This is a genomic window from Rhodoferax sp. LS1R11, from assembly GCF_056521395.1.
In genome coordinates, this window is sequence record NZ_JBWMAW010000010.1 from 57,672 (window position 1) to 114,579 (window position 56,908).

A 56,908-nucleotide genomic window follows, 5' to 3' on the forward strand; every position below is an offset into this window, starting at 1 on the left:
GCGCTGGCATCCTGAGCGATGCACATCCTCGACGTCGGCAACTCGAATCCATCACCTCGCACCAGCAGGCATCGAAGGCTTTTCGACTGTGGGATTGTTGTGGAGAGGCCTTCAGCCTTGTTCGCTCAGGGTCATGCAGTTGCCTTCAATTCACGCGGCAACGCAGTCTTGATTAATTTGATAGTCGCAGTGATTGGTCAAAAAAAAGCCCTTGATTTACAAGGGCTTTTTTCATTTTACTGGCGGATCAGGCGGGATTCGAACCCGCGGAGGGTTTTACCCCTCGCACGCTTTCCAGGCGTGTGACTTAAACCGCTCATCCACCGATCCAGCGACTCGTATTTTAACCCGAGCCAAAGCCGATTTCAGCCACAAGCACCTGAAGCGCAAAAAAAAGCCACCCGAAGGTGGCTTTTTTATTGCTGTCGAACTTGTTTAGTTCAAAGCAATCTTTTTGTCACCCTTGTAGGTGTACAGCGTCATGGCGGGGTTCTTCAACTCGCCATTGGACTCGAACTGCACATTGGTCGTGATGCCTTTGTAGTTCGTCGCGCCGATGAATGGCGTGTAGACCTTGGGATCAGCGCTGCCGGCACGCTTCATGGCGTCAACCAGCACGTGAACTGCGTCGTACACATAAGGGCTGTAAACCTGGAACTGACCAGGAAACTTGGCGTCGTAACGCTTTTTCCAAGCGGAGCCACCGGGCATTTTTTCCAGAGAAGCGCCGCCTTCAGCGCAAATCACGTTTTCGAGCGTCTTGGCGCCAGCGGACTGTTTGATCAGGTCCATGGTGCAGATGCCGTCGCCGCCGAAGTACTTGACGTTGCTCAGACCGAGTTGCTCCATCTGACGGAGCATGGGACCCGCTTGTGGGTCCATGCCACCGAAGAACACGCCATCGGGGTTCTTGGCCTTGATGGCTGTCAGGATGGACATGAAGTCAACCGACTTGTCTGTCGTGAACTGCTCGTCAACGATGGTGATGCCTTTGGTGGCTGCCGTGCGTTTGAACACTTCAGCAACGCCTTGGCCGTAAGCGGTACGGTCATCAATGACCGCGATGCGCTTGAGTTTCAGGGCATCCGCTGCGTAGAACGCCAGACCCGCACCCAAGGCATTGTCATTGGCCAACAAACGGAACGTGGTCTTGTAACCAGGCTTGGTCAGGTTTGGGTTGGTTGCCGATGGCGAAATGTGAGGAATACCGCAATCGTTGTAGATTTTGGAGGCGGGGATGGTGGTGCCTGAATTCAGGTGACCAGCAACACCGGCGACTTTGGCATCGCACAGTTTTTGTGCAACAGCTGCACCTTGCTTGGGATCAGCCGCATCATCTTCGGCCACCAGCTCAAACTTGACTTTTTTTCCACCGATCATGACGCCTGCGGCGTTCAGATCTTCGATGGCCATGCGTGCACCATTTTCGTTGTCTTTTCCGTAAGACGCCTGCGCACCTGAAATCGGGGCAACGTGACCGATCTTGACGACCATGTCCTGAGCCAGGGCCACGCCAGCGGCAGCGGCAATCGCAGCAGCAACGGTAATTTTCAACTTCATTTGCATAGACAACTCCAAGTTATAAAAAATGTGAATTCAACAATTCAACACCGGCACGATAACGCAATTAATGGGCCACAAACATAGGGAAGACACCAACCCGGGAGGGTAATGCCGTATTAATTCGACTTATGCAAATCGATTTGGGTCTTTAGAGCCTCACTGACGGCTTCCCGGACGACTCCCTCAAGTTCCTGCCGAAGGCGTGCACCCAATGTTTGTAGTTGTTCCGTCACAACGGTACGCAACATCGCGTCGAGTTCCTCCCGCAAGCGGCGCTCGATCACCATGTCAACCCGCTGCATGACAAACCACACGGTGTCCTCCAGGTCCGGGGTGGGCGCAACATTGGTGCGAGGCAGGCTGGCGGTATGCACCACTTCGGTCAGAGTGGGCAAAAATCTGGGCAAGTTGCGAGGTGCTGGGTTGGTCATCAAGCGGACTTCAGGTTCAAATCGTGGCGGGTGATGGGGTAGCCAAGATCTATGTAGTGTTTCCACCGGCCGCGCGCCACCTGGCGGTCCTCATCATCCAGCCCGACCACTTCAATCACGCGCGCAAAACTTTCAAAACCGCCTGCCACCAATTGCCCCAGGTTGAGCAGCACCTGTTGATGAGGTACCCCATCGGTTGAAGGCGCGAGCACCACAGGCGAGGCAGCGACGACCCGGGCGTCGCTGTCGAGAAAACAGTGGGGCACGAAATCGGTCGGTGAAAAAGTCCACAGTGCCACATCAAGTTGCTGCAGCGTTGCGGGTGGCCCGGTGACAACCACCGTGGCGCCACTGCCTGCTGCTTTGCGCAACAGGCGGCAGGCGTAAGCCACCTTGTCGGGGGCGTTGAAATGAAATGCGACTTCAGTCATGGAGGCATTACTTGGATTGACCCGTGCCCAACAGGTACGCCAGCAGCAAAGCCACGGGTCGACCCGTCGCACCTTTGGCCGTGCCGCCTTTCCAGGCGGTACCAGCGATGTCCAGATGCGCCCAGGGGAACTTGCCCGTGAACCGCTGCAGGAACTTGGCCGCCGTGATGGCGCCCCCGGCGCGACCGGCCACATTGGCCACATCGGCGAAATTGGTCTTGAGACCTTCGGCGTACTCGTCGTCCAACGGCATGCGCCAGCAGAGGTCCGAAGACGCCTCACCGGCGGCCATCAACGCATTGGCCATGTCGTCGCTGGCTGAAAACAGGCCACTGCGCACGGCACCCAAGGCCACCACGCACGCGCCGGTGAGCGTGGCAATGTCGACCACTGCACGGGGTTTGAAGCGCTCGGCGTAGGTCAATGCATCACACAGCACCAGGCGCCCTTCGGCATCGGTGTTGAGGATCTCGATGGTCTGGCCGCTCATGCTGGTGACGACATCACCCGGTTTGACGGCCCGGCCGTTCAGCAGGTTTTCGCAGGAGGGGATCAGGCCCACCACGTTGATGGCGGGTTTCAACTCGCCCAGGGCCCGGAACACGCCCAGGACAATGGCGGCCCCGCACATGTCAAACTTCATCTCATCCATTTCTGCCGCGGGCTTGATGGAGATACCACCGCTGTCAAACGTGATGCCTTTGCCCACCAAGACGGTGGGCGCCTCGGTCTTGGCGGCGCCGTCGTAGCGCAGCACAATAAACCGCAAGGGTTCATCAGACCCCTGGGCCACGGCCATGAACGAGCCCATGCCCAGTTTGGCGACTTCTTTGGGCCCCAACACGTCGCATTTGATGTGCTGCATCTTGGCCAAGGACTTGGCGGCGTCAGCCAGCACCGTGGGGGTGGCGTGGTTGGCAGGCCGGTTGGCCCATTCCTTGGCAAATTCAATGCCCGTGGCTGCGGCAACGGCCTGGTCAAACACCGGCTTGAACTTCGTGCCTGCGGGCACCCCGACAACAACGCGCTGGAGCGCCCTGCCCTCGGGTTTGGATTTGGTGGTGGTGTAGACGTAGCTGGCATCGGCGCTGGCCAGTACCGCGGCCTGCACGGCACGGTCCTGGGGCACGACTGCAAAACAGATAACGACCTTTTTGAGGTTGGGCGCTTTCACCGCCGCTACCGCCGTGGTGATGGCCTGGCGCACGTCTTTGGCCGAGCCGTCTCCCACACATGCCAAAACGGTGCGGGTGCAGGCCATGCCGGTGGGGCGGTAGACCATGAGGGTCTTGCCGGGTTTGTTTTGCAGATCCCCCGCCTTGAATGCCTGGGCTGCCAGCAATGACAATACATCTTTGCCCGGTTTGAAAGTTTGGGTTAACAGGACAATCAGGGCGTCACATTTTTCGCTGGCCGCGCTGGCGAGGTCGAGTGTCTTGAGTTCAAAGTTCATAATTCAGGTATTCCCATTTAGTAGAGGACAACGCTTGCCCAGCTCACCCTGGCTGCTGCCTGTCCTGCAAATTCTCAACCAATGTTATTCCATTCCTCCATTCGCAAGGAGCTTGCGCGCAGTTTTGGCGCCACGCTGATCGCGCTGGCCACGGTCGTCATGACCATGACGCTGATCCGCACGCTGGGGCAGGCCTCGCGTGGCAGCTTCAACCCGTCTGACGTGATGCTGGTCATGGGCTACACGGTGCTGGCGTACATGCCCACGATTTTGACCATGAGCCTGTTCATCGCCATCATTGCCACGCTGTCACGCATGTACCGCGACAGTGAAATGGTGATCTGGTTCACCAGCGGCCGGGGCTTGTCCTCCCTGCTCAGCCCACTGTTTCGCTTTGCCTGGCCGGTGTTGCTGGTGGTGATGGCGCTTGCCGTGTTTGTGTTGCCATGGACCAACCAGCGCATCGACAGCATGAAGGAGCAGTATGAAAAGCGCGGCGATATCGAGCGCATCCAGCCCGGGCAGTTCCAGGAGTCTGCCGGGGGTAAACGGGTGTTTTTCGTTGAGAAAGACGCCACGGGCAAAAAGACGGGTTCCAACGTGTTCATTGCCACGACCGAAAACGGCAAGGAGACCATCACATCAGCCCGCAGCGGCCGGATCCAGACCGTGGAACAGGACCGCTTCCTGATGCTCAACAACGGGCAGCGACTGGAAAGCGTCATCGGCAAAAGTGACCTGAAGATCAGCGAGTTTGAGGAGTACGGCACCAAGGTCGGGGCGGATGCTTTGGCGGGCACCGACGCGGCCCCTGTGAACACCCGTCCCACGCTGACCTTGCTCAAGGACCTGACGCGTCCCAACCTGGCGGAGTTGTCCTGGCGCATTGGCCTGGTGTTGGCGGCCATCAATTTTGTGGTGATCGGCGTTGCGGTCTCCAGTGTCAATCCGCGGGTGGGCCGCAGCACCAACCTGGTGTTTGCGATGTTTGCCTTCGTGCTTTATTACAACCTGCTCAATCTGGGCCAGAACTGGATCACCACCGGGCAACTCTCCTTTGGAGCCCTGATGCTGGCCCTGCACGGCAGCGCGCTGGTCATGAGCCTGCTGTGGCTGGCCAAGGGCCATAACAATTGGCACTGGCGTACGCTGTTCCCGCCGCGTTCCATCCCAGCCCCTCATTTGCGAAAGCCTGCGACGTGAAGACCATCCGACGACTGCTTTACGGCGAGGTGCTTGTGGCGGTGGCGTTTGTCACCCTCGGGTTTCTTTCCCTGTTTTTCTTTTTTGACTTTGTGGAAGAGGTCCAGTCCATTGGCCGCCACGCGGCCGGCGAATACAAACTAGTGCACGCTTTGGCGTATGTGGCCTTGATGGTGCCCAGCCACTTGTACGAACTGCTGCCCATTGCGGTGCTGATAGGCACTATTTTTGTGATGGCCCGTTTGGCGCAGAGTTCGGAGTTCACCATTCTGCGCACCAGCGGGCTGGGTCCTGTGCGGGCCTTGAAGGCCCTGATGACACTGGGCCTGGGTTTTGTGTTGCTGACCTTTGCCATTGGCGACTACATGGCCCCCGCTGCCGACCGCGCCGGGCAACTCCTCAAGGCGCGTTTTCAGGGCAACATCACGGTGGGGCAAACCGGGGCCTGGCTCAAGGAACGGCAGGGCTACTCCCAGTATGCGGTGAACATCAACGCACTGGCCCCGGACGGCAGCATGCAGGGTGTGCGCATTTTTGAATTTGACAGCCAGGGCTTTCTGGTGTCGATGGCGCAGGCTGAAACCGCCCGTTTCGGTGAGGATGAGGCCTGGAACCTCAGCAAAGTGGAGCGCACCGAGTTCCCGGCCCGCAGTGCCGACACGGCCCACATCGAGCGCGCCCATCTGGACAGCTTCCGTTGGCCCAACCAGATCAGCTCCGAGATGGTATCTGCCGCTGTGCTGAAGCCAGAACGCATGGCCACCATTGATTTGTTTCAGTACATCCAGCATCTGAACGCGAATGGCCAGACGGCCCAGCGCTACGAGATCGAGTTCTGGAAAAAAGTGTTTTACCCCTTGAGCTGCCTGGTGATGGTGGTGCTGGCCCTGCCCTTTGCCTACCTCCACTTTCGCTCGGGCGGCATTGCCACCTATGTGTTCGGCGGCGTCATGGCGGGCATCAGTTTCTTTTTGCTCAACAACGTTTTTGGCTACATCGGCAACCTGCAAAACTGGCAGCCCTGGCTGACCGCCGCGTTGCCGGGCATGATTTACTCCCTGCTGTCCCTGACGGCGTTCGGGTGGCTGGTACTGAGGCGGTAGCGCCTTGACCTACAACAACGAGAACCAGTGTGTGATGACGATCGATACCAAACGCGGCACCATTTTGTTTGCCCACGGCTCCCGCGACCCCTTGTGGTGCAAACCGATCGAGGCGGTGGCCAGCCAGATTGCCTTCATTGCGCCGGAGGTGCAGGTGCGCTGCGCCTACCTGGAGCTGATGGCGCCTGACCTGCCCGCCAGCGTTGCCGAGTTGGCTACCCTGGGCGTTACAACCATCACCATCGTGCCCATGTTTCTCGGGGTAGGCAAGCACGCGCGTGAAGACTTGCCGCTGATCATGCAAGCCCTGCAGGTGAGCCACCCCCATATTGCGTTTGATCTAAAACCGGCCATTGGGGAGCAGACCCAAATGATCGAACTCATGGCCCAGCTTGCCTTGTCCTGAAGATTCACTGTTTGCTGATATATGCGATTGGGGCATAATAAATTTCTCTGTTAGTAGAAATTTGATATGAACTTACATCAATTCCGCTTTGTCCAGGAAGCTGTGCGGCGCAACCTCAACCTGACCGAGGCCGCCAAGGCCTTGCACACCTCCCAGCCCGGGGTGTCCAAGGCCATCATCGAACTGGAAGAAGAACTGGGCATCGAGATTTTTGCCCGCCACGGCAAGCGCCTCAAGCGCGTGACCGAGCCCGGCCAGCACGTGCTCAAAAGCATTGAACTCATCCTGCGGGAGGTGAACAACCTCAAGCGCATCGGTGAGCAATACAGCGCCGAAGACAGTGGCACGCTGTCGATTGCCACCACCCACACGCAAGCCCGCTACGTGCTGCCCGAGCCGGTGGCCAAGCTGCGCCAGGCCTACCCCAAGGTCAACGTCAGCCTGCACCAGGGATCGCCTGACCAGGTGGCGCGCATGCTGATTGATGAAGTGGCCGAGATCGGCATCGCCACGGAGTCGCTCGCGGGCTACACCGAACTGGTCACCCTGCCCTGCTACGAATGGCAACACGTGCTGGTGCTGCCGGTGGGTCACCCCTTGTGCCAGAAGGAACACATCACGCTCGAAGACATCGCGCTGGAGCCCCTGATCACCTACCACCCGTCTTACACGGGCCGCACCAAGATCGACCATGCCTTTGCCAACCGCAAGCTGGAGCCGCGCATTGCGCTGGAAGCTATCGATTCGGACGTGATCAAGACCTACGTGCGCCTCGGTCTGGGCGTGGGCATTGCCGCTGAAATGGCCGTGCGCGACGTGGTGGCCGATGGCGCCAAGAGCGATCTGGTGGTGCGCCCCGCCGGGCATTTGTTTGGCCAGAACGTGGCGCGCGTCGCCTTCAAACGGGGCGCTTACCTGCGCAACTTTGTCTACAAATTTGCCGAGTTGCTGAGTGACCGCCTGAACCGCGATCTGGTGGCCCGCGCCATGTCGGGCCATGTGGACGACTACGAACTGTAATCTTCATGATGAACGTACACACCCCCACGCTTCAAAGCCGCCTGCCCAAGGTGGGCACCACCATTTTCACCGTCATGTCCACCCTGGCGGCGGAGAAAAATGCCGTTAACCTGGGCCAGGGCTTCCCGGATTTCAACTGTGACCCCAAGCTGGTGGACGTGGTAACCGGCGCCATGCAACAAGGCCTGAACCAGTACCCACCCATGACCGGCGTGCCGGTGCTGCGTGAGGCCATTGCTGTAAAAATAATAGCACTACACGGCCGTGAATACAGCGCTGCAGCCGAAATAACCATCACGGCTGGGGCGACGCAAGCGATCATCACCACCATTCTGGCTGTGGTGCATCCGGGTGACGAGGTGATCGTGCTGGAGCCGTGCTACGACAGCTACGTGCCCAACATTGAACTGGCCGGTGGTGTGGTGGTACGCGTGCCCTTGACGCCCGGCACGTTTCGCCCTGACTTCGACAAAATTGCCGCGGCCATCACGCCCAAGACCCGCGCCATCCTCATCAACTCGCCGCACAACCCCAGTGGCACGGTATGGACCGAGGCCGACATGCTGCGCCTGCAAGACATTCTGGCGCCCACCGAGGTGCTGCTGATCAGCGATGAGGTCTATGAACACATGGTGTTTGACGGGCAGCAGCACCAGAGCGCAGCGCGTTTTCCGGGTCTCGCGGCGCGCGCCTTCATCGTGTCGAGTTTTGGCAAGACTTACCACGTGACCGGCTGGAAAGTGGGCTACGTGGCCGCACCGGCGCCGCTGAGCGCCGAGTTCCGCAAGGTGCACCAGTTCAATGTGTTCACGGTCAACACGCCGGTGCAATACGGGCTGGCCTCGTACATGGCGGATCCCAAGCCCTATCTGGAGCTGCCCGCGTTTTACCAGCGCAAGCGCGATCTGTTTCGCGAGGGCCTCAAGCGCACCAAGTTCAAATTGCTGCCCAGCGAGGGCACCTACTTTCAGTGCGTGGACATCTCGGACGTGAGCGACCTGGGGGAAACCGAGTTCTGCAAATGGCTCACCACCGAGATCGGCGTGGCAGCGATTCCTTTATCAGCCTTCTACGGCGACGGGTTCGACCAGCGCGTGGTGCGCTTTTGTTTCGCCAAGAAGGATGAGACCTTGCACGCGGCGCTGGACCGGCTGGCCAAGCTTTAGGCGTCGCCAAGACTTTGCTATTGAATTAATAGCTACTCCCGCCCGTTGTACGGGGGCTACAGGCCTATTTGGTATAAATTTTTCTTATGACTTCAACAAGTCCGCCACGATCTGACCCAGGCGCTTGAGGGCCAGCTCCACCTCCTCGTTGTGCGGCCAGCCGCAGTTGATGCGCAGATAGGGGTCAAAACGCAGCGAGTTGGAGAACATCAGGCCGGGCGTGACCAGAATCTGGGCCTGCAGGGCGGCGTCAAACACCTCTTTGCTGGAGAGCTTTTGCGGCAACTCCACCCACAGGGACAGCCCGCCGTCAGGCACCGTCAGGCGCGTGCCTTCTGGAAAATAGCGGGCAATGGCCTCGGCCGTTTTTTCGCGCTGCAAAAACAGGATGCTGCGCAGTTTGCGCAAATGCCGGTCATAGGCGGGTGAGGCAATGTAATCAGCCGCGGCCAGTTGGGACAGTTCTTCGTTGCTGCGGCTTAGGGTGAATTTGAGCATCTCCACCCGCGCCTGCCAGCGCCCCGCCGCCATCCAGCCCAAGCGCAGGCCGGGCGCCAGAATCTTGTGCAGCGAGGCGCAGTAAATCACGTTGCCCGTGGTGTCCCAGGACTTCATGGCGCGCAAGGGCGCCTCGCCCCGGGTGCGTTCGCTGACCAGCTCGCTGTAGGTGTCGTCTTCAATCAGCGCGACTGAATTGGCCTCACACAGCGCGACCAGGCGCTGCTTGTGCGCGTCCGGCATGATGCTGCCCAGCGGGTTTTGCAGGTGGGGCACCACCACCACGGCCTTGATCTGCGTGTAGGTCTGCAAGGCCATGTCCAGGGCGTCGATCGAGATGCCACTCTGCGCACTGGTGGGAATCTCCAAAGCCCGCAGGCCCAGCGCTTCCAGCACCTGCAGCAAACCATAAAAGGTGGGCGATTCCACCGCAATGGTGTCGCCGGGCTGGGCCACGGCGCGCAGCGCCAGGTTCAGGGCTTCCATGCAACCGTTGGTGATCTGCACGTCGTCGGGCGACAAGGTCATGCCCAGCGCCAGCGCGCGTTTGGCCAGCACCGCGCGGAACTCGGGGTTGCCCTTGGGTGACGAGGCGCTCACCAGCAGTTGGGGCCGCTTGCGCAGGACGCGCATGGCGGCCTGCTTCAAGGCCTCGGCCGGGTACAGGTCGGGTGCGCAGCGGGCCACGGCCAGGTTGGTTTTGACCATGTGCAGCCGCCCGCGGGCAATGAAGTCGGACACCCGCGCGTGGATGCCCACGTATTGCGCCGGGTCGGGCGTCACGTTCATGCGCGGCTCGGTCACCGCCGCCAGCGTGCTGCGCAAGGGGCGGCGCACAAAGTAGCCCGAGCGCGGGCGCGCCTCCAGCCAGCCTTCGCTCTCCAGGTGGCGGCTCAGTTGCATGGCGGTGGACAGGCTGATGTCGTGCTGGCGCATCAGACCGCGTAGCGAGGGCATGCGGTCGCCCGGTACCAAGGAGCCCGCGTGAATGGCACTGCGGTAATGAGCGGCCAGCCGTTGGTAGAGCGGGTGCGACGCGTCACGCGCAGGCCGAGATGGGGGTGGGGTGCTGGTGGGCATGCGCAATGGTCCTTGATCCGGCATTTTAAAAACAGATGCAGATATATTAAAAACGTACCGTAACAGATGCCCTTTCTCTTCGCTGTTACGTCACACACTCCGGTCTCCTGTGCCTGTTGCCGACAGGTAGTCTTCACTACGATTTGTGGCATGCCCAGCGCTGTTGTTCTGGGCAGAAAACCACATCAAAAGGCGGTGCAACATGCAGCAAACCACTCCATCCATTCACCTGAAGCGCGGCCAGTCGCACTACGCTTATTGCGGGCGGGGCACGGTCATCCGAGTCGTCACCGGCGCCGTGTGTCTGACGAGCCGCATTCCTCTGGAACGGTCGGTGCTGGTGGTGCAAACCCCTGTTCGCCCAGGCGGGGTTTACTGCGTGCTCACGTCCGGCTGGCTGGAGCTCGCTGCCGACCGTGATTCGGATTTCGGCATGCATCTTGCCCCTTCCTTGGCTGGAGCGGCGCGACGGGCGTGGGGTGTCCTGAGACGGAACATATCTGTTTCATTCAAAGGATTGCGCTTTGCCTGGTCATGATCGATTACCCGCGCTTTGAGGCGTGGGGGATGGGTCGGCGTTGCTCCTGTAACGGACTCAAATTAAATTAATCACAGGAGACAATTTTGAAAAATTTGAACGCACTGGCTATCAGCATCTCTGTTCTTGGCGCGCTGGCCACATTTCTGGCCCTGGGTCCTTTGGGCGGGGTCTATCTCATATGGGCGGCCTTTGTGGCCTGGGGCGCCTTCTTTGCCTTGGGTGCGGATATCGCCGCACTGAAAAAATTGGTGGTGTGCGGTGTTTTCGGGGCGTTCGTGGCGTGGCTGGTGGCCGTGGTCATCTTGTCTGTGCCACTGGCTGGGCCCCTGGGCCTGCCGCTGTGGGCTGCTCTGGCTGTGGGCGCGGGTGTGGTGGTGGTCGTTCTGGCCGCCAACGTCCCGGCGCTGGCAACGATTCCCGCCACGGTGTTTGGTTTTGCTTCGTCGTTTGCTTACTTGCTGCAAACACCGGACGTGTTGAAGCTTGATGTGCTGTTGTCCGCAAGCCTGAAAAACTCGTTGATCGTCATTTCAATTTCTCTCATGGTGGGTGCGCTCTTTGGCTTGACGTCCGCCCGTTGGGGTGCCGCCATGACGAAGAAATAAACGCTTCATGGATACCCTGAGGATTCAGACAGGGTAATAAATTGCCGGGCCGGGCGACCTATCTCCACCCCCTTGAATGAGAGATCGCCATGCCCGGCCTGCCACCCCCCGTTTTCATTCGCGCCCTCCCCGCACTGTTGTTGCTGCCCATCGTTGTCTTGGCAGGCAGGCCATCCCCGTCAGATCAACCTCGTGGTGTCGGACCCTCAAACGGGTGAGCCGTTGCAGGGCGTGAGTTTGCAATGCAGTTAAGAATGCTATTTAATTTATAGCTACTAACGACCGCTCCACGTGCGCTACAGCCTGTTTCATCATTTCTACACCCCGATGGTTTCAGCCACTTCTGGAACAAGGGTCAGCGCTCAAGATTTGAGAGTTCTGTGCAGAAATTCGACCACCGCTTTGCCAGCGGCATCACGGGCCCCGGCATTTCCCCCCATCGTGGCGCCCCTGGCGGTACACAGATCACGGGTAATGCTTTTCACCTGCGCTTTGGAAAGCGCCTCTCCACTGCGCCGGTCGCGCGCGGTCATGGCGAGAATGTCGTATTCCAGAGGGCACCCCGCTTTGGTTTTCGAATTCAGTGGCAAGTTGATCATCCGCTGACGGTCCATGTCGAACTTGTGGCGAGCGCCTGGCAGCGCCACAAACGCGGCAGGTGTTCCCGCCGCGCTGATGCGGCCCGCGTAGGCCTGGCAATCGCTCATATCCGCATAGTCGTCCGCGTCGCCATGCACAAACAGCATGGGGGCTTTGCTGAATACACCGGAGGCGGCCATGACCGACAAGGTGTTGGTGCAGCCGCCGCTGTACAGCGCGACATGGGCGGCAAACCGCAAACCCGCCGGTGCCGACCCCTGGATGATGGGCTCTGCGGCGCTGCGCACGGCGGTGACGCCACCACGCGAAAATCCCATCACGGCAATGCGCCGGGGGTCAATGCCAGGGTGACTGGCCAGCATGCGCAGCGCAGCAAATGCGTCGGCCGTGTCGGCTGCGAACGGCACGAGACTTTGGTCTTTGCCGGTGGACTTGACGCCGCGTGGACTGAAGATGTCAATGACCAAGGCCGCCATTCCCTGCGCGTTCAAAAGCCTGGCCCAGTAGGTGAGTTCTTCGCGATAGACGCCACCAGAACCATGCACCAGCACCACGGCGGGCCACTTCACGTCAGGTGCGGTCTGGATGGGCAAGAGCAGCTGACCTTGGGCCGTCGCTGTTGGTCGCGGCCGACTGGACTGCACGAGGTCTGCCACTGAGCTCGGCGTGCTGGAGGCATACCGATACACGCCATTGCCAGGCCCGAGGTGGAAATCCGGCAGGGCAGTCGCCTCTTGGCCAAAACCTGAGTGCCCGCAGCAAATGAGACCAACGCCCAAAATAAACTGGCGAGACAGCGACGAAATCATCCCACCTGCGCCCAGGCCTTCTCCAACCGTTTCACACTCACCGGCTGCGGCGTGCGCAGTTCCTGCGCAAAGAAGCTCACGCGCAGCTCTTCCAGCAACCATCTGAACTCTTGCATGCGCTCGTCAACCACGCCTTTGCGTTCGGCCACGAGGCGCCAGTAGCGCTGTTCCAGCGGGCGCAGCTCGGTCAGGCGGGCGGCATCGCGGGCCGGGTCGGCGCGGTATTTCTCCAGCCGCGCGGTGATGGCTTTCTGGTAGCGGGCAAAGTGCTGCAGCGGTCCCCACGGTGAGGTGGCCAGAAAGCGTTTGGGCATCAGGCGCGCCAGTTGTTGCGCGGCGTCCGTGGTAGCGTCCGGCGCATTCTTGGTGTCCTTGATCTTGCGGGCCGCAATGGCGTATTCCGCCAAAATGGCGGCAGCCAGGCGCGCCACCTCGTTGGCAATCAGGGTGAGCCGTCCCCGGCCCTCGTCCACCCGGCGTTTGAAGTCAAACTCGTTGGTGGGCAGCGGGTCGAGCAAAAAGGCCCGGTCCAGCGCCACGGCGATGATCTGCTCGCGCAGTTCTTCAATCGTGCCGCCGCCCGAACCGTCGGCTGACTTGCCGACCTGCATGAAGGTGACCGCCATCTTTTGCAGATCGGGGATGTTTTTTTCCAGGTACTTGAGCGCGTCCTTGATCTGCAGCGAAAACAGGCGGCGCAGACCAGCGCGGTGTTTGGCGGCCGCCACGTCGGGTTCGTCAAACACCTCAATGGTGACGGCGTCTGTGGCGTCAATCAGGCCGGGGTAACCAATCAGCGTTTGACCGCCTTTCTGGATTTCCAGCAGTTCGGGCAACTCGCCAAAGGTCCACGCGGTGTAACGCTGGCCAGCCGGTGCCGCAGGTGTTGCTACGTTTTTAATAGCTTCCTTCGAACTGTTGACGCGGGCTACAGGCTGGTTTTCTTTAAAAACGGGCAATGCCGCTGCGTCCTTGGCCATCTTCAGCCCCGCCAGCGCCTGGAAGGCTCCGCGGGCTTTGGCACCGAGTTCTGACTTCAGGGCGCCCAGGTTGCGACCGGTGCCGAGTTGGCGGCCATGCTCGTCCACCACCCGGAAGTTCATGAAGAAGTGCGGGCTGAGCATGTCGGCCTTGATGTCGGCGCGAACAACGTCAATTGACGTGGCCAGGCGCACCAGTTTCAGCACCGCGTCCATCAGCGAGCCGTGACCAAACACCTCGGGCGCGTTGAGCGTTTCGGCCATCCGGGTGGCGGTGTCGGGCAAGGGCACCAGGCGCGAGCGCGGGCGCTGGTGCAGGGTTTTGATGAGCGCCTGAATCTTGTCTTTCAGCATGCCGGGCACCAGCCACTCGCAGCGCTCCTCGTTCACCTGGTTCAACACAAACAGGGGCACGGTCACGGTCAGGCCGTCTTTGGCGTCGCCCGGCTCGTGCAGATAAGTGGCCGCACAGTCCACACCGCCCAGGCGGATGGTTTTGGGGAACGACTGGGTGGTGATGCCCGCGGCCTCGTGGCGCATCAGCTCTTCGCGGGTGAGCAGCAGCAACTTCGGTTGTTTTTTGATCTCTTCGCGGTACCAGTTCTCGAAGCTGTAGCCGCTGCACACATCGACGGGCAGTTGCTGGTCGTAGTAGGCGTAAATCAGCTCGTCGTCCACCAGCACGTCTTGCCGGCGGGCTTTGTGTTCCAGGTCTTCCACCTGTTTGATGAGTTTGAGGTTGGCTTCCAGAAACGGGAGTTTGGTCTCCCACTGGCCGCCGACCAGCGCTTCGCGGATGAAAATCTCGCGCGCTGCAACCATGTCCACGCGGCTGAAGTTGACCTTGCGCCCGCTGTAAATGACGATGCCATACAGCGTGGCGCGCTCCAGCGCGGTGACCTCGGCCACCTTCTTTTCCCAATGCGGGTCGAGCAGTTGTTTCTTGAGCAGATGGACGCCCACCTGCTCCAGCCACTGCGGCTCGATGGCGGCGATGCCCCGGCCAAACAGGCGTGTGGTTTCCACGAGCTCGGCCGCCACAATCCAGCGGCCCGGTTTTTTGACCAGGTGCGCGCCCGGATGCGGGTAAAACTTGATGCCGCGCGCGCCCAGGTATTCGCCGGACGCACCATCTGTTTCCATCTTGCAGCCCAGGTTGCCCAGCAGGCCGGACAGCATCGACAGGTGCAATTGCTCGTAGTTGGCGGGCAGCGTGTTCAGGCGCCACTTGTGCTCGGCCACCACGGTGTGCAGTTGCGAATGGATGTCACGCCACTCGCGCACGCGGCGGATGTTGACGAAGTTCTGGCGCAGCAACTGTTCGTACTGGCGGTTGGAGAGCTTGTGCTGCCCCGTGACACCATGTGTCGCACTGCTTGATTTATCGCCCTTGCCGTCGTTGATCCACTTCCACAGCTTCAAATAGCCGCTGAACTCGCTCTTTTCGTCGTCAAATTTGACGTGTGCGGCGTCGGCTTGCTGCTGCGCTTCCATCGGGCGGTCACGCACGTCCTGCACACTCAGGGCCGAGGCGATGACCAGCACTTCATCGAGCGCACCCCGTTCCCGCGCTTCCAGAATCATCCGGCCTACGCGCGGGTCCAGCGGCAGTTTGGCCAGTTCCTGGCCCATGGGCGTCAACTCATTGGCCTCATCCACCGCACCCAGTTCATTGAGTAACTGGTAGCCATCGGCAATGGCCCGGTTGGATGGCCGCTCAATGAACGGAAAATCCTCCACCAGGCCCATGCGCAGCGACTTCATGCGCAAAATTACCCCGGCCAGCGAACTGCGCAGAATCTCGGGGTCGGTAAAACGGGGGCGGTTGTTGAAGTCTTTTTCGTCATACAGCCGGATGCAGATGCCATTGGCCACCCGGCCGCAGCGCCCGGCACGCTGGTTGGCGGAGGACTGGCTGATGGGCTCCACCAGCAATTGCTCTACCTTGCTCCTGAAACTGTAGCGCTTCATGCGCGCGGTGCCTGCGTCAATCACGTATCGGATGCCCGGCACGGTGAGCGAGGTTTCGGCCACGTTGGTAGCCAGAATGATGCGGCGCCCGGTGTGGCCGTCAAAAATCCGGTCCTGCTCGGCTTGGCTCAGGCGCGCAAACAGGGGCAGCACCTCGGCATTGCGAAACAGCGGCTGGTGGCTTAAATGTTTGCGCAAATGGTCAGCCGCCTCGCGAATCTCACGTTCGCCGGGCAGAAAAACCAGAATGTCACCGGCGTTGTGCACGTCACGCCACAACTCGTCCACGCCATCGGCAATGGCCGAATTCAGGTCGTATTCACGGGACTCTTCAAACGGCCGGTAACGCTGCTCCACCGGAAACATCCGGCCCGACACCATGATGACGGGTGCCGGACCGCTGCGCGAGGCAAAGTGGTCGGCAAACCGTTGCGCGTCAATGGTGGCCGAGGTCACCACCACTTTCAGGTCGGGGCGGCGCGGCAGGATTTGTCGCAGGTAGCCCAACAAAAAGTCGATGTTGAGCGAACGCTCATGCGCCTCGTCAATGATGATGGTGTCGTAGGCTTTGAGCAGCGGGTCGGTCTGCGTTTCGGCCAGCAAGATGCCATCGGTCATCAGCTTGACCGATGCGTCGCGGCCCAGCCGGTCCTGAAAACGCACCTTGAAACCCACCACGTCACCCAGCGTCGTCTTCAACTCCTCGGCAATGCGCTTGGCCACACTGCTGGCGGCAATGCGGCGCGGCTGGGTATGACCGATGAGCTTGCCCCGGGGCGCGGGCGAACCGTCGTTGTTCGTGCTCGGGTAATTGAGCTTGCCACGGCCCATGGCAAGCGCAATCTTGGGGAGCTGAGTGGTTTTGCCAGAGCCTGTTTCACCGCAGACGATGATGACCTGGTGCTTGTCCAGCGCGGCCATGATCTCGTCGCGTTTGCCCGAGACGGGCAGGGATTCTGGAAAATCGATTTGTAGGGGCTGGGCTGTCAAGGCAGTAACTTCGTAGAGAATCGGAGATTATCCCAGCCCTCGCCACTCCTTCACCCTTACCTCGTTTGCATGTCCTCTGTTTTTAACTTCACTTTTGTGCCTTGGTTTCGCTCTGTGGCGCCTTATATCCACAAATTTCGCAACCAGACCTTCGTGGTGGGCATTGCCGGTGAGGCCATCGCGGCGGGCAAATTGCACCATTTGGCACAGGACTTGGCCATGATCCAGAGCATGGGGGTCAAAATTGTGCTCGTGCACGGTTTTCGTCCCCAGGTCAACGAGCAGCTCAAGGCCAAGGGCCACACCCCCAAATACTCGCACGGCATCCGTGTGACCGATGAGGTGGCGCTGGACTGCGCCCAGGAGGCGGCAGGCCAGTTGCGTTATGAGATTGAGGCCGCCTTCAGCCAGGGCTTGCCCAACACGCCCATGGCCGACTCCACGGTGCGCGTCATCTCCGGTAACTTCATCACCGCGCGGCCGGTGGGCATTGTGGACGGCGTGGATTTTCAGCACTCGGGCTTGGTGCGCAAGGTGGACACCGCGGGCATCATGCGCACGCTGGACATGGGCGCCATGGTGTTGTTGTCGCCTTTTGGCTTCTCCCCCACCGGGGAAGCGTTCAACCTCACGATGGAAGAAGTTGCCACCTCCGTGGCCATGGCCTTGCAGGCAGACAAACTGATTTTTGTGACCGAGGTGCCCGGCATTCGTCTGAATCCGGGAATGCCTGAAGGCGAAGACAACCCGATCGATACCGAATTGCCGCTGGCAGCCGCCGAAAAGCTGCTGGCTGAATTGCCTGCCGCCAACCAGCCCACCGACACCGCGTTCTACCTGCAGCACTGCGTCAAGGCCTGTAAAAACGGTGTGGAGCGCAGCCACATCATTCCCTTCGCGGTGGATGGCGCCATCCTGCTGGAGGTGTATGTGCACGACGGCATTGGCACCATGGTTGTGGACGAAAAACTGGAAAGCCTGCGCGAGGCCTCGGTCGACGACGTGGGTGGCATCCTGCAACTGATTGAGCCGTTTGAAAAAGACGGCACGCTGGTCAAACGCAGCCGCACCGAGATCGAGCGTGATGTGGGTCTCTACACCGTGATTGAGCATGACGGCGTGATTTTCGCGTGCGCGGCGCTCTATTCGTACCCCGAAGCGCGCACCGCCGAGATGGCCGCACTGACCGTGTCGCCCCAAGTGCAGGGCCAGGGCGACGGCGAGCGGGTGTTGAAGCGCGTCGAGCAACGCGCCAAGGCAGCCGGACTGGACAGTATTTTTGTCCTGACCACCCGCACGACCCACTGGTTTCTCAAGCGCGGCTTCGTGCTGGTGGACCCCGAATGGCTGCCTGAGGCCCGCAAACGCAAGTACAACTGGGACCGAAAGAGCCAGGTGCTGGTCAAAAAGCTGGCCTGAGCACACATCTTGCTTGAGTATTTCTGCAAGCCAGACGGCTTTGTTATATCTCCATCCACTTCACACAGAACCAAATCATGAGCTCACTCAATTTCATCGGCGGCGAAAAAGGCGGCGTAGGCAAATCAGTCGTTTCCCGGGTTCTGGCCCAGTATTTCATTGACAAAGAGCGGTCCTTCATTGGCTTTGACACCGACCGTTCGCATACCTCGTTCACGCGCTTTTATGCGGATTACGCCTCGCCGGTGATCGTGGACAGCTATGAAGGCCTGGACCTGATTGCCACCGCCTTCGAAGAACCGACAGAAGATGGGCAAACGAGAAGCGTGATCGTTGATCTGGCCGCCCAAACCGCTGCGCCGCTGACCCGCTGGATCAGGGATTCAGACCTGTTTTCAGTCATGGCCGATATGGGCGTGACCGTCAACTTTTGGCATGTGGCCGACGCGGGTAAAGATTCGGTCGATTTGCTGGGGCGCCTGGTCAATACCTTCATCGACGGCCCCAACTATATTGTGGTGAAAAACCAGGGACGTGGCACCGATTTTTCGGAACTGGATGGATCACCGGCCCTGGAGAAAGCGCTGACCCTGGGTGCACGTGTTATCACCCTGTCGCAACTGCACGAGGCCAGCATGCGCAAGATCGACCGCCAGAATGCCAGCTTTTGGGCTGCGCTCAATAACCGCGAAGGCCCTGACGGGCTGGGTTTGCTGGAGCGCCAGCGCGTTAAAATGTGGCTGAAAAAAGCCTATGAAACATTTGACACCCTGTCCGTCTAAACAGGAAAAAAACACGGCTTGATAGTCATCAAGCAGTGTTTCGCGGTCACAAATCAGCGGCGATTGAACTGTTGCGCGAGAAGTGCCAAGGCCAGGAGGGCCACACCAACAAAGCAAACAAATGACCAGTTTGCGATGGACCCACCTAAAAAGGTCCAGTCAATCTTGGTGCAATCACCACCGCCCTTGAAAATCATGGGCAAGGCGCGCTGTAGGGGAAATGTTTCGATCATGCCGTAAAAATCGCGCCCACAAGACACGACTTCAGGCGGATACCACTGTAACCAGCTCTGACGAGCGGCTACAAAAGCACCGAAACCAGCACTGAGCAGCAGCAGCGCAGCACCACCAATTTGAATACCTTTTTTGCCGCTGAGCGCTGTCAAACCTGCAATTACTGCTATTAAAAATAGAGCATATCGCTGGACAATGCACATGGGACAGGGCACCAGTCCCACCACATGCTGCAAGTAGAGGCCGAAGGCCAACAAAGCGAGGCACACAGCACTGAGTGCCGCAAACATACGTCTCGGGTACAACGCCAGCCAGCTGGCTACGACCTGAAAGACCATGTCTCAGCCCGCTGCGGCCGCGTCTGCCTCTTTGCAGGAAGGCGAGCATACTGCCTGAGACTTGCCCAGAATCTTGCGTGAAATCATTTGTGAGCGAGCGCGATGCTTGCCACAGAGAAAACACGACATCGTCGCAGCTCCAAAAGACGTTGCCGCCGTGAAGGGGGATCCAGATACTTTGGATTTGTAACGCAGGCCATCGGCCAGCATTTTGGTTTTTGTGTCAGCTTTTGCCATAGTCTCGATTTTACTTCAGTGGACCCATTGGTGAATTTGCCACATCGTTGTCCTTGTCGCCAAAGGGTCGGTTGTATATAGCGTTTTAGATGGGGCGGCGAATGCCGAATACAAGCGAAAACAAACCTTGCGGCCTGATTCAACGGTGAAAGCTTGCTAAAGTCACGGTCTTTATCAGAATTCGCAAAAGGTTTCACATGGCACGCACCGTCAATTGCATCAAGCTCGGCAAAGAGGCTGAAGGCCTGGACTTCCCTCCCTATCCTGGTGATCTCGGCAAACGTATTTGGGAAGGTGTGAGCAAGGAAGCCTGGGCGGCCTGGCTGAAGCACCAAACCATGCTGGTCAATGAAAACCGCTTGAATCTTGCGGATGCCCGCGCCCGGCAATACCTGGCACGCCAGATGGAAAACCACTTTTTTGGCGACGGTGCCGATGCCGCTCAAGGCTACGTACCCCCAACGGTTTGATGCCGCTGGCGTTTGTCTGACCCCGTAGAAAACGCTGTGCTCCAGGCTTGCAATCTGCCGCAGGCTTGGGCTGGGCAGTCGGCCTGGCGTGTGCTGGATACATCCTTTTGCCAAGGCCTTCAATTTCTGAGGACTTGGAAGGCCTGGAAAAGTGATGTCGTGCGGCCTCGCATGCTGCACTATGCAGCCCTGACCTCCGCACCCGCGTCACGGGACGCATTGCTTGACGCCGCAGCCCCATTTCCCGATTTGCTGACGTTGGCCCAGGAGCTGACATCCCAATGGGATAGTTTGTTGCCTGGTTTTCATCGGCTGACCTTTGAACACGGCAACGTTTTGCTCACGTTGTGCGTGGGTGAGGTCACCGCCATGCTGCGCGAACAGCAGTTTGTGGCCGACGCAGTTTTCCTCAATATCGATCATCATCTGGCGGGTGATCCCGCGCAGTGGGATGTCTGGGCGGTCAAAGCCCTGGCCCGCTGCTGCAGACGTGGCTCCGTTGTTGCTGTCACCCCTGAGGCCTCCAATTGTCGCGCTGACTTGGTGCAGTGCGGTTTTGAAATCGGGATCGCAGAAGCAGGGACTGAATCGGCAACACGGACGTTGCCGTCTCGTGGTGTGTTCAACCCTCGCTGGACGATCAAAAACACGCGGGAGCCATTGCCTTCAAGAGCCACAGAACCAGGAACATGTGTTGTCATTGGTGCCGGGCTGGCGGGCGCCAGCGTTGCAGCTTCGTTGGCACGACGCGGCTGGCGGGTACAGGTGCTCGATCAGGGCGACGCGCCTGCGGCAGGCGCCTCTGGTCTTCCCGTCGGACTGGTCGTGCCGCATGTGTCCGTTGACGACTGTGCACTGTCTCGTCTGTCACGCAGTGGTGTGCGCCTGATGCTGCACCAAGCGCAAGAACTGCTCATCCAAGGACAAGACTGGAGCGACTCGGGTACCCTGGAGCGCCGTGTGGACGGCCCACAAACGCCATCAGAAATTTGGCATGCGAGCGCGGCATGGCTGAAACCGCGCCAAATGGTTCTGGCTTGGCTTGCTCAGCCGGGCATTACTTTTCTGGGCAATACCAAAGTCAGCGCTTTGCGCCAATGTGACGATGGCTGGTTGCTCCTCAATAAGTTCGACGCAGTTGTGGCCCGTGCCAATCGCGTCGTCTTTGCCAATGCGAGCGGCGCCCTCCCCCTGATTGAGCGGCTTCATGTCGCGCAACCAGAGCTTGATCTCTGTGCTGGCCAAATACCGTCTATGCACGGTGTGCGGGGTCAGTTATCTTGGGCCATGCATTTGGACGCGCCAGATCCTGCCTTTCCTCCCTACCCCGTGAATGGTTCCGGCAGCATTGTTCCTGCGGTGTCCGTAGACAATGGCGTAGCTTGGTTCGTTGGTTCAAACTACCAGCCCGAGAGCAAGCCGCCGCAGACGGATTTGGAGAACCATGCTGCCAATCTGGCACGGTTGAGCCAACTTCTGCCTGCATTGGGTCAAGCGCTGGCGCCTCAGTTTGAGGCAGGCACAGTGAATGCCTGGAAAAATGTCCGTTGTGTCACCGCTGACCGGTTGCCTGCCGTCGGCCCGCTGGACGTGTCTGCCAGTTCCGGCTTGTGGGTTTGCGCTGGCATGGGGTCACGAGGACTCAGTTTCTCAGTGCTGTGTGCTGAATTGCTGGCAGCGCGCTGGTCAGGAGAACCTTTGCCCGTCGACACAAGCCTGGCCCGCGCGCTTTATGCCCTGCGAAGCACGAAAAGTCGACCGTCATCATCGGAACCAGTCGATTAACGCTCTTTCAGGTAAGGCTTGCCCAAGGCTTGCGGCGCGACAGCCTTGCCGATAAATCCAGCCAGCAAAATCACGGTCAGCACATAAGGCAGCGCCTGAATCGCCTGCACCGGGACCTCGCCAATGCCGGGCACCTGGACCCCCTGCAAACGAATGGCAACAGCATCAAGGAATCCAAAAAGCAGGCACGCCCACAGGGCTCCCACTGGATGCCATCGTCCAAATATCAAGGCCGCCAAGGCCATGAACCCCCTGCCGGCGGTCATGTTGTGAGAGAACGAGGCGCTTTGGGCCAGCACCAAATAGGCCCCGGCCAGCCCGCACAGCATGCCATTGAGCGTGAGGGCCATGTAACGCAGACGTGTAACAGACACCCCGGCAGCGTCCACCATCTGCGGGTTCTCGCCAACAGCGCGAAGACGCAATCCAAACCGGGTGCGAAACATCAGCCACCAGATGGCAGGTACCAATAACAAGGCCAGATAGACCATGGCGTTGTGACTCAAAAGCCCCTCGCCCAAAATCGCGCCAACCCACGGAATGTCTTGAACAACGGTGGCCGCTGCCGGAAAAAGCGGCTGAATACGAACCGAGGCGGACACAGGCGGCGTTTGCCCACCCTGCGCAAACCAGGCCACACCAAGCACGACCGTCATGCCCGCGGCAATGATGTTGATGGCCACACCCGAGACCACCTGATCACCGCGATGACTCACGCAAGCCAGGCCATGCATCCAGGACAAGGCTGTGGCGACGGCCATGGCGGCCAGCAAGGCGACAGTCGTCGACCCATACACGGCGCCGCTGGCCCCGGCGGCAAAGGCCGCAAACAGCATCTTGCCTTCCAGCCCGATATCAACCACCCCTGAGCGCTCAGACAACAGCCCCGCCAAGACGCAAAAAATGAGCGGCGTTGACACCCGCAATGTGGACGCCAGCATGGCACCAAACAGGGCTTCATCCATGGACGACTCCCGTTTTTTCAGATTTTTTCAAACGCGAAATCAAGGTCAGCAAGCGTGCGAGCTGGGGGGCAATCACATACGTCATCGCACCTGAAAAAAGTACGATGAATCCTTGAAGCATCACCACCATGTCGCGGCTGAAGCCACGCACTTCAAAAGCCACTTCAGCACCGCCCTGGAACAAGGCGCCAAACAAGACGCTGGCAAAGATAATGCCCATGGGATGGTTGCGGCCCATCAAGGCCACAGCAATGCCGGTGAAACCCGCGCCGCCCACAAACTCCAGCAACAACTTGCTGTTGACACCGGCAATCTCGTTCATGCCAACCAGACCGGCCAGGGCACCCGAAATTGACATGGCAATCACCACCTGCCGTCTGGCGTGAATACCCGCGTACTCTGCAGCACTGGCGCTTGAACCCACGGCACGCAGGCGGTAGCCCGCGCGGGTGCGCCATAAAAACAGATACACCCCCAGCGCCGCCAGCAAGGCCAAAAAGATGCTGGTATTCAGGGGGGACGCTGGCCATTCCAGCCCAATCCATGCCAGTGCCTGATGCATGGCAGGCAATTTGGCCGACGCTGCGAATTCGGCGCTTTCGACGGACATCGTGCCGGTGGGCCGCAAGTGGTTGACCAGTAAATAGACCAGCAAACTGCTGGCGATGAAATTGAACATGATGGTCGTGATGACCACATGGCTACCCCGGTACGCCTGCAAATACGCGGGTACAGCCGCCCATGCCAAGCCAAAGGCCGCACCGGCGAGCATCATCAAGGGCAACATGATCCACGCGGGCAAATACGGAGATAACCACAGCGCGATCAGCCCGGTGCCCAATCCGCCCATCACGGCCTGTCCCTCTCCGCCAATGTTGAACAAACCGCCGTGAAACGCCACGGCAACAGCCAGGCCGGTAAAAATGAAGGTGGTGGCGTAATACAACGTGTAGCTGAAGCCGCGCGACGTGCCAAATGCGCCATGCAACAGCACCGTGATAACTTCCACCGGGTTTTGTCCCACCAGTGCCACAACGCCGGCCGCAGCCAATAGTGCCACCGCAAGGCATACGGCGGGTAGCAATACGAGGTCGGCCCAGCGTGGCAAATTGCTAGGCGTACTCATTGCCCACCCCCAGTCATCAACATTCCCAAGCCCGCCTCGGTACAGTCTTCAATGGCCAGGTCGCCGGTCACCCGTCCCCGGTTCATCACGATAACCCTGTCAGACAGGGCCAGAATCTCATCCAGCTCGCTAGACACCACCAGGACGGCACAGCCTGCATCGCGCATGGCTCGCAACTGGGTGTAGATAAATTCAATGGCGCCGATGTCAACTCCCCGCGTCGGCTGCCCGACCAGCAGCACTTTGGGCATTTGACCCAGTTCACGGGCCAGCACCAGCTTTTGCTGGTTGCCCCCGGAGAACTTGCTGCTCAGCAGTTCCGGGTCTCTCGGGCGGACGTCAAACCGCTCCATCATGTGTGCCGTGGCCTGTCGCATGCGGTCATGTGCCATCCACCCCCAAGTGGCATATTCAGGCAAACCGTCATAACCTAAAACAGCTGATTCCCAAGCTACAAAATCCATCACAAGCGCACGTGCATGACGATCTTCGGGCACATGGGCCAAACCCATTTCGCGGGCGGTATGGGGATCGAGCCAGCCGAGTGCGTCGAAAGTCTTGCCCCCGATGTCCAGCTGCCCTTCTGTGGGGCGCTGCATGCCTGAGAGCACATCGATCAGTTCGCTTTGGCCATTGCCTGAGACACCCGCCACACCCACAATCTCACCCGCAACCAAGGTCAGGTTCAAGCCCGCCAGGCGCACGACATTCATGCCATCACGCACCATCACGTCGCGCGCCTGTAACAGCACCTTGCCCACTGGTTTAACTGGCTGGTCGATACGCCCAATGTGGACTTTGCGTCCGACCATAGCCTCGGCGAGCGCTTCAATCGAGGCATCCTTGATCGTCATCTCCTGAACTACCCGCCCTGCGCGCATCACCGTGACATCGTCACATAAGTCCATCACCTCCTTGAGCTTGTGGGTTATGAGCAAAATGGTGGTGCCCTGGCGGCACAGCAACCTGAGCACGGCAAACAAATGACCCGTTTCCTGAGGTGTCAGCACTGCGGTGGGTTCATCCAGAATGAGCACCTTGGCGCCTCGGTACAGAGCCTTCAGAATTTCCAGGCGCTGGCGGTCACCCACAGAGAGTTCACTGACCAAGGCGTCAAGCGACACCTTCAGCCCTGTGGACAGCATCAACGCGTCAAGCTTGACTCGGACCTGCGCATCGGCTCGCCACAAAAGCCAGTGCGGTTCGGCACCCAGCATCACATTTTCCAACGCACTGAGCGTGTCCACCAGCATGAAATGCTGATGCACCATGCCGATGCCCCGCGCGATGGCTTCGTCAGCATTGCGTATCGTCGCGGGTTGGCCAAAGACCTCAATGGTTCCGCTATCCGCCTGATAGAACCCATACAAAACAGACATCAGCGTACTCTTGCCCGCCCCATTTTCCCCAACGATGCCGTGCACGGTTCCGGCAGCTACGCACAAGTTCACATCGGCATTGGCGCGAACGGCACCAAATTGCTTGTTGATCCCGCTCATGCGCACCGCAAGTCCATTTTCACTGGGCGGCGCAATGGGTGAACTCAAAACTGACTCCTTGTGAAGCATGTCTTCAATCCAGTCAAAAGCCCGCGGCACCATCCGGCACCGCGGGCTCAGGTTACGGAATCGCGACGGGGTGACGCGTCAATACTTGCAGGCGTTGTCAGCCATGTAGTCTGCCACCTTGATCTTGCCGCTGATGATGTCGGCTTTGGCTGCGTCCACTTTCTTCTTCATGTCGGCAGTCACGAGTTTGGCGTTGTGGGCGTCTATGGCATAGTCCACACCACCCTCTTTCAAGCCCAGTATGGAGATACCTGGTTTGTGGCCCTTGGCGACGTTGTAAACGGCCACATCCACGCGCTTGAGCATGGACGTGAGCATGGTGCCAGGCTGCAGGTGGTTTTGATTGCTGTCCACGCCGATGGCAAGTTTGCCGCTGTCCTTGGCCGCCTGGTACACGCCCATACCGGTTCCACCCGCTGCCGCGAAAACAACGTCCGCGCCTTTGGCAAACTGGGCCTTGGCCAGTTCACCGCCGCGAGCCGGGTCATTCCAGGCCGCGCCAGTCGTACCGGTCATGTTGGAAAAAACCTCTGTTTTGGCGTTGGCAAATTTGGCGCCCTGCTCGTAGCCGCATGAAAACTTGCGGATCAGGGGGATGTCCATGCCACCGACGAATCCAACCTTGCCGGTCTTGCTGGCCGATGCGGCCATCACGCCGACCAAAAAGCTGCCCTCCTGCTCCTTGAATACCAACGATTGAACATTGGGCTGGTCCACGACATCATCCACGATGGCAAATTGAAGCTTGGGAAATTCCTTCGCCACCTTGGCGATGCTGGACGCCTGACCAAAACCAATACCGATGATGGGGCTGGCACCGCGCTCCGCCATGCGACGGATGGCCTGCTCGCGTTGGGATTCATTCGAGATCTCGAACTCAAGATAGGGCTTGCCGGTTTCCTTCTTCCACTTCTCCATGCCGTTGTAGGCCGCCTCGTTGAAAGACTTGTCAAACTTGCCGCCCATGTCAAACACAATCGCCGGCTCAGCCATGGCGTGAAGGCTGGCCAGCATAGCGGTGGCGAAAATTCCCAAACGTGCCGTGGTCTTCAAGTTCATACTGACTCCCTGTTCTCTCGTAGGTTAAAAAATCAACGCTTTAGCGTACTTGTCGCATCGTACCGCTGCAATCAGGGTGTTTCCCTATACAACTTGCCTTTGCCGACCGAGCGCCTGAAGCTCAGTCCCCACCGCCGCAGCCAGTCTTGCATTGTTCAATACAAGCTGAATATTGGCGGCCAGGCTGTCGCCCCCGGTGAGCTCACAGACGCGTGCCAGCAAGAAGGGGGTTGATTCCTTGCCGCCGATGCCCTGCGCCTGCGCTTCCTGCAAAGCCTGTTCAATGGCGTGGTCTATCACCTCACGCGACATGGCAAATTCCGCCGGAATCGGATTTGCAATTACCATGCCACCCTTGAGCGACATGGCCCACTTGGCGTACAGGACCCGCGCAATATCAGCGGGCGCATCGAGCCGGTAGTCCACCGAAAACGCACTGTCCCGAGTAAAGAAGGCCGGTAAGGCATGGGTCTGATAACCGACCACAGGCACGCCATGGGTTTCGAGATATTCCAGTGTCAAGCGCAGATCGAGAATGGATTTGGCACCGGCGCAGACGACGGCCACCGGCGTTTGCGCCAACTCCTGCAGATCTGCCGAAACATCAAAACTCTGCTGCGCATTGCGGTGAACACCACCAATGCCGCCCGTAGCGAAGATGCGAATGCCCGCCATGGCCGCGATGATCATGGTCGAGGCCACTGTCGTGGCGCCTGTCTGGCCGGCCGCCACGATGAAAGGCATGTCACGGCGACTGACCTTGACCACGTCGCGTCCGCGCTTGCCCAGCGCTTCGATCTCGCTGGCGACCAACCCCGCCTTCAACCTGCCGTCAACGATGGCAATCGTGGCCGGTATTGCCCCATGGGCGCGGACTTCGTCCTCCACGCGCATCGCGGTGGCTACGTTCTGCGGATAAGGCATGCCGTGCGAAATGATGGTGGACTCCAGCGCCACGACAGGCGTTCCATTGCGCAGCGCCAGCTGAACTTCAGGGGCGATATCAAGATAGGGTGCGGTAGACATAAATGAACAATCAAGACGGAAAGAGTTGTGACGCAATGGCAGCCAATTGGTGTTGAACCGTTGCCAGTGAAAGATTAGGGTTATTGGCGAATGTACTGGACAAGGTCAACTCGGCGCAGGCCATAGCCAACTCAACAGATTCGGGCAAGGGCATGGCACCCAGATGGCTGTGCACCAGTCCCGCCAGCAAGGCGTCACCCGCGCCAGAAGTGTTCACCACCGCCACCTTGCGTGCCGCCCGATGGCCAACTTGCCCGTTTGAATCGCACCAGCAGGTCCCCTTGGCGCCCAGGCTGATGACCACACGGCGAACACCCGTCTGGTGCAGCGCACGGGCGGCCAATTGCGCTTCATGCACTGACTGGGCAGGCAGACCGCTCAAGGTTTGGGCCTCCAGGCCGTTGACCTTCAAGGTATGGATGCGAGGAAGCCAGGGGATGAGTTTGGTGCATTTGGCGGCTGAGACGCCGTCTACGAACACGGGCATCTGCGATGCATTCCCGAACAACCACTGCAGGGCATCGCTCGACAAATTGCAGTCCAGTGCCCAGCATGAGGCAGCTTGCAATGGTGCTTGCAAGCTGCGAAGGTAATCGGGGGTGATGCTGTCAAGAATGCCCATGTCATTGACGGCTACAGCCATGTCGCCATCGAGACCGTGCACAGACAGATAGGTCGAACTTCTGCGGGACGGCAAGACACGAAATGCAGTGATATCAACCCCCGCGTCCCGTGTGGCGTCGAGCAGGATGTGACCGAAGGGATCGTCTCCGGCAACACTGACAAGTTGCACTTGTTCTCCCAGGCGGGCCAGGTTCTCTGCCACATTGCGAGCCACGCCACCGGGCGCGCATCGTATTTCTCCCGGAGTCGAGTCAGACGCCATGAGTGGTGTGCCGGTTTGAGCCACGATGTCCATATTGGCACCACCGATGACCACTACATAATTCAACGGCACAATAAATTCCTTTCACGTTTGGAAACACGATTCAATGATACTGGTCGCCGGCTCCGCCAACCTGGACTTCGTGGTCCGGGCCAACCACATCCCCAGTCCGGGAGAGACCGTACTGGGTCGGGATTTCAAAACCTTTCCCGGCGGCAAAGGCGCCAACCAGGCCGTGGCGTGTGCGCGGGCGGGTGGCGCCGTCACACACATGGTGCTGGCTCTTGGGGATGACGCCTTTGCCGTTCCGCTGGAAGCCTCATTGAATGAGGCCCATGTTCACCTGCATATTGTCCGAGTGGCTGAACAGCCAACCGGCACGGCCTTCATCTGTGTCTCAGACGATGCTGAAAACGCTATCACCGTGGCACCAGGCGCCAACCAGTGCCTGCAAGCTGGTCACCTGCCCGCATTGAACGGTTTCAGTCACTTGCTGATGCAACTGGAAACGCCGCTGGAGACTGTCATGGCTTACGCGGACAGCGCCCGCAAACAAGGCGTCACCGTGGTGCTCAATGCGGCGCCCGCCCAGGCCTTGTCGCAGGCGCTGCTTGACCTGGTCGATGTATTGGTGGTCAATGAAGGCGAATTGGCAACGGTTGCCGGTCGTGTGGGGACGATTGCCCAGTGTCTTGAAGCGATTCACATCCCGACGGTGGTCGTCACCCTGGGGCACCACGGTTGCCTGGCCAGAAGCCAGGGCTCTTTGTATCTGCAGACCGCGTTTGATATCACGCCCGTGGATACCACCGGCGCGGGAGATACCTTTTGCGGCACACTCGTCGCGTCGCTCAGTCAGGGTGCGTCCATGGCTCAGGCATTGCGTACGGCATCCGCTGCCGGCGCACTGGCCTGCACACGGCCGGGAGCGCAGTCGAGTATTCCGCATGCGGCCGAGGTGGGTGCTTTTCTGGCCCGGCAGCCTGCGCCGCCTCCAGATTCATTGAACGAGCTGCGCGCCTTTTGTGGGCTTCTCAAATCATCACTCGCTTGACTCAAGACCCATGACAACAACATTCGCCCGAAAAGTTATTTATGACACGGACCCCGGTGTCGATGACGCCATGGCCCTGTATTTTGCGCTTGCGCACCCAGGCATAGACGTGGTGGGCATTACCACCACGTTTGGCAATGTCACGGTGGAGCAGGCCGCCAGCAATGCCCTGTACCTGACTGCGCTGGCCAATCGTTCAACGCCTGTCACCCAAGGTGTCAAGACTCCCTGGTGCAAACCGGGCGAGGCGCCGCCTGACTTCATCCACGGTGCGGATGGCTTGGGTAATTTGCCGACGCGTATGCCCACATCCAATCGGCTGGACCCCCGTTCATCAGCGCAGTTCATTGTGGACATGGCCCGGCAACAACCTGGTGAAATCACCTTGGTGGCGGTGGGGCCGCTTGGCAATTTGGCGACGGCGCTGAAACTTGAACCTGAGTTGCCGCATTTGCTGCGTGAAGTCATCATCATGGGCGGTACGGTGGTGGAACCCGGCAATGTGTCTCCCGTGGCCGAAGCCAATATCTGGAATGACCCGCATGCCGCTGACCACGTCTTCACGGCCGGCTGGCGACTCACCATGGTGGGATTGGATGTGACGCATCAGGTCATCCTGCCGGTGTCGCTTTTCAAACAGATTGCAGAACACCACCGACACCCGGCGACTGACACGCTGCACCATGCGGTGAATTTTTATGCCGATTTTTACAGTGCTTTGTACCCGCATGTCGCCAAAATCCATGGCTGTTTTGGACATGACGTGTTGGCTTTTGTGTACCTGGTCAATCCGGAACTCTTCACGCTGGAGACCGGACGGATCCGCGTTGCCACTGACGGGTTGGCGCAGGGGCAGACCATGCTCAAGCGCAAGGAGTTCATCGACTACCCGCAAAAAGGCTGGGAAGGCGTGCCCATGACCCAGGTCTGCATGCAGGTGGACGCCGAGGCTTGCAAGGCCGTTCTGGAAAACACCCTGATGGGTGATTGGCTGGCAGCCTAAATGCTTCTTGACGCAACTGAGGACCAAGCCATGTATCTGCCCATTGTTGATTTTCAAAGCCCGACAGCACCGCAGGACTTCTGTCAGAGCCTGCATGAAACCGGTTTTGGCGTACTGCGTAATCACCCGCTGGACCGGGCGCTGGTGGAAGGCATTTATGCCGAATGGTTGGGTTTCTTCAAATCCGGGGCCAAACATCACTACCCGCAGGACCCGGTCAAACTGGACGGTTACTTTTCGCCCGAAGTGTCCGAGACTGCCAAAAACAACGACAAACGCGATCTCAAGGAATTCTTTCATGTCTACCCTTGGGGACGCTACCCGGCAGAAGTCTCAGACGCCGCGCGCCGTTACTACCAGCAAGGCAGCGCCCTGGCCGCCACGCTGCTGGGCTGGGTAGAAGCGCACTCACCGGCAGATGTCAAGGCGCGTTATTCCATGCCCTTGCCCAAAATGATCGAAGGCAGCGACCACACTTTGCTGCGCGTGCTGCATTACCCGCCCCTGTCTGGCCTTGAGGAGCCTGGCGCGGTGCGGGCGGCGGCGCACGGCGACATCAATCTGCTGACCATCCTGCCGGCCGCCACCGAGCCTGGTTTGCAAGTGCTGGGCAAAGAAGGCACCTGGCATGACGTGCCTTGTGATTTTGGTCTGTTGATCGTCAACATTGGCGACATGCTGGAGGAGGCGTCGGGGCGTTACTACCCTTCCACCGTCCACCGCGTGCTCAACCCGGTTGGAGAGGGGCGGTTCAAGTCCCGCATTTCGTTACCACTTTTTTTGCACCCAAATCGGGACGTTGTGCTGTCTGAGCGCTACACCGTGGGCAGCTACTTTGAAGAACGCATGCGCGAACTGCGCGGGAAGCACTGACTCCAAGGCCTCGGTACCGCGAGCTTGATCTTATATTCTCCTGCGGCATATGGAAATCATGAAAATGTAGTTTGTCATATATGGGCGTACCCTTACAGTCTGACCTATGCATGACATTGTGTTTATTTTCGCGGGTTTCTTTGTTGGAATAGTCGTCGGTTTGACCGGGGTGGGCGGCGGATCGCTCATGACGCCGATCTTGATCTTCTTTTTCGACGTCAAGCCCTATCTGGCCGTTGGCACCGACTTGCTGTTTGCCGCCTTCACCAAAATGGGCGGCACCGTCAAGCTGGCACGCGCCCGGATAATTGATTGGCGTGTGGTTTTGCACCTGTCAGCGGGCAGCATTCCGGCGGCACTGGCCACCTTGTTCCTGCTGAGCCATTTTGGTGCTGCCAGCCAAAAAGTCCAAGGCCTGATGACCAGCACACTGGGTGCGGCCTTGTTGCTCACGGCGGCAGCCACTCTTTACAAGGCCTTGCGTGGCAAGGCGGCGCCAGTGACCGTGGCGCGAGGCCAGGAAGCCAAGGCGGCCACACCGCGCCACTGGAGCCTTCCCCTGCTGTTTGGGGCCGTGATTGGCACGCTGGTGACCTTGACCTCCGTAGGCGCCGGGGCGATCGGCGTCACTGTGCTGATGATTTTGTACCCCATGCTGCCTTTGCCGCGCATCGTGGCCGCTGACATTGCCTATGCGGTGCCGCTCACGCTGGTGGCGGGTCTGGGACATGCGTCATTGGGCTCGGTGGACTGGCCTTTGCTGGCGAAGCTGCTGTTAGGATCGCTGCCCGGCATCTGGATCGGGTCGCACTGGATGTCACGTATCCCAGAGCGCGTCATCCGCTCTCTTCTTTCCGTCTTGCTGGCCTATGCTGGCGTGAAATTAATCGCTTTATAAATCCTGAGGGCGTGTACAGACAGAACGGAGCGTCGTAACGCTCTGTCCTCAACTGATTCGAACCAACCATGTACCAATACACCGACTTTGACCGACAGTTCATTCGCAACCGCGCCGCGCAGCACCGTGACCAACTGGAGCGCAACATCGCCGGCACGCTGAGCGACGAAGAGTTTCGCCCTCTACGCCTGCAAAACGGCTGGTACATCCAGCGCTACGCGCCCATGTTGCGCGTGGCCGTTCCTTATGGCGAACTCGCCAGCGCCCAGTTGCGTGTGTTGGCCCGAATTGCACGTGAATTCGACCACCCCAGCAAGGAAGTGTTTGACACCGCCATCGGAGCACAAGCCGCTTGGGGCACCACCCACCTGCCCGTTGGGTATGGCCACTTCACCACGCGCCAGAACGTGCAGTTCAACTGGATTCCGCTGGACAAGAGCGCCGACGTGATGGACTTGCTGGCCACCGTGAACATGCACGGCATCCAGACCAGCGGCAACTGCATCCGCAACATCACCAGCGACGAACTAGCTGGCGTGGCGCCCGATGAGATTGCCGACCCCCGTCCCTTCGCTGAAATCATGCGCCAGTGGAGCACGCTGCACCCTGAGTTTGCCTTCCTGCCCCGCAAGTTCAAGATCGCCATCACCGGTGCCACGGCCGACCGCGCTGCCACTTACTGGCACGACGTGGGCCTGCACCTGAAGAAGAACGAGGCTGGAGAGCTGGGCTTCAAGGTGCTGGTGGGCGGTGGCATGGGCCGCACGCCCGTCATCGGCACGACGATCCGCGAGTTCCTGCCCTGGAACCAGATCATGAATTACCTGGAAGCCGTGGTGCGTGTCTACAACCGCTGGGGTCGCCGTGACAACATGTACAAGGCGCGCATCAAGATTTTGGTGAAAGCCGAAGGCCAACGCTACATTGACGAGGTGGAGGCCGAGTATCAGCAAATTCTGACCGTGGACGGCGCGCCCCATACGATCACGCAGGCAGAACTGGACCGTGTGGCAGCCTCATTTGTGCCGCCAGCCCTTTTGCAGTCTTCACAAGATGCTATTAAAAACGTAGCAATTCCCACCGAGCGCCAGGTTGACTACGAGCGCTGGCTCAAGCAAAACGTGGCAGCCCACAAAAATCCTGCGCTGCGCTCGGTCACGCTATCGTACAAACGCCTGGGGCAAGCGCCGGGCGACGCGGATGCCGACCAGCTCGATACCGCCGCTGACCTGGCTGATGAATTCAGCGCCGGCGAAGTGCGTGTGACCCATGACCAGAATCTGCTGCTGCCCTGGGTGCGTGCCGAAGATTTGCCTGCCCTGTGGGTGGCTGCCAGCCATGCTGGTTTGGCCCGCTCCAACATTCGCCTTTTGACCGACATGATTGCCTGCCCTGGGGGCGACTTCTGTGCATTGGCCAACGCCCGTTCCATCCCGATTGCAGCGTCAATTACCGAGCGTTACCAGGACATGGACGAGCTGCATGACCTGGGCGAGATTGACCTCCACATCAGCGGCTGCATCAACTCTTGTGGCCACCACCACAGCGGTCATATTGGCATCCTGGGTGTGGATAAAGACGGCAAGGAGTGGTACCAAGTGTCCTTGGGCGGCTCCGACGGCTCCACATTGAGCGGCCCCGCCGTGCCGGGGAAGGTGGTTGGCCCGTCCTTTGGCGCGTCGGAAGTACCCGGCGTCATCGAAGCTGTGCTCGACTGTTTCCGCCTGCACCGCAACGGCCGGGAAACTTTTATCGATACCCTCCAGCGTGTAGGCTTCGAGGCGTTCAAGGTAGCTGCCAACTCGGCACGGCTGAGTGACAAACATGAAGACCTGCACACGCTGCCCAAGTCGACCGGATTTGCCCGCGACGCACAAGAAGCTTAACGAGCCGAAGGAGAAAACACTATGAAATTGATAGCTGCTTCCGCACATTCCACCTTGGCTACAGGCCAAAACGTTGTTGAACTGGCCAACACAGAAGACCCACGCCCGTTGTCGCTGGCCGGGATTGACCGCATTGACCTCAATTTCCCCAAGTTCACCGACGGCCGCGCTTTCAGCCAAGCCTTCCTGCTGCGTCGCCGTCTGGGCTTCAAGGGTGAGATTCGGGCCACGGGCGACGTGCTGATTGACCAACTGGTTCAAATGCAACGCAGCGGGTTCGATACGGCCGTGCTGCGTGAGGACCAGAACCTCGATTTCGCGCAACGCCAGTTTGACCGCTACCAGGACTTCTACCAAGGTGATGCAGTCGACACCAAGCCCTTGTTTGCCACCGGAGTGAGCGCATGAGTGCCATTGAACTGAACGCCCGCGCCTCAAAGGACTTTGACGTCAAACTGGCCGAGACCATCGCCGTGCTGCAACAGGCGGCACTCGACTACGCGCCTGTGGCCGAGGGCAGTGCACCCCGCATCAGCCAGGCCTCCAGCCTGGGCGCAGAAGACGTGGTGATCAGTCACCTGATCAACACGTTGAAGCTCAACATCGGTATCTTCGTGCTGGAAACCGGCATGCTGCACCCCGAAACACTGGCGCTGCTGGAGCGGCTCAAGGCCACGTCAAGCGCGCCAGTAGAGGTGTTCACCCCGGTCAATGAATCCGTGGTGCAGTTCGTCAGGCGCGAAGGCAAAGACGCCATGTACAAAAGCATTGAGTTGCGCAAAGGCTGCTGCCACATCCGCAAGATGGAGCCCCTGTCACGCGCGCTGACCGGCAAAGACGCCTGGATCACCGGCCTGCGCCGCGAGCAGTCCGGTGCCCGCGCCGACGTGCCGATGATTGACACCACGGACGCCACCCGCGTCAAGATCAACCCCCTGGCCAACTGGACCTGGGGTGATGTGTGGCACTTCATTGCCTTGAATAAAATCGACTACAACCCGCTGCACGACCAGTTTTTCCCCAGCATTGGCTGCGCGCCCTGCACCCGGGCCATCAGCCTGGGTGAGGACTTCCGCGCCGGTCGCTGGTGGTGGGAAGATGAAGCGGCCAAAGAATGCGGCCTGCACGTCAACCAGTCCAGCCTCCCCGAGAAAGCCTCCGCATGAACGCCCGTACCGAACCTGATCTTCTCCAATCCATGCCTACTCACCATCGCCCCGATCACCTCAGCAATGCGCATCTGGACGCGCTCGAAGAGGAAACGATCTTCATCCTGCGCGAAGTCGCGGCTGCGTTTGAACGCCCCACCCTGCTGTTCTCGGGCGGCAAAGACTCGCTGGTCATGCTCAAATGCGCTGAAAAAGCCTTTGGCGTGGGTCGCATTCCCTACCCCTTGCTGATGATTGATACCGGCCACAACTTCCATGAAGTGACCGATTTCCGCGACTCCCGCGCCAAAGAACTGGGTGCAGACCTGATCGTGCGCAGCGTAGAAGACTCCATGGCCCGCGGCACCGTGCGCCTGGCGCACCCCGGCGAATCCCGCAACGTGCACCAGTCGGTCACGCTGCTCGAAGCCATTGACGAGTTCCGTTTTGACGCCCTGATTGGCGGCGCCCGCCGTGACGAAGAAAAAGCCCGCGCCAAGGAGCGCATCTTTTCGCACCGCGACAGCTTTGGTCAGTGGCAACCCAAGGCCCAGCGCCCCGAGCTGTGGACCTTGTTCAACACCCGCCTGCAGCCCGGCGAACACTTCCGCGTGTTCCCGATCTCCAACTGGACCGAGCTGGACGTCTGGCAATACATCGACCGCGAGAAAATCGCCCTGCCGTCGCTCTACTACACCCACAAGCGCGACGTGGTGGAGCGCAAGGGCCTGCTGGTCCCGGTGACCGAACTCACCCCTTTGAAAGAGGGCGAAACCATGGAGTCCCGTGATGTGCGTTTTCGCACCGTGGGCGACATCACCTGCACCTGCCCGGTGGAAAGCCTGGCCAGCACGGCGGTTGAAATCGTGATTGAAACCCTGGCCGCCGACGTGAGCGAGCGCGGCGCTACCCGCATGGACGACAAAACCTCTGAGGCTTCGATGGAGAAGCGCAAGAAAGACGGATACTTCTGATGAATGCTACAACTTCTATAGCTGCTCCCGCAGCATCCACGGCGGCTAGTGGCCAAAATGACACTGGCGCCGCACTGAAATTCATCACCTGCGGTTCTGTCGATGACGGCAAAAGCACGCTGATTGGCCGCCTGTTGGTGGACAGCCGCTCGGTCCTGCAGGACCAACTGGCCAACGTCTCCAAGAGTGGCGAGGCCGACCTGGCGCTGTTCACCGACGGCTTGAGTGCCGAGCGCGAGCAAGGCATCACCATCGATGTGGCCTACCGGTACTTCAACACGGCTGAGCGCAAGTTCATCATTGGCGACGCACCCGGCCACGAGCAATACACCCGCAACATGGTCACCGCAGCGTCGAGCGCCGACGCCGCCGTGGTGCTGGTGGACGCGACCAAACTGCAATGGCAGACCAACGCGCTGGAACTGCTGCCGCAAACCCGTCGCCATTCGCTGCTGGTGAACCTGCTGCGGGTGCCTTCCATCGTGTTTGCCGTGAACAAACTCGATGCGCTGGAAGACGACGCCAAGCCCGAGACCGTGGGGCAGGCGGCCCTCGCCTTTGCCAACATCAGCCACGCGCTGGAGGCTTTTGCCCAGGCGGCCGGTATTGCCGTGACGGCGATTGTTCCCATATCCGCCCTCAAAGGCCATAACGTGGTCGAGTCGGCACCCAACTGGTGTGCTTACACCGGCCCCAGCCTGCTCCAAATTCTGGAACTGTTACCCGCCACCCCGGCCGAGACGGCCATTCCATTCGCCTTCCCGGTGCAGTGGGTTGAGAAGTTCTCGGCCTCCAGTGACACCAGCCAGGGCCGCCGCATTTTCTGGGGCCGTGTGGCCACAGGTAGCGTGCAGGTGGGGCAGCAAGTGTCCGTATTACCCAGTGGCCAGACGGCCACCGTGGCACAAGTGCTGGGTTACACACGGCAACCGGGCACGGTGTTCGCAGGTCACAGCGCTGGCGTGGTGCTCGACCGCGAGGTCGATGTGTCGCGCGGCGACTGGCTGCTAGCCGGCGAACCCAAGGCCGACGAATTTGATACCTCCAGCGGTACTTTTAATATCAGCCGTGAACTCAAAGCCACGGTGGCCTGGATGGATGACGAGCCTTTGGTGGCTGGCCGCGTGTACTGGGCGCTGCATGGTCACCGCTGGATCAAGGCCAAGATCAAGCGCATTGTTCACAAGCTCGACATCAACACCCTGGCCGAAGAAGACGCCACGCAGGTGGAGGCCAACGCCATCGGGCACGTGGAGATTTCCCTGCAGGAAGCCATTGCCGGCCTTCCCTACAGCCGCTCGCGTGTGCTGGGTTCGTTGGTTCTGGTGGATACCGCCTCACACAAAACCGCTGGCGCCGTGTTGATCAACTGATCCAACTCAAGCAACCGCGCGGCCATCAAGGCCAATTTGAATTAACCGGCAATGGAAACCCAATAAAATACAGGGTTTCCACCCCCTTCGTCGAAGACTACAAAATGACACATACCGTCACCGAAGCCTGCATCAAATGCAAGTACACCGATTGCGTCGACGTTTGCCCCGTGGATTGCTTCCGCGAAGGCCCCAACTTCCTGACGATTGATCCTGATGAATGCATTGACTGCGCCGTGTGTATTCCTGAATGCCCGGTGAACGCGATCTATGCGGAAGAAGATGTGCCGGCCGACCAGCAGCACATGACCAAGCTCAACGCCGAACTGGCCAAGTTGCCCACCTGGAAGAGCATCACCAAGCGCAAGGCACCCTTGCCCGACGCAGATGACTGGAAAGACAGAACCGGCAAGCTCTCAGAGCTCATTAAGTAATTCGAAAAAACGTGATGGAACCGCACCTGAACCAGGAAGTGATAGAGACAACACAGGCCCACGAGGGCTCCATCGAGACCGACGCCGTCATCATCGGCGCGGGCCCGGTGGGCTTGTTTCAGGTGTTTGAATTGGGTTTGCTCGAAATCAAGGCCCACGTGATCGACTCGCTGGCCTATCCTGGCGGCCAATGCGTCGAGCTGTACCCTGACAAGCCGATTTATGACATTCCTGCGGTACCGGTTTGTACCGGTCAGGAATTGACGAACAACCTCCTCAAACAGATAGCGCCTTTTGGCGCTACTTTTCACTTTGGGCAGGAAGTCACCACGGTCGAAAAGCAGGAAGACGGGCGCTTCTTTGTGCAAACGTCCAAGGGCACCCAGTTCCTGACCAAAACCCTTTTCATAGCGGCTGGCGTAGGCGCTTTTCAGCCGCGCACGCTGAAGGTGGACGGACTGGACGCGTTTGAAGGCGCCCAGCTGTTCTACCGCGTCAAGAACCCGGATGACTTTGCTGGCAAAAACATGGTGATTGTCGGGGGCGGCGACTCGGCCATCGACTGGGCCCTGGACTTTGTCAAGGACACCCCCCACAAGGCCGAAAGCGTCATCCTGATTCACCGCCGTGACGGCTTCAAGGCGGCGCCCGCCAATGTGGCCCGGATGAGAGAACTGTGCGACGCCTATGAGATGCAATTCATCGTCGGACAAATCACGGGCTACGATGAAAAGGACGGCAAGGTCACCGGTGTCAAAGTGACAGGCCCTGATGGCATCACCCGTGTGGTTCCCATGGATCTGCTGCTCGTGTTTTTTGGCCTGAGTCCAAAACTCGGACCAATCGCCCAATGGGGTCTGGACATTGAGCGCAAGCAACTCAAGGTCGACACCGAGAAGTTCTCCACCAGCGTGCCGGGCATCTTTGCGGTGGGCGATATCAACGTCTACCCCGGCAAAAAGAAACTCATCTTGAGTGGTTTTCACGAATGCGCATTGGCCGCCTTTGGTGCTGTGTCCATCATTTTTCCCGAGAAAAAAGTCTTTTTGCAATACACCACGACCAGCCCCAAACTTCATAAAGTTCTGGGCGTCGAGACGCCGGTGTTTGACTGAGTAGAATTCAACCCGTGCTCATCCCATCCGGGCACTTCGCTAGGGGTGTTGCCCTGCTTTAAAAATGCAGGTCGACTGAGAAAGTCCCTTTGAACCTGACTGAGGTAATCCTCGCGCAGGGAAGCAGGTCCGTCAAGGACGTCTCTTTTTTTCTGAGTGACGTGTCACCTTTCGCGCACCAAGCCGACCTGTCAATATTTTTTGCCTGGAGCAAATAGATGACAAATACAAATTTTTACGGTGGCAACACGGCGCTGACGCCCGTGGCGGACGCCGATCGGGTTTTTCAATGGCATGACCACGCATCGCTCTGGTTCAGCCTGGGCGTCGGTTTGCTGGTCATGCAAATCGGTGCCTACCTCGTGCCGGCCGTGGGGAGCCGTGATGCCGCCATGGCCATTGTGCTGGGCTCCCTGGTGGGTTCTGGCTTACTGGCGTGGACGGCGAAGCTGGGGTGCAACAGCGGCCTCACCAGTGCAGGTTTGATGCACGCCACTTATGGCAGCTACTTCGCGCGCTTGCCTGTGCTCCTGAACATTGCCCAGCTCATCGGCTGGACCACCTTTGAGCTGGTAGTGATGCGCGACGGCACGGCCGCCATCGCCAAGCAGTCTTTTGGTCTGGCGCTTGAAGGCCCGAGTGGCATCGTACTCACCACGCTCTTGTGGGGTGCTGTGCTGGTCCTGCTTCTGGCGGGCTCCATGACCCAGCTGGTGCGCAAAATCATCAGCCGCATTGGTTTGCCGCTGGTTGTTGCATCGCTGCTGTGGTTGACGTGGCAGTTTGGTGGTCAGTTGCAGACCAAAGGGTTTGACGCGTTTTGGGCCCGTACCGGGGACGGCAGCATGGGCATGTTGTCGGCGATGGATCTGGTGATTGCCATGCCGGTCTCCTGGCTGCCGCTGGTGGCCGACTATGCCCGCCACGGTCGCTCAGGTCGCAGTGCCATGAGCGGCACATGGGTGGGTTATGCCATCGCCAATATCTGGTGTTACGCGCTTGGCGTGATGGTGGTCAGCGTGTCGCAGCCTGATGTGAACCTGGTCAGCGCCTTGCTGCTGGCACAGGGCGGGCTGATTGCACTGAGTCTGATTCTGGTGGATGAGATCGACAACGCTTACGGCGATGTCTACTCTGGCGCCGTCTCGACACACAGCCTCAAGCCGTCGGTCACGATTCGGCAATGGGGGCTGGGTCTGGCGGTTGTGTGCACGGGCTTGGCGATGGTGTTGCCCATGCACAGTCTGGAGCCATTTCTGATTTTTCTGAGTTCAGTTTTTGTGCCTTTGTACGGCGTGATTCTGGGGCGACTCGGGGTCGGCCAACCCCGCTTTGCGCCACCGCAACGCAAAATTGACCTGACAGCCGCGCTGCTGTGGCTGGCGGGCATCGCCACTTACCACGCCCTTGCCAAATGGGCGCCGCAATGGGGCTCCGCCCTGCCCACGCTGGCACTGACCTTCACGCTGGCCTGGCTGACTCGCCCCAAACAAATATAAGACCGTCATCGGAGAACGAACATGAACATAGTCATCCTGGGCGCAGGCTTGATGGGGCGCTTGCTGGCCTGCCAACTCGCCCGCATGGGCCATCAACTGACGCTATTTGATGCCGGTGGCCCAGAGGCATTGAACTCGGCCGCCCGCGCTGCCGCCGCCATGCTGGCGCCCCTGGCGGAATCAGCCATTACCGAGACGAGCGTGGTGGAAATGGGCGTCCACGGACTCACCCGTTGGCCGGAATTGATTGCGCAACTCGATGAGCCCGTCTACTTTCAGCAGCAGGGCACGCTGGTGCTTTGGCATCGTCAGGATGCGGCGGAGGCTGACCGGTTTTCACGTCAGCTGGATGCCACCAGCCTGTCCCTGCCCACGCTGCCGAAGGCGCAGCGCCTTGACGCCCAGGGACTCTCGGAACTGGAGCCGTCATTGGGAACCCGGTTTGCCCAAGGCCTCTATCTGCCAGGCGAGGGGCAGCTGGACAATCACCAATTGCTGGCGGCCATGCTGCACCAGTTGCAGCGCCTGAATGTCAAGCTGAACTGGGACAGCCCGCGCGTGCCGGGAGACTTTTCGCCAGGCACACCCGGGCAACCCGACTGGGTATTTGACTGCCGTGGCGTCGGCGCGCGCGCGCAATGGCCCGCGCTGCGCGGGGTGCGCGGTGAAGTCATCACCTTGCTGGCGCCGGAGGTGAGGTTGTCCCGCCCCACCCGCCTGGTTCATCCCCGTTATCCGATCTACATCGCGCCCAAGCAGGATGGTTATTTTGTGATCGGCGCCACCGAGATTGAATCCGACGACCTGTCGCCGATCAGTGTGCGCTCAACACTGGAATTGCTCAGCGCCGCCTACACGGTCGACAGCGGTTTTGCAGAAGCGCGGATCGTGGATCTGGTGACCCAATGCCGGCCCGCCTTACCCAACAACCTGCCCTCCATTCGCCGGCTTGGCGAACGCGTTTTACAAATCAACGGACTCTACCGCCATGGCTATCTGATTGGCCCGGCCATGCTGGATGTGGTGATGGAGCTGTTCCAAACCAATACGTCGCGGCTGGCGAACAGGTTTTCCGTGTCCATCCAGAATGCCGACAACTAAGCCCATGCAAGTCTTTATCAATCAGGTGCCACACGAACTGCCGGCTGGCGCGACGCTGGCCGATGCTGTTTCCCGGCTGCAGGCGCGGCCACCTTTCGCTGCGGCGGTGAACCTGCAATTTATTCCCAACACACAGTACACGCAAAAATTGCTGCAAGCCGACGACCGTATTGACATCATCACCCCGGTTACCGGGGGCTAACCGGGACATACCATGACCGCTGAACACCACGCCGCCACGTCGACCGACCCCCTGGTTCTGTACGGCCAGACCTTTTCCAGCCGCCTGTTGCTGGGCACCTCCCGCTACCCGTCGCCCCACGTGCTGGAAGCGGCGGTGCGCAAGGCGCAACCGGCCATGTTGACCGCGTCGCTGCGCCGACAGAATGTCAGCGCCCATGACGCCCCCAACCGCTTCTGGGAGATGTTGCGCGCGCTGGATGTGCCGGTGCTGCCCAACACCGCCGGTTGCCACAGCATTCAGGAAGTGGTGACCACGGCCCAAATGGCCCGTGAGGTGTTTGACACCACATGGATCAAGCTGGAGCTGATTGGCGATGACTACACGCTGCAGCCGGACACCCTGAATCTGGTGGAGGCCGCCAGCCTGTTGATCAAGGACGGCTTTAAGGTTTTGCCGTATTGCACGGAGGATCTGGTGCTGTGTCAGCGTCTGGTTGATGTGGGTTGTCAGGCCATCATGCCCTGGGCCGCGCCTATTGGCACCGGAAAGGGCCCCATCAATCCGTATGCCTTGCGGACCCTGAGGGAGCGTCTGGCCGTGCCCATGATCGTGGACGCCGGCCTGGGCTTGCCGTCACACGCATGCCAGGTGATGGAGTGGGGATTTGATGGCGTTTTGCTGAACACCGCCGTCGCGCTGGCGCAAGACCCGGTCATGATGGCGGGTGCCTTTGCCCGTGCAACGCAGGCGGGGCGCGACGCATTCCGTGGGGGCGCCATGACGGAGCAGCATGCGGCTCAACCCAGCACCCCGGTTTTGGGAATGCCTTTCTGGCATCAGTCTTGAAAGACCACATGAACACCAGGACACACGCGGCGATGGTGCAGGCCATTGTGGATGCCCACTCCTCACTGGCCCTTCCGGCACCTGGCGGCGCGATGGCCATGTTCACAGGTGAGGCGTCGGTTTACCGCGCAGCCAAGCAGGCATGTGTGACCTTGGGTTTTATCGAGGCCGATGCAGAATGCGTTGCCATTGCATGGCAACAAAGCGTTGAGCGAGCCGGAGAGTTCAATGCGGCCATTTGGCCAGACCAGGCTGCTGACTTTGGCATGCGCCCTTGGCCGCGATCAGACGCGTTTGCTGCCTGCCCTCATCGGTTGGGTCTGTATGCCGTGCTGCCCGATGCCCACTGGGTGGGCCGCATGGCAAGAAGTGGTGTACCGACCGTACAACTGCGTTTCAAGTCTGACGATGCTCGCGCGATAGAGCGTGAGGTGCGCGCTGCCGTTGAAGCCGTTCAAGATACTGGCGCCCTGCTTTTTATCAATGATCACTGGGAGGTCGCCATCGCGGCGGGTGCGTATGGCGTGCATCTGGGGCAGGAAGACATGGCTGTGGCGGAGCTCCAAAAAATCAGGGCGGCTGGACTGCGACTGGGCCTGAGCAGTCATGGTTATGCCGAAATGCTGCGTGCCGACTTGTTCAGCCCCAGTTACATCGCCATGGGGGCGGTCTTCCCCACCACGCTCAAACGGATGACGACCGCGCCACAAGGCGCAGGCCGCCTTGGCACTTATGTCCGATTGATGTCGAACTACCCGTCCGTGGCGATCGGAGGCATTGACAGTCACAACCTTCAGGATGTGCTGATCAGTGGTGCAGGCTCGGTTGCCGTGGTACGGGCGTTGGTCGGGCATAAGAACCCGGAGCACATGGCCGCCAGTTGGCAGGCCGTGATCAACGCAGCGGCATCAGTCGCATCACCAAAGGCCCGTGACCATGGTTGAGCGGGCCGCTCCCCTGCCCAGTACGTACCTGCGCGCCCGCCTGCAGGGCATTGCGTACAAAACTTCGCGCAAGCCGGATCGCCTCTTTCAATGTGGCGCCCAAGGCCAGTTGTGCCGCCATGGCGGACGACAGTGTGCATCCTGTTCCGTGCGTGTTCTGGCTGTGAATGCGTGGTGCCTCCATCCAGAAATTCCCTTCTGTGGGGGTGGCCAGCAAATCATGGACCATGTCGCCTGGCAGATGCCCGCCTTTGAGCAACACGGCACGCGCACCCATGGCCAGTAAGGTCGATGCGGCCTGCTCCATGTCTTGTTTGCTCGTCAGCGAACGCCCAACCAACAGGGCTGCTTCATCGAGGTTGGGGGTTATCACGGCAACGCGGGGAAATAATTCGCGCACCAATACCTCCATGGCCGAGTTGTCGATCAACGCGGCACCACTGGTCGCAACCATGACAGGGTCAAACACGACGTTAGACAAGGTGTGTCGATCAATGGCTTCTGCCACCGTCCGCACAATGTCCGGAGAATGCAGCATGCCAATTTTGACTGCATCAGCGCCAATATCTTCCATGACGGCGTCAATCTGGTCTCGCAACATCTGGGGCGGTACACCATGGATGCTGCGCACGCCAAGCGTGTTCTGTGCCGTCAACGCGGTTAACGCCGTCATACCGTAGCAGCCGAGCGCTGCAATGGTTTTTAAATCCGCTTGTATACCGGCGCCTCCGCCGCTATCGGACCCCGCAATGGAGAGAACGCGAGGATATTTGTGGGTCAATGCCTGCAAGGTTGTCACGTCGTTCATCCCTACGCTTTAAATCGAAGTACTTGATCTTGAATGAGTCCACTTCTCAAAAGTGACTCATCTACTGGACATCTATGCCTTCTTCTTGGACTTGGCAGGCGCCGACGGGGCATTGCTGTCGGCTTCAGGGGCAACGTCTGAGCCCTCGACCAACACCTCTTCAAACTCAGCCAGTTCTGCACCAATGGCCGCGTATTTTTTGGACTTGGCTTTGTTGCCGATCCATTTGAGTGCTGCAGCTTCCAGGTCTTCCTTGAAGTGAGTAAGTGCCGCGTCCTTGACCTTTTGGGTTGCCGTCTTTGACGTGCTGGACCAGAGGTCAATCAGCGCTGACAGACCGTTGTCGAAATCGTCGAACGTTTCAAGATGAATCCATTGGCCGCTTTTATCAAACATTTTTTTCTTTCGGTAGTTGCATATATTTCAGTTTAGCGGGCGATCAGCCATAAAAAAAGCACCTAACCCAGGGGGATAAGTGCTTGATTCATTTCTTGTTTTTGGCTCCTCGACCTGGGCTCGAACCAGGGACCTACGGATTAACAGTCCGGCGCTCTACCAACTGAGCTATCGAGGAATCTAGCCTCAAATTATAGCGTCATTTTTCGGCACCTTCGGTTGTTTGTCATCTTTTGAAGAAAAAACGTGCAAAGAATGAGTTCGTCAAGAGAAACTTTTTTTCACGGGTAAAAATCGGGCGACTCTAGTCTGGGCTGTCTTGAAATGGCATCCAATTTGCTTGGATACACCATCATCCCGTGAAGGTCATGAAATGAGAGCATTTATTGGTGCACTGATTTTGTCGATTGTGTCGGCCAGCGTGGGTCTGTTCTCATCCACCGAGCTGCAGGAAATGGCGCTGGCCGCAGGTGGTGCCTTTAAATCTGCAATACCCTCGGTGCAGGGTATGAATGCGGCCACGCCAACGCAGCACACAAAACCATGGCGAGATCGATAGGCCGTGAGCACAAAAAAGCCCCGTGCTTTCGAACGGGGCTTGTTGAGGACGGCAGGAGGGTTGGTCAGGCCGGCAGGGCCACCTTTTGGTCAACGCTGAACTGGTAGTCCTTGAAAATGTGCTCGGCACTCAAGATCTGATAGCTTCCGTCCGCGAGCCGATTCGTCGTATCTTTCAGGCGGTAGGTGTAATGGCCGCAAGTCCAGCAATTGAAGTTGCGCATGTGGGTACACAAACAAGTCTTGTCCATGACCGACAGTGTTTTGGAGTCGGGGTGCAGGGCCATTTCACGGTTATAGGCCGTGATGTAGGCGCAACCTCCATTGCCGTCCAGCAAATAGCCATAGGCTTCACAATTCGGGCGAATGCCCGCACCAATGGCTGGCGTGCTCTTGAGCATGCGCATGGGATAACCCGTGGGTGAAATGGTGTTGACTTCGATGTCGGCTTCACTGGCCCTGAAATACTCTTGCTTGACCTTGTCGGGCAAACCACATTCATTCGCCACCGTGAAGCGGGTTGCCACCTGAACTGCGGCAGCACCGTTTTCAAGGAAAGACACCGCGTCACTGCCGGTAAAGATGCCGCCAGCAGCAACGACGGGAATATCAAGCTGTTCAGTTTTCAGGTACTGCACGATCTCGGCAATGATGGTTGCCAAATCGTACTGGGCCCAGTCCATGCCGAAGCCGAGATGACCACCAGCCAGCGGACCTTCGACAATCACATAGTCAGGCAGGCGATCCAGGCGTGCATTCTTGCGCAGGAATATCTGCAATGCCCGGACCGACGACACGATGATGCCCAGCTTGGCATCGCGAAACCGCGGGTGGTCTGCAATCAACCCGAACGAGCCCAAATGCAGGCCAGCGCTCAGGGTAATGCCGTCAATACCCGCATCCAGTGCCGACGCCATGCGCACTTGAAGCGTCTCGCGCGGGGCGTTCATGGTCAGCTTTTCCATGCAGTTGACAAAAACCATGCCCTCACCCCGTTTGGCCTGCATGGTGGCGTCAACATGGCGCCGGGTGGCGTCAGCCAACACACCCAGATCAAACTTGATCATGGACTTGTCGGTGTTGTCGATGTTGAACTTGTAGAACTTGGTCTTGTCTTTGACAAAGCTGGTGTCAAAACGGCGGTCCGACACGTCAGGCACCATGGCGTCTGAAATATGGCCAATACCGCCGAGCCGCACTGCTTCCAAAGCCAGTTCGGCCGTCGAGATATCCACGCCCATACCACCAATCATGATGGGCACCAGCTCTTTTTTACCGAACTTCAGGCGGAAGTCGTCAACACGTTTCATGAAAATCCTTGAGCGTTCCGGCTCACCTGGCGACCCTCTTGGCCGACGGCCACAGCAAGCCCAGGGAGAATAGAAAATCGCAAGCCGAAAAGGTCTTGCATGTCAAGAATTCTACCCCGGCCCCATTTCAAATCGGATGGTTTGACAATTCCCCTGCACGGCTGGAGTACTTCACCAGCGCGTCGAGTTTTTCCACCAAAACCCGGGCCTGACGGCTGCCGTAGACGTTCGATTTAAGCCATTCAAGCTCTGCCGCCAACTCGTTTTCATCGCCCAGCAGCCTGTGCCAGACTTTTTGATCCGCATTCCAGCGGTAAGCGCGGGCTTTCAGCAGGTCTTTGGCCTCAAACGGCGCGCCGGTTGCCTGCAATCTGTAACTGGGTGAGCGGCTGGCCGCCATGATTTTGGCCAACCCGCTTTGCCCGGATTCGGGCAACGGCTCCGTCAGCACGGCCAACAGGGCGTGGCAATCCACTTCGGCACGATGCGCCTCATAGAACCAGCCTTTGTCCAATGCCAGGTATTCCAGCTTGGCGGACCCGTGGCCTTCTTTTTTCCAGTCAATGTCGGCAAATGAGCAGCCCCAGGGGAGTTGGGCAAACCGGGGGATTCGTGCTTCACAAAAAGGCCGGTCAAAACCTGCGTTGTGGGCGATCACCAGATCGGCATGGGCCAGCATGGCGGCGATACGGGCCTCATCCAGGTGCTGTCCAGCCACCATGTCATTTGAAATGCCGGTAATCGCCTGGATTTCCTTGGAGATCGGGATGCCAGGGTCTTCCAGGCCGTCGTAAACCACGACGTCGCCCACGGGCAGGCCGGTGCTCGTGTCAATATCAACCTGCAACATGGCGAGTTCAATAATTTTGTCGCGGCCGTGCTCCAGGCCCGTGGTTTCGGTGTCGAGTACCAGAACACGCATGAGCGGACCTTGGGGCAAGCGGTCAAAGTGTTGGATGGGAACCAGGCGACGAATCACCCGATAGTCCGGATGGTTTGCCAGCACGGCTGCCATGGCAGCCGCGTCCATGACCGGGGCCACAGGGGCGACGCTTGCGGCGCGAGGTTTGGCCTTGGACTTTGGCTTGCCTTTTGGCTTGCCTTTTGGCTCAGGCGCCAAGGCAGGGTTGGAGCTGCCAAAGTCAAATGGAAGTTGCTGCTCAGTCAAGGTTTTCTTTCGATTTCATTATTTTCAGAGGGTGGATTACACCGCACTCCGGGCGTTTACGCGGGAAACATCTGCCTGAAAGGTCTACAACAAGGGCCGAAGCTCCCGCGCCGCGTCAAGAAGCAGCGGCAACAAATCCTGTTGCATCGCCAGGGACGACAGGCGGTTCGGCGAGGCCACCACATTGAGCGCGGCCACCGTCAACCCTTTGGCATTGCGTAGCGGCACGGCCAGCGCGTGGACACCCAACTCGTGTTCCTCACTGGACAGGCAAAAATCGTCCTTGCGCACTTGTTCAAGAAGAGCTCGGAAGGTCTTGGCATCGGTGGTGGTCATGGGGGTCATCCGGGGCAGGTTCCGCCCTTTCATCCACTCGTTGAACGAGGCTTTGGTTTTGGCGGCCAAAAGCACCCGCCCTGTGGAGGTTGCATGCGCAGGCAGCCGGGCCCCCATGTGCAGGCCATAAGCGATCACGCGGCTGCTGGCGGTGGCTGCCGAGTGGCGGTCATTGCCGCTGCGCGCCACGATGACCACCTCGTCGGCGTCGAGCACCACGGCCGAGAAAGATTCCTGGGCTTGAATGGCGAGCCGATTCAGCGTGGGCTGAATGGCCCGGGGCAAGCGGGCTGATGCCAGGTAGCTGCCGGAGAAGCGCAACACCTTGCTGGACAGCCAAAAGTAGCTGCCGTCGGTCTCCAGATAGCCCAGATGCGCCAGCGTCAGCAAGTGCCTGCGTGCGGCGGCGCGGGTAATGCCCGCTTTGGCGGCTGCCAAGGTGGCGTTCAGCCGCTGGCGTTCGGTATCAAAACTCTCCAGCACAGCCAATCCCTTGGCCATGCCTTCAATGAAATCTGCTTTGGCAATGGTCATACGTCAGCGTCAAATATTTGCGCGACTATCGCGCAGTTGGTGCAATGATCGCACAAACTGTGCGTCTGAGGCTTCCACAATGCGGACGATCTGCCTAAGCTCAAGGCATTCATCAATGGAGCAATCATGCGTACACAAGTGGCCATCATCGGCGCAGGTCCTTCGGGTCTTCTTTTGGGGCAGTTACTGCACAAAGCAGGCGTCGATGCAATCATCATTGAGCGCCAAAGTCCAGACTACGTGTTGAGCCGCATTCGCGCGGGCATTCTGGAGCAGGTCACGATTGATTTGCTTGATGAAGTGGGCGTCGGTTCGCGCATGCACCAGGAGGGTCTGGTCCATGGTGGTTTTGACATGCTTTACAGCGGCAAGCGCCACCGTGTTGACTTGAACAGACTGACGGGCGGAAAAAATGTGATGGTTTACGGCCAGACTGAAGTCACCCGGGACTTGATGGATGCACGCACGGCCGCAGGCCTGCCCAGCGTTTACGAGGCCTCCAACGTCGCCGTGCACGATTTCGACACGAAGAAGCCCCGCGTCACCTACGAGAAAGACGGTCAGAAGTTTGAGCTTGAGTGTGACTTTATCGCCGGATGCGACGGTTTTCATGGTGTTTGCCGTGCCAGCGCGCCGCGCAATGCCATCAAGGAATTTGAAAAGGTGTACCCCTTCGGCTGGCTGGGCATGCTGTCTGACACACCGCCCGTGCACGACGAACTCATTTACATCAACAGCCCGCGCGGTTTTGCCCTGTGCTCACAGCGCAGCATGACGCGCAGCCGCTACTACCTGCAGGTGCCACTGACCGACAGGATTGAAGCATGGACGGACGATGCATTCTGGCAGGAGTTGCGCCTGCGCCTGGACGACGAAGGGCGTGACAAACTCATCACCGGCCCGTCGATTGAGAAAAGCATTGCCCCCCTGCGCAGTTTTGTGACCGAACCTTTGCGTTTTGGTCGCATGTTTCTGGCCGGTGACGCGGGTCACATCGTGCCGCCTACCGGCGCCAAGGGCCTGAATCTGGCCGCCACGGACGTGAAATACCTGTCTACAGCCTTCATTGAGTACTACCAGGACAAAACCGATGCGGGCATTGATGCCTACTCCGAGCGCTGCCTCAAACGCATCTGGAAGGGGGAACGCTTTTCCTGGTGGTTCACGCAACTGATGCACCGCTTTCCTGATGACGGCCCGATTGCCGCCAAGTTCCAGGAAGCTGAACTGGATTACCTGCTCAACAGCGAAGCCGGTTCGCGCACCATTGCCGAAAACTACGTGGGCCTGCCGCTGGATTTCGGACACAACCGGTAAATTTGCGCGACGGTCAGGCTGGCGCCAGGTCAACTCGCCAATAATGAAGGAATGACCACCAAAGCCACGCCTTCGCTGTCCGCCCGCCCTTCACTTCGCCCTTTGCGGGGCGTTCGGATCCTGAGTCTGGCGCTCAACCTGCCAGGTCCGGCCGCCTTGATGCGCTGCCAGCAAATGGGGGCCGCGTGTGTGAAGCTGGAGGCCCCGCCGTCTGTCGCGGCCGGTGAGACCAGGTCGTCCAACGCCACCAGCGACCCGATGGGGGTGTACAACCGGGTGGCCTACGATGAAATGCACCAGGGTGTGCGCCGGGTACTGGCTGATCTGAAAACCGAGAAAGGCCAGAAGGTTTTGCACCGGGAGCTGGCCAAAGCCGACGTGCTGCTGACCTCCTTTCGCCCCTCCGCCCTGCAAAAGTTGGGGTTGGGCTGGAAATCACTGCGCAAACTCTACCCTGCCCTGTCGGTCGTGACCATCGTGGGTGCCACTGGTGACCGCGCCGAAGAGCCTGGGCATGACCTGACCTATCTCGCTGAGAACGATCTGGTCAGCGGCCTGAACCTGCCACCCACACTCTACGCGGACATGGGAGGCTCGCTGATGACCTCAGAGGCGGTGCTGAAAGCCATGTTGATCCAGTCCAAAACGGGCAAAGGCAGCGTGATGGAAGTGGCCTTGTCAGAAGCGGCGGCTTATCTCGCCTTGCCACGCACCTGGGGCTTGACCCGGCCGGGTGCCGCTGTGGGCGGTGGCCACGCGGGTTACCAGGTCTACCCCTGCAAGGACGGACGAGTGGCGGTTGCCGCCCTGGAGCCGCATTTTGCCAAGGCGCTTTGCGTTGTTGCAGGTATTCAAAACGCCAGTATGTCCGCCATGATGGCGCCCGCGACCCAGTTACTGGTGGCCGCGTACCTGCTCACCATGACGCGCAAGGCGCTCGACAAACTTGCAGCAGACAACGACATCCCACTGCATACGCTATCAAATTAATAGCTGCTTGTGCAGGTATCTAAAGGGCTACAGCCCGGTTTTATATAAATATCTCAATGCGATATTTCTTGTGAACCCCCTTGTCTTCTGCCTGGCCGGACGTGACAGCCTGGCTTCCGGCCTGGCCTCCCTGGAGGGGCGCATCCTGCATGGCCGGGCGACGTTGGTCAAGCACGTCCTGGACGTTGAGGAGCTGCGGGTTTGCCATGTACTTTTCATCGGTGAGAATGAGGAGCGGCGGCTGATACCCATGCTGCGGGCTGTGGCCAATGAATTGGTCTTGACCGTGAGTGATGGCGCCGGTTTCACCGAGGCTGGCGGCGCCATTGGCATCGCGCTGGAGGAAGGCCGTATCCGTTTTGACATCCACCGCACCCGCTAACCGATAACAACGGAGTCGACATGAATTTTCGCGACCTGCCGATTCGACGCAAGCTGCTCACCATCATTTCAATTGCAGCAGGCATTGGCCTTGGTCTGAACCTGATTCTGTTTGCCGCAGGCGACCTGCGGTCCAAACGCAATGCGATGACGTCGCAGCTCACCAGCCTCGCTCAAATCGTGGCCCAGGCCAGCGCTCCGGCCATCCGCTTTGATGATCCTGAAGCGGCCAATGCAACACTCTCGGGCCTGGCGGTCAGGTCCGAGATTGTGTCGGCATTGATCACGCTGCCATCGGGCCGCGTCATTGCCCAATACCCGAGGGTCCACTTCAACACGGCAACCGATTTGCCAACACTGGATGCCGAAAAACAAGGCAAAAAAAGTCAGCTGCACTTCAAGCAGGAGATTCGCCAGGACGGAGAGTTGCTTGGCACAGTCACCATCGAGGCCGATCTATCAGACACGTGGCGCGACACGCTGGCGAACTTGTCGTTGGCGTCATTGACCTCACTGTTTGCCTTTGCAGTGGCGATGATCATGGCGACCCGCTTGCAACGCTCCATCTCTCATCCCTTGTTGCAACTGACCGCCATGGCTGACGCGGTCGCGGCCGATGGCAACCACAACCGCCGACTTGACTTGCCCCAGGGCGATGAAATCGGAGAACTCGCCAACCGCTTCAATGCCATGCTGGAGGAGCTGCAACTGCGCGAGGCCGACTTGCAGCGCCACCGTGACCAGCTTGAGCATGAAGTGGAGCAACGCACGGCGCAATTGCGTCTGGCCAAAGACCAGGCTGAGTCCGCCTCACTCGCCAAGACCCGTTTTCTGGCCAACATGAGCCATGAATTGCGCACGCCGCTCAACGCGGTGATTGGCGCCGCGCAATTACTCAAGGTGGGTACGAGCGACCTCGAGTCGCAAACCCAGATGATTGAGGCTATCCAGAAAAGCGGCACCAACCTGCTCGGCTTGATTGAGGACATTCTGGATCTCTCCCGCATTGAAGTGGGTGAGCTTCACCTGATCAAGGAAGACTTCCACTTGCTCGATTGCATTGAGTCTGCCTTGGCGACGGCCGCGCTGGCCGCCAGGGCCAAAGACCTGACGCTGGCTTGTGTCGTGGCGCCGGATGTCGGTGCCTGGCGCCAGGGTGATCCCAACCGCCTGCGCCAGATCCTGATGAATCTGCTGGGCAACGCCATCAAGTTCACGCCCAGTGGCGAGATTGTGTTGCGAATTGAAACGGGTGCCCGTGCGCAGGACCTTCACATCAGCATCACGGACACCGGAGTGGGCATCGGTCCAGCCTCCCTGCCCCATATTTTCGAGCCCTTCAGGCAAGCCGATGACGGGGCCAACCGCCGTTTTGGCGGCAGCGGTCTGGGTCTGTCCATCGTTCATCAGCTGGTACAGGCCCAAGGGGGAAGCATTTCCGTCCACAGCGAGTTGGGCCACGGAACGCGGTTTGATATCGAGTTGAGCCTGCCGCAGGCGACCAACATGCCATTGCCACCACCGCCCGTCGATCTGTCCATTGCCTATTACGAGCCTCATGAACCCAGTGCGCAAGCCCTCGCCTCGCAACTGAGCCGTCTGGGTTGCCATGCCATGCGCGTACGCAACCGTGAGGAGGTGCGCCAATGGCTGGTGCAGGTACCTCAGAAAACCAGCAAGCCCTTGCTGCTGGTGGCCGTGGATGAGGCACTCGCCGCCACGGTGCTTGAAGGCGCTGTGGATCTGATCGAACCGGACCATGTGATTGGCATGACGCGGTCAGCGTCCGGCCAGGGTTATCGCTCGGATCAGCCGCTCAGGCTGGCGCACAACATCAACAAACCCGTGTTGCGCGCAGCGTTGGTCAGCCAGTTGGGCATGGTGCGTCGCAAGCGCCATGCCGAAGACCCCGTCACGGTGCCCGCCAGCTTGCTGGCAAGGCTGGAGGCCGCCTCCAACATACACGTGCTCGTGGTCGAGGATGACGCACTGAACCAGACCATTGTTTGCCGCCTGCTCAGCCACGCGGGTTACGTCAGCACCGCTGCCAACGATGGCGCGCAAGCACTGTCGCTGTTGTCGCAGAAAAACTTTGATCTGGTCTTGATGGACTGGCAGATGCCCGGCATGGACGGGCTGGAGGTGACCCGGCGTATGCGGGCCGGCAAGGCTGGCCTGTGGGGCAAGACCGTGCCGATTGTGGCCTTGACCGCCAATGCCTTTGCCGAGGACCGGGTCGCCTGTATGGCGGCGGGCATGAATGACTTTTTGACCAAACCCGTATTGGCAGACCGTCTGATGACGGCCGTGCAGCACTGGACCCAAGGCACAGAGTATGTGCCTCCAGCACCCGACCAGGGGGCTGTTGAGGCCGCCAAAAACCAGATGCCGGTTTATGACCCCTCCGTATTGGCAGCGCTGCCAATGGTGGCCGATGGTTCCGAGCCCGAGTATGCGCAGGAGTTGATGGCCATGTTCCTCCGGTCCGCGGTTCAAACGCTCAAGAACATGGAACGTGCCATGGCCGCACAGGACACCCGTCAACTACAACTGGTGATCCATACCCTGAGATCGACCAGTGCACAGGTGGGGGCACTTGCCCTGTCGGCCGAGGCGGCCCGCCAGGAAGTGAGCATCCGGTCAGGCCGGATGCTGGGTGCCTCGGATGTCGAGCGTTTGCGCACTGGATTTATCGCCTTCGCCTCGATGACCAGATGAGGTTTGATCAGCGTGAATATCTCTACCCAAGCCATGGACAACGCCGGGCATCCCACCCGCAATGCCGCTTTCGATGGCATCGACGACGTTGACATGAGGCATATCATGCAGGGGGCAATCCCAAGCGGATGCACAACAACAGGATTTTGAGAACAGGACCTGACCATGAGTGATCACCAAGGGCTCGCAAATTTGCTGATCGTCGACGACGATATGCTGCTTCGGAGCGTGGCGGCCAAGACCTTGCGCCATGCTGGATTTCAGGTCTGTGACACCGACAGCGGCGAGGATTCACTTTTAAAGTTTGCGAGTGGTTCTTACGACCTGATCCTGCTTGACGTGATGATGCCCGGCATGGATGGATTCGAGGTGTGTCAGCGCATCAGGAGGATGCCCAAGGGGGCTGAAATCCCCATCCTGATGTTGACCGGACTGGACGATACCGCGTCCATCGAACTGGCCTACGAACAGGGTGCGACCGACTTCATCACCAAACCCATCAACTGGACCCTGTTGGCCCACCGCGTGCAATACGCGCTGCGTGCCAGTGCAGCGGCTATCGAAATGCGCCGCAACAGCGAGAGCCTGGCCCGGGCACAGCGCCTGGCGGGCATGGGCAATTGGCAAATTTTCCCAAGCGGCGAGATGACGTGTTCGGAGCAGTTCTCGCTCCTGTTTGGCCGGCCCACGGCCAACACCGAAACCATGTCCGCGGCGTCCTATTTGTCGCGGGTTGAATTGACCGACCTGGACCGCGTCAAGTGCGCTCGCCAAAAACTCCAAAATGATGGCACACCCTATCAGCTGGAGTTCCAAATCGTGCGCTATGACGGTACCCTGCGCACCGTCTTTGAACAGGCCACGCCGACTTTGGGCGACAACACGGCGCTGCGTGGCTTCGAAGGCATCACCCAGGACATCACGGAGCGCGTGCAGGCGCAGGAAAAAATTCGTCTATTGGCCAACTACGACTCGGTCACCGGGTTGCCCAACCAGCAATTTTTTGTCGAGCTGTCCAGCGCCCCGCTCGAGCGGTCGCGCCGGTCTGAGACCACATGTGCCGTGGTGCACATTGACATTGACCGTTTCAAAGGCGTCAATGATGCCTTTGGACGCGAGCAAGGCGATACCGTCTTGCAGGTCATCGCCGACCGGCTGCGCACCTGGACGCGCGGGAGCGACCTGGCATCGGTCGGTCGCGCGCATGGCGAACAAGGTGTGCTCGCCCGCGTGGGCAGCAATGCGTTCACGTTGCTGGTGTCCGAGCTCGGTGGGCAGGCCCAGGCCGCACTGGTGGCGCAACGGCTTCTCAACGCCATCGCCCAGCCCATCGACATCGGGTCACAGTCCCTGGTGCTGACTGCGAGCATTGGCATTGCCCTCTTCCCCAACGATGCCACGGATCTCCCGACTCTTGCACGCTGCGCCGAGCAAGCCGTTTATGCGGCCAAGGATGCGGGTCGCGCACAACACCGGTTTTTTGACGAACAAATGAACGTGCTCGCCACCAGTCGCCTGCTGATCGAGGCCGACTTGCGTCGCGCGATTGCAGGGGAGGAACTGCGGCTTTTCTTTCAACCCAAGGTGGATGCACGCACCGGCACCATTGTGGGCGCCGAGGCACTGGTTCGTTGGCAGCACCCTGAGCGTGGCCTGGTGCCGCCGATTCAATTCATTGCCCTGGCCGAGGAGTCCGGCCTGATCCTGCCGCTCACAGACTGGGTGCTGGACCGGGCCTGCCAGACCTTGCATGACTGGTCGCAAGCGGGTTTACCCAACGTAACTTTGTCGGTGAACCTGGCGGCCTCCAGCTTGACCGACATGAGCTTGCTCGACAAACTGGATGCCCTGACCCAAAAATATGCCATTGAGCCCGGCAAGCTGATGCTCGAGATGACAGAAACCATGCTGATTCGCGACATTGAATCGGGCGTCATCTTGCTGGAAACCCTGCGGGACAAAGGCTATGGGCTATCGCTGGATGATTTTGGAACAGGCTACTCGTCACTCAGCTACCTGCGGCGTTTTCCGGTTCATGAGTTGAAAATTGACCGGTCGTTTGTGACCGACTCTGCCCAGGGCGGCCGTGACGCCGCGCTGGCCGTGGCCATCATCGCCCTGGGGCGTGAATTTGGCATGCAAGTGGTCGCGGAAGGGGTGGAGACACAGGCACAGTCCGACTTTCTGCAGCACCATGGCTGCCCCGTTCAACAGGGGTATTTGTTTTCCAGACCTGTGCCAGCGAGTCAGTTCGAAGGCCTGCTAAGCAACACGATCGCCCTCGCCTCCATCGCCTGACCCAGCCCCACCGGGCC

Annotated in this window: 55 protein-coding genes and 2 tRNA genes (2 of these 57 only partly in view); 34 read left to right on the forward strand and 23 right to left on the reverse strand. The window is 59.3% G+C overall.

Translation table 11 applies throughout. The annotated features are described in order from the left end of the window. Positions 1-15: the final stretch of a catalase gene (locus tag AC097N_RS13070; protein WP_479581509.1), read on the forward strand. 2,298 nt of this gene lie to the left of the window's left edge; the window shows 15 of its 2,313 coding nt (coding positions 2,299-2,313); the start codon falls outside the window, past its left edge; the stop codon is at positions 13-15. Positions 16-240: 225 nt separating this feature from the next. Here the strand turns inward: AC097N_RS13070 and AC097N_RS13075 are convergent. The 5 genes from AC097N_RS13075 to AC097N_RS13095 form a co-directional block, all read right to left on the reverse strand. Continuing rightward, positions 241-330, reverse strand: a tRNA-Ser gene (locus AC097N_RS13075). Positions 331-435: 105 nt separating this feature from the next. Continuing rightward, the gene (locus AC097N_RS13080) at positions 436-1,566 is read right to left on the reverse strand and encodes a branched-chain amino acid ABC transporter substrate-binding protein (protein WP_479581511.1); all 1,131 of its coding nucleotides are present in this window, start codon (positions 1,564-1,566) and stop codon (positions 436-438) included. Between the two features lie 113 nt (positions 1,567-1,679). After that, positions 1,680-1,994: a hypothetical protein gene (locus AC097N_RS13085; RefSeq protein ID WP_479581513.1), complete on the reverse strand. Its 315-nt coding sequence runs from the start codon at positions 1,992-1,994 to the stop codon at positions 1,680-1,682. Next, entirely contained in the window at positions 1,994-2,425 is a 432-nt protein-coding gene (locus AC097N_RS13090) for a DNA polymerase III subunit chi (RefSeq protein WP_479581515.1), read from the reverse strand. The genes AC097N_RS13085 and AC097N_RS13090 overlap by 1 nt, the downstream gene beginning before the upstream one ends. 7 nt (positions 2,426-2,432) lie before the next feature. Next, on the reverse strand, positions 2,433-3,878 hold the full coding sequence (locus AC097N_RS13095) for a leucyl aminopeptidase (RefSeq protein WP_479581517.1): 1,446 nt from the start codon (positions 3,876-3,878) through the stop codon (positions 2,433-2,435). An 81-nt stretch (positions 3,879-3,959) separates the two neighbouring features. Here AC097N_RS13095 and lptF point away from each other — a divergent pair, with 81 nt between their 5' ends. From lptF to AC097N_RS13120, 5 genes are all read left to right on the forward strand, one after another. After that, entirely contained in the window at positions 3,960-5,081 is a 1,122-nt protein-coding gene (gene lptF, locus AC097N_RS13100) for an LPS export ABC transporter permease LptF (protein ID WP_479581519.1), read from the forward strand. Further along, on the forward strand, positions 5,078-6,184 hold the full coding sequence (gene lptG, locus AC097N_RS13105; RefSeq protein ID WP_479581521.1) for an LPS export ABC transporter permease LptG: 1,107 nt from the start codon (positions 5,078-5,080) through the stop codon (positions 6,182-6,184). The genes lptF and lptG overlap by 4 nt, the downstream gene beginning before the upstream one ends. Positions 6,185-6,188: 4 nt before the next feature. Continuing rightward, the gene (locus AC097N_RS13110) at positions 6,189-6,590 is read left to right on the forward strand and encodes a sirohydrochlorin chelatase (RefSeq protein ID WP_479581523.1); all 402 of its coding nucleotides are present in this window, start codon (positions 6,189-6,191) and stop codon (positions 6,588-6,590) included. Positions 6,591-6,656: 66 nt separating this feature from the next. Then, the gene (locus AC097N_RS13115; protein WP_479581525.1) at positions 6,657-7,610 is read left to right on the forward strand and encodes a CysB family HTH-type transcriptional regulator; all 954 of its coding nucleotides are present in this window, start codon (positions 6,657-6,659) and stop codon (positions 7,608-7,610) included. A 5-nt stretch (positions 7,611-7,615) separates the two neighbouring features. After that, positions 7,616-8,776: a pyridoxal phosphate-dependent aminotransferase gene (locus AC097N_RS13120; RefSeq protein WP_479581527.1), complete on the forward strand. Its 1,161-nt coding sequence runs from the start codon at positions 7,616-7,618 to the stop codon at positions 8,774-8,776. 84 nt (positions 8,777-8,860) lie between these two features. On the opposite strand, the gene AC097N_RS13125 is transcribed toward AC097N_RS13120, so the two are convergent. After that, complete coding sequence (locus AC097N_RS13125) at positions 8,861-10,354, reverse strand: aminotransferase-like domain-containing protein (RefSeq protein WP_479581529.1); 1,494 nt, start codon at positions 10,352-10,354, stop codon at positions 8,861-8,863. Between the two features lie 202 nt (positions 10,355-10,556). On the opposite strand from AC097N_RS13125, the gene AC097N_RS13130 reads away from it, so the two are divergent. Then, the gene (locus AC097N_RS13130; RefSeq protein WP_479581531.1) at positions 10,557-10,892 is read left to right on the forward strand and encodes a hypothetical protein; all 336 of its coding nucleotides are present in this window, start codon (positions 10,557-10,559) and stop codon (positions 10,890-10,892) included. Between the two features lie 86 nt (positions 10,893-10,978). Then, positions 10,979-11,500, forward strand: coding sequence for a DUF1097 domain-containing protein (locus AC097N_RS13135; RefSeq protein ID WP_479581533.1), 522 nt, complete (start codon positions 10,979-10,981; stop codon positions 11,498-11,500). Positions 11,501-11,862: 362 nt separating this feature from the next. Here AC097N_RS13135 and AC097N_RS13140 read toward each other — a convergent pair whose 3' ends face one another. Together AC097N_RS13140 and hrpA are read right to left on the reverse strand one after the other, a co-directional pair. After that, the gene (locus tag AC097N_RS13140; protein ID WP_479581535.1) at positions 11,863-12,693 is read right to left on the reverse strand and encodes a dienelactone hydrolase family protein; all 831 of its coding nucleotides are present in this window, start codon (positions 12,691-12,693) and stop codon (positions 11,863-11,865) included. A 212-nt stretch (positions 12,694-12,905) separates the two neighbouring features. Then, complete coding sequence (gene hrpA, locus AC097N_RS13145) at positions 12,906-16,850, reverse strand: ATP-dependent RNA helicase HrpA (protein ID WP_479581537.1); 3,945 nt, start codon at positions 16,848-16,850, stop codon at positions 12,906-12,908. A 69-nt stretch (positions 16,851-16,919) separates the two neighbouring features. Here hrpA and argA point away from each other — a divergent pair, with 69 nt between their 5' ends. Both argA and AC097N_RS13155 read left to right on the forward strand, forming a co-directional pair. After that, positions 16,920-18,269 (forward strand): amino-acid N-acetyltransferase, encoded by a 1,350-nt coding sequence (argA, locus tag AC097N_RS13150; RefSeq protein WP_479581539.1) that lies wholly within the window; start codon positions 16,920-16,922, stop codon positions 18,267-18,269. Between the two features lie 77 nt (positions 18,270-18,346). Then, complete coding sequence (locus AC097N_RS13155; RefSeq protein ID WP_479581541.1) at positions 18,347-19,051, forward strand: P-loop NTPase family protein; 705 nt, start codon at positions 18,347-18,349, stop codon at positions 19,049-19,051. Positions 19,052-19,104: 53 nt separating this feature from the next. Here AC097N_RS13155 and AC097N_RS13160 read toward each other — a convergent pair whose 3' ends face one another. Both AC097N_RS13160 and AC097N_RS13165 read right to left on the reverse strand, forming a co-directional pair. After that, a complete protein-coding gene (locus AC097N_RS13160; protein ID WP_479581543.1) occupies positions 19,105-19,623 on the reverse strand; it encodes a disulfide bond formation protein B in 519 nt (172 codons plus the stop codon). A 3-nt stretch (positions 19,624-19,626) separates the two neighbouring features. Further along, entirely contained in the window at positions 19,627-19,860 is a 234-nt protein-coding gene (locus tag AC097N_RS13165; RefSeq protein WP_479581545.1) for a hypothetical protein, read from the reverse strand. A 197-nt stretch (positions 19,861-20,057) separates the two neighbouring features. Here AC097N_RS13165 and AC097N_RS13170 point away from each other — a divergent pair, with 197 nt between their 5' ends. Further along, positions 20,058-20,330 (forward strand): oxidative damage protection protein, encoded by a 273-nt coding sequence (locus AC097N_RS13170; protein WP_479581547.1) that lies wholly within the window; start codon positions 20,058-20,060, stop codon positions 20,328-20,330. 159 nt (positions 20,331-20,489) lie between these two features. Beyond that, complete coding sequence (locus tag AC097N_RS13175; RefSeq protein WP_479581549.1) at positions 20,490-22,115, forward strand: FAD-dependent oxidoreductase; 1,626 nt, start codon at positions 20,490-20,492, stop codon at positions 22,113-22,115. Here AC097N_RS13175 and AC097N_RS13180 read toward each other — a convergent pair. The 6 genes from AC097N_RS13180 to AC097N_RS13205 all read right to left on the reverse strand — a co-directional run bounded on the left by AC097N_RS13180 (position 22,112) and on the right by AC097N_RS13205 (position 28,817). Beyond that, complete coding sequence (locus AC097N_RS13180; protein ID WP_479581551.1) at positions 22,112-23,080, reverse strand: ABC transporter permease; 969 nt, start codon at positions 23,078-23,080, stop codon at positions 22,112-22,114. The genes AC097N_RS13175 and AC097N_RS13180 overlap by 4 nt on opposite strands. Beyond that, complete coding sequence (locus tag AC097N_RS13185) at positions 23,073-24,206, reverse strand: ABC transporter permease (protein WP_479581553.1); 1,134 nt, start codon at positions 24,204-24,206, stop codon at positions 23,073-23,075. Before AC097N_RS13185 ends, AC097N_RS13180 begins: the two co-directional genes overlap by 8 nt. Continuing rightward, on the reverse strand, positions 24,203-25,753 hold the full coding sequence (locus AC097N_RS13190; RefSeq protein WP_479581555.1) for an ABC transporter ATP-binding protein: 1,551 nt from the start codon (positions 25,751-25,753) through the stop codon (positions 24,203-24,205). The genes AC097N_RS13185 and AC097N_RS13190 overlap by 4 nt, the downstream gene beginning before the upstream one ends. A gap of 99 nt (positions 25,754-25,852) precedes the next feature. Continuing rightward, positions 25,853-26,833, reverse strand: a complete 981-nt coding sequence (locus AC097N_RS13195) for a BMP family lipoprotein (RefSeq protein WP_479581557.1) — start codon at positions 26,831-26,833, stop codon at positions 25,853-25,855. An 84-nt stretch (positions 26,834-26,917) separates the two neighbouring features. After that, positions 26,918-27,859 carry a pseudouridine-5'-phosphate glycosidase gene (locus tag AC097N_RS13200; protein WP_479581559.1) on the reverse strand — a complete coding sequence of 314 codons (942 nt, stop codon included), beginning with the start codon at positions 27,857-27,859 and terminating at the stop codon, positions 26,918-26,920. A gap of 10 nt (positions 27,860-27,869) precedes the next feature. Continuing rightward, positions 27,870-28,817 carry a PfkB family carbohydrate kinase gene (locus AC097N_RS13205; RefSeq protein ID WP_479581562.1) on the reverse strand — a complete coding sequence of 316 codons (948 nt, stop codon included), beginning with the start codon at positions 28,815-28,817 and terminating at the stop codon, positions 27,870-27,872. Positions 28,818-28,851: 34 nt separating this feature from the next. Here AC097N_RS13205 and AC097N_RS13210 point away from each other — a divergent pair, with 34 nt between their 5' ends. From AC097N_RS13210 to thiE, 16 genes are all read left to right on the forward strand, one after another. Beyond that, positions 28,852-29,799 (forward strand): ribokinase, encoded by a 948-nt coding sequence (locus AC097N_RS13210; RefSeq protein WP_479581564.1) that lies wholly within the window; start codon positions 28,852-28,854, stop codon positions 29,797-29,799. Between the two features lie 10 nt (positions 29,800-29,809). Continuing rightward, positions 29,810-30,802 (forward strand): nucleoside hydrolase, encoded by a 993-nt coding sequence (locus tag AC097N_RS13215; protein ID WP_479581566.1) that lies wholly within the window; start codon positions 29,810-29,812, stop codon positions 30,800-30,802. A 30-nt stretch (positions 30,803-30,832) separates the two neighbouring features. Further along, positions 30,833-31,675, forward strand: a complete 843-nt coding sequence (locus AC097N_RS13220; RefSeq protein ID WP_479581568.1) for a 2OG-Fe(II) oxygenase family protein — start codon at positions 30,833-30,835, stop codon at positions 31,673-31,675. Positions 31,676-31,781: 106 nt separating this feature from the next. After that, entirely contained in the window at positions 31,782-32,573 is a 792-nt protein-coding gene (locus tag AC097N_RS13225) for a sulfite exporter TauE/SafE family protein (RefSeq protein WP_479581570.1), read from the forward strand. Between the two features lie 68 nt (positions 32,574-32,641). Then, a complete protein-coding gene (locus AC097N_RS13230) occupies positions 32,642-34,459 on the forward strand; it encodes a nitrite/sulfite reductase (RefSeq protein WP_479581572.1) in 1,818 nt (605 codons plus the stop codon). Positions 34,460-34,480: 21 nt separating this feature from the next. After that, entirely contained in the window at positions 34,481-34,867 is a 387-nt protein-coding gene (locus AC097N_RS13235; protein ID WP_479581574.1) for a DUF934 domain-containing protein, read from the forward strand. After that, positions 34,864-35,625, forward strand: coding sequence for a phosphoadenylyl-sulfate reductase (locus AC097N_RS13240; protein ID WP_479581576.1), 762 nt, complete (start codon positions 34,864-34,866; stop codon positions 35,623-35,625). Before AC097N_RS13235 ends, AC097N_RS13240 begins: the two co-directional genes overlap by 4 nt. Next, complete coding sequence (gene cysD / locus AC097N_RS13245; RefSeq protein ID WP_479581578.1) at positions 35,622-36,581, forward strand: sulfate adenylyltransferase subunit CysD; 960 nt, start codon at positions 35,622-35,624, stop codon at positions 36,579-36,581. Before AC097N_RS13240 ends, cysD begins: the two co-directional genes overlap by 4 nt. Beyond that, on the forward strand, positions 36,581-37,954 hold the full coding sequence (locus AC097N_RS13250) for a sulfate adenylyltransferase subunit 1 (RefSeq protein ID WP_479581581.1): 1,374 nt from the start codon (positions 36,581-36,583) through the stop codon (positions 37,952-37,954). Before cysD ends, AC097N_RS13250 begins: the two co-directional genes overlap by 1 nt. Positions 37,955-38,058: 104 nt before the next feature. Next, positions 38,059-38,388, forward strand: a complete 330-nt coding sequence (gene fdxA, locus AC097N_RS13255) for a ferredoxin FdxA (RefSeq protein WP_479581583.1) — start codon at positions 38,059-38,061, stop codon at positions 38,386-38,388. 14 nt (positions 38,389-38,402) lie between these two features. Further along, positions 38,403-39,503 (forward strand): NAD(P)/FAD-dependent oxidoreductase, encoded by a 1,101-nt coding sequence (locus AC097N_RS13260; protein ID WP_479581585.1) that lies wholly within the window; start codon positions 38,403-38,405, stop codon positions 39,501-39,503. 218 nt (positions 39,504-39,721) lie between these two features. Then, positions 39,722-41,002 (forward strand): purine-cytosine permease family protein, encoded by a 1,281-nt coding sequence (locus AC097N_RS13265; RefSeq protein ID WP_479581587.1) that lies wholly within the window; start codon positions 39,722-39,724, stop codon positions 41,000-41,002. 21 nt (positions 41,003-41,023) lie between these two features. Then, a complete protein-coding gene (locus AC097N_RS13270) occupies positions 41,024-42,103 on the forward strand; it encodes an FAD-dependent oxidoreductase (RefSeq protein WP_479581589.1) in 1,080 nt (359 codons plus the stop codon). Between the two features lie 4 nt (positions 42,104-42,107). Next, entirely contained in the window at positions 42,108-42,305 is a 198-nt protein-coding gene (thiS, locus tag AC097N_RS13275) for a sulfur carrier protein ThiS (protein WP_479581590.1), read from the forward strand. 12 nt (positions 42,306-42,317) lie between these two features. After that, the gene (locus tag AC097N_RS13280; RefSeq protein WP_479581592.1) at positions 42,318-43,133 is read left to right on the forward strand and encodes a thiazole synthase; all 816 of its coding nucleotides are present in this window, start codon (positions 42,318-42,320) and stop codon (positions 43,131-43,133) included. An 8-nt stretch (positions 43,134-43,141) separates the two neighbouring features. After that, positions 43,142-44,077: a thiamine phosphate synthase gene (gene thiE, locus AC097N_RS13285; RefSeq protein ID WP_479581594.1), complete on the forward strand. Its 936-nt coding sequence runs from the start codon at positions 43,142-43,144 to the stop codon at positions 44,075-44,077. Here the strand turns inward: thiE and thiD are convergent. The 3 genes from thiD to AC097N_RS13300 form a co-directional block, all read right to left on the reverse strand. Continuing rightward, positions 44,028-44,885 carry a bifunctional hydroxymethylpyrimidine kinase/phosphomethylpyrimidine kinase gene (gene thiD, locus AC097N_RS13290; protein ID WP_479581596.1) on the reverse strand — a complete coding sequence of 286 codons (858 nt, stop codon included), beginning with the start codon at positions 44,883-44,885 and terminating at the stop codon, positions 44,028-44,030. The two genes, thiE and thiD, sit on opposite strands and share 50 nt — an antisense overlap. A gap of 72 nt (positions 44,886-44,957) precedes the next feature. Further along, positions 44,958-45,281, reverse strand: coding sequence for a hypothetical protein (locus AC097N_RS13295; protein WP_479581598.1), 324 nt, complete (start codon positions 45,279-45,281; stop codon positions 44,958-44,960). Positions 45,282-45,383: 102 nt separating this feature from the next. Beyond that, a tRNA-Asn gene (locus AC097N_RS13300) sits at positions 45,384-45,459 on the reverse strand. A 195-nt stretch (positions 45,460-45,654) separates the two neighbouring features. Between AC097N_RS13300 and AC097N_RS13305 the strand changes: the two genes are divergently transcribed. Next, on the forward strand, positions 45,655-45,840 hold the full coding sequence (locus AC097N_RS13305) for a hypothetical protein (protein WP_479581600.1): 186 nt from the start codon (positions 45,655-45,657) through the stop codon (positions 45,838-45,840). 64 nt (positions 45,841-45,904) lie between these two features. On the opposite strand, the gene AC097N_RS13310 is transcribed toward AC097N_RS13305, so the two are convergent. The 3 genes from AC097N_RS13310 to AC097N_RS13320 all read right to left on the reverse strand — a co-directional run bounded on the left by AC097N_RS13310 (position 45,905) and on the right by AC097N_RS13320 (position 49,187). After that, entirely contained in the window at positions 45,905-47,149 is a 1,245-nt protein-coding gene (locus tag AC097N_RS13310; RefSeq protein WP_479581602.1) for a nitronate monooxygenase, read from the reverse strand. A gap of 127 nt (positions 47,150-47,276) precedes the next feature. Further along, positions 47,277-48,317, reverse strand: a complete 1,041-nt coding sequence (locus AC097N_RS13315; protein WP_479581604.1) for a 3'-5' exonuclease — start codon at positions 48,315-48,317, stop codon at positions 47,277-47,279. A gap of 84 nt (positions 48,318-48,401) precedes the next feature. Next, positions 48,402-49,187, reverse strand: coding sequence for an IclR family transcriptional regulator domain-containing protein (locus tag AC097N_RS13320; RefSeq protein WP_479581606.1), 786 nt, complete (start codon positions 49,185-49,187; stop codon positions 48,402-48,404). Between the two features lie 126 nt (positions 49,188-49,313). Between AC097N_RS13320 and pobA the strand changes: the two genes are divergently transcribed. The 5 genes from pobA (at position 49,314) to AC097N_RS13345 (ending at position 56,891) form a co-directional block, all read left to right on the forward strand. Then, the gene (gene pobA / locus AC097N_RS13325; protein ID WP_479581608.1) at positions 49,314-50,504 is read left to right on the forward strand and encodes a 4-hydroxybenzoate 3-monooxygenase; all 1,191 of its coding nucleotides are present in this window, start codon (positions 49,314-49,316) and stop codon (positions 50,502-50,504) included. A gap of 51 nt (positions 50,505-50,555) precedes the next feature. Then, positions 50,556-51,494: a CoA transferase gene (locus AC097N_RS13330; protein ID WP_479581610.1), complete on the forward strand. Its 939-nt coding sequence runs from the start codon at positions 50,556-50,558 to the stop codon at positions 51,492-51,494. A gap of 70 nt (positions 51,495-51,564) precedes the next feature. After that, a complete protein-coding gene (locus tag AC097N_RS13335) occupies positions 51,565-51,876 on the forward strand; it encodes a YfiR family protein (RefSeq protein WP_479581612.1) in 312 nt (103 codons plus the stop codon). A gap of 20 nt (positions 51,877-51,896) precedes the next feature. Then, a complete protein-coding gene (locus tag AC097N_RS13340) occupies positions 51,897-54,593 on the forward strand; it encodes an ATP-binding protein (RefSeq protein WP_479581614.1) in 2,697 nt (898 codons plus the stop codon). Between the two features lie 165 nt (positions 54,594-54,758). Continuing rightward, complete coding sequence (locus AC097N_RS13345; RefSeq protein WP_479581616.1) at positions 54,759-56,891, forward strand: putative bifunctional diguanylate cyclase/phosphodiesterase; 2,133 nt, start codon at positions 54,759-54,761, stop codon at positions 56,889-56,891. Here the strand turns inward: AC097N_RS13345 and ispF are convergent. Then, positions 56,840-56,908, reverse strand: partial view of a 2-C-methyl-D-erythritol 2,4-cyclodiphosphate synthase gene (gene ispF / locus AC097N_RS13350; protein WP_479581618.1) — the final stretch only. 417 nt of this gene lie beyond the right edge of the window; 69 of the gene's 486 nt are visible here — the last part of the coding sequence; the start codon falls outside the window, past its right edge — the gene reads right to left on this strand; the stop codon is at positions 56,840-56,842. The genes AC097N_RS13345 and ispF overlap by 52 nt on opposite strands.

Coding starts and splice junctions, on each gene's coding strand:
- AC097N_RS13080 (WP_479581511.1), bottom strand. CDS start 1,566: ATGCAAATGAAGTTGAAAATTACCGTTGCTGCTGCGATTGCCGCTGCC.
- AC097N_RS13085 (WP_479581513.1), bottom strand. CDS start 1,994: ATGACCAACCCAGCACCTCGCAACTTGCCCAGATTTTTGCCCACTCTG.
- AC097N_RS13090 (WP_479581515.1), bottom strand. CDS start 2,425: ATGACTGAAGTCGCATTTCATTTCAACGCCCCCGACAAGGTGGCTTAC.
- AC097N_RS13095 (WP_479581517.1), bottom strand. CDS start 3,878: ATGAACTTTGAACTCAAGACACTCGACCTCGCCAGCGCGGCCAGCGAA.
- lptF (WP_479581519.1), top strand. CDS start 3,960: ATGTTATTCCATTCCTCCATTCGCAAGGAGCTTGCGCGCAGTTTTGGC.
- AC097N_RS13115 (WP_479581525.1), top strand. CDS start 6,657: ATGAACTTACATCAATTCCGCTTTGTCCAGGAAGCTGTGCGGCGCAAC.
- AC097N_RS13120 (WP_479581527.1), top strand. CDS start 7,616: ATGATGAACGTACACACCCCCACGCTTCAAAGCCGCCTGCCCAAGGTG.
- AC097N_RS13125 (WP_479581529.1), bottom strand. CDS start 10,354: ATGCCCACCAGCACCCCACCCCCATCTCGGCCTGCGCGTGACGCGTCG.
- AC097N_RS13130 (WP_479581531.1), top strand. CDS start 10,557: ATGCAGCAAACCACTCCATCCATTCACCTGAAGCGCGGCCAGTCGCAC.
- argA (WP_479581539.1), top strand. CDS start 16,920: ATGTCCTCTGTTTTTAACTTCACTTTTGTGCCTTGGTTTCGCTCTGTG.
- AC097N_RS13155 (WP_479581541.1), top strand. CDS start 18,347: ATGAGCTCACTCAATTTCATCGGCGGCGAAAAAGGCGGCGTAGGCAAA.
- AC097N_RS13160 (WP_479581543.1), bottom strand. CDS start 19,623: ATGGTCTTTCAGGTCGTAGCCAGCTGGCTGGCGTTGTACCCGAGACGT.
- AC097N_RS13165 (WP_479581545.1), bottom strand. CDS start 19,860: ATGGCAAAAGCTGACACAAAAACCAAAATGCTGGCCGATGGCCTGCGT.
- AC097N_RS13170 (WP_479581547.1), top strand. CDS start 20,058: ATGGCACGCACCGTCAATTGCATCAAGCTCGGCAAAGAGGCTGAAGGC.
- AC097N_RS13180 (WP_479581551.1), bottom strand. CDS start 23,080: ATGGATGAAGCCCTGTTTGGTGCCATGCTGGCGTCCACATTGCGGGTG.
- AC097N_RS13185 (WP_479581553.1), bottom strand. CDS start 24,206: ATGAGTACGCCTAGCAATTTGCCACGCTGGGCCGACCTCGTATTGCTA.
- AC097N_RS13195 (WP_479581557.1), bottom strand. CDS start 26,833: ATGAACTTGAAGACCACGGCACGTTTGGGAATTTTCGCCACCGCTATG.
- AC097N_RS13200 (WP_479581559.1), bottom strand. CDS start 27,859: ATGTCTACCGCACCCTATCTTGATATCGCCCCTGAAGTTCAGCTGGCG.
- AC097N_RS13210 (WP_479581564.1), top strand. CDS start 28,852: ATGATACTGGTCGCCGGCTCCGCCAACCTGGACTTCGTGGTCCGGGCC.
- AC097N_RS13215 (WP_479581566.1), top strand. CDS start 29,810: ATGACAACAACATTCGCCCGAAAAGTTATTTATGACACGGACCCCGGT.
- AC097N_RS13220 (WP_479581568.1), top strand. CDS start 30,833: ATGTATCTGCCCATTGTTGATTTTCAAAGCCCGACAGCACCGCAGGAC.
- AC097N_RS13225 (WP_479581570.1), top strand. CDS start 31,782: ATGCATGACATTGTGTTTATTTTCGCGGGTTTCTTTGTTGGAATAGTC.
- AC097N_RS13230 (WP_479581572.1), top strand. CDS start 32,642: ATGTACCAATACACCGACTTTGACCGACAGTTCATTCGCAACCGCGCC.
- AC097N_RS13235 (WP_479581574.1), top strand. CDS start 34,481: ATGAAATTGATAGCTGCTTCCGCACATTCCACCTTGGCTACAGGCCAA.
- AC097N_RS13240 (WP_479581576.1), top strand. CDS start 34,864: ATGAGTGCCATTGAACTGAACGCCCGCGCCTCAAAGGACTTTGACGTC.
- cysD (WP_479581578.1), top strand. CDS start 35,622: ATGAACGCCCGTACCGAACCTGATCTTCTCCAATCCATGCCTACTCAC.
- AC097N_RS13250 (WP_479581581.1), top strand. CDS start 36,581: ATGAATGCTACAACTTCTATAGCTGCTCCCGCAGCATCCACGGCGGCT.
- fdxA (WP_479581583.1), top strand. CDS start 38,059: ATGACACATACCGTCACCGAAGCCTGCATCAAATGCAAGTACACCGAT.
- AC097N_RS13260 (WP_479581585.1), top strand. CDS start 38,403: ATGGAACCGCACCTGAACCAGGAAGTGATAGAGACAACACAGGCCCAC.
- AC097N_RS13265 (WP_479581587.1), top strand. CDS start 39,722: ATGACAAATACAAATTTTTACGGTGGCAACACGGCGCTGACGCCCGTG.
- AC097N_RS13270 (WP_479581589.1), top strand. CDS start 41,024: ATGAACATAGTCATCCTGGGCGCAGGCTTGATGGGGCGCTTGCTGGCC.
- thiS (WP_479581590.1), top strand. CDS start 42,108: ATGCAAGTCTTTATCAATCAGGTGCCACACGAACTGCCGGCTGGCGCG.
- AC097N_RS13280 (WP_479581592.1), top strand. CDS start 42,318: ATGACCGCTGAACACCACGCCGCCACGTCGACCGACCCCCTGGTTCTG.
- thiE (WP_479581594.1), top strand. CDS start 43,142: ATGAACACCAGGACACACGCGGCGATGGTGCAGGCCATTGTGGATGCC.
- thiD (WP_479581596.1), bottom strand. CDS start 44,885: ATGAACGACGTGACAACCTTGCAGGCATTGACCCACAAATATCCTCGC.
- AC097N_RS13295 (WP_479581598.1), bottom strand. CDS start 45,281: ATGTTTGATAAAAGCGGCCAATGGATTCATCTTGAAACGTTCGACGAT.
- AC097N_RS13305 (WP_479581600.1), top strand. CDS start 45,655: ATGAGAGCATTTATTGGTGCACTGATTTTGTCGATTGTGTCGGCCAGC.
- AC097N_RS13310 (WP_479581602.1), bottom strand. CDS start 47,149: ATGAAACGTGTTGACGACTTCCGCCTGAAGTTCGGTAAAAAAGAGCTG.
- AC097N_RS13320 (WP_479581606.1), bottom strand. CDS start 49,187: ATGACCATTGCCAAAGCAGATTTCATTGAAGGCATGGCCAAGGGATTG.
- pobA (WP_479581608.1), top strand. CDS start 49,314: ATGCGTACACAAGTGGCCATCATCGGCGCAGGTCCTTCGGGTCTTCTT.
- AC097N_RS13330 (WP_479581610.1), top strand. CDS start 50,556: ATGACCACCAAAGCCACGCCTTCGCTGTCCGCCCGCCCTTCACTTCGC.
- AC097N_RS13340 (WP_479581614.1), top strand. CDS start 51,897: ATGAATTTTCGCGACCTGCCGATTCGACGCAAGCTGCTCACCATCATT.
- AC097N_RS13345 (WP_479581616.1), top strand. CDS start 54,759: ATGAGTGATCACCAAGGGCTCGCAAATTTGCTGATCGTCGACGACGAT.